General features: G+C 67.2%; 54 protein-coding genes and 2 tRNA genes (2 of these 56 cut by a window edge). 22 read left to right on the top strand and 34 right to left on the bottom strand.

Translation table 11 applies throughout. The features are described 5' to 3' along the window. The 10 genes from ACP7C5_RS14635 to ACP7C5_RS14590 all read right to left on the bottom strand — a co-directional run. On the bottom strand, nt 1–624 hold the 5' portion of the coding sequence (locus ACP7C5_RS14635; protein WP_426264799.1) for a TIGR03087 family PEP-CTERM/XrtA system glycosyltransferase. 588 nt of this gene lie to the left of the window's left edge; only the first 624 of its 1212 coding nucleotides appear in the window; it begins with the start codon at nt 622–624; the stop codon falls past the left edge of the window. Then, nucleotides 624–1697, bottom strand: a complete 1074-nt coding sequence (locus ACP7C5_RS14630; RefSeq protein WP_426264798.1) for a FemAB family XrtA/PEP-CTERM system-associated protein — start codon at nt 1695–1697, stop codon at nt 624–626. Before ACP7C5_RS14630 ends, ACP7C5_RS14635 begins: the two co-directional genes overlap by 1 nt. Then, complete coding sequence (locus ACP7C5_RS14625; RefSeq protein ID WP_426264797.1) at nt 1694–2551, bottom strand: XrtA system polysaccharide deacetylase; 858 nt, start codon at nt 2549–2551, stop codon at nt 1694–1696. Before ACP7C5_RS14625 ends, ACP7C5_RS14630 begins: the two co-directional genes overlap by 4 nt. 4 nt (nt 2552–2555) lie before the next feature. Beyond that, nucleotides 2556–3956, bottom strand: a complete 1401-nt coding sequence (locus ACP7C5_RS14620; protein WP_426264796.1) for an XrtA/PEP-CTERM system-associated ATPase — start codon at nt 3954–3956, stop codon at nt 2556–2558. A 39-nt stretch (nt 3957–3995) separates the two neighbouring features. Beyond that, nucleotides 3996–5624, bottom strand: coding sequence for a hypothetical protein (locus ACP7C5_RS14615; protein WP_426264795.1), 1629 nt, complete (start codon nt 5622–5624; stop codon nt 3996–3998). Next, nucleotides 5621–6553, bottom strand: coding sequence for an AAA family ATPase (locus tag ACP7C5_RS14610; protein ID WP_426264794.1), 933 nt, complete (start codon nt 6551–6553; stop codon nt 5621–5623). The genes ACP7C5_RS14615 and ACP7C5_RS14610 overlap by 4 nt, the downstream gene beginning before the upstream one ends. Further along, on the bottom strand, nt 6550–8073 hold the full coding sequence (locus ACP7C5_RS14605) for an XrtA system polysaccharide chain length determinant (RefSeq protein ID WP_426264793.1): 1524 nt from the start codon (nt 8071–8073) through the stop codon (nt 6550–6552). The genes ACP7C5_RS14610 and ACP7C5_RS14605 overlap by 4 nt, the downstream gene beginning before the upstream one ends. A gap of 13 nt (nt 8074–8086) precedes the next feature. After that, nucleotides 8087–8731 carry an XrtA/PEP-CTERM system exopolysaccharide export protein gene (locus ACP7C5_RS14600; protein WP_133187381.1) on the bottom strand — a complete coding sequence of 215 codons (645 nt, stop codon included), beginning with the start codon at nt 8729–8731 and terminating at the stop codon, nt 8087–8089. Between the two features lie 104 nt (nt 8732–8835). Continuing rightward, nucleotides 8836–10062, bottom strand: a complete 1227-nt coding sequence (locus ACP7C5_RS14595; RefSeq protein WP_426264792.1) for a pyridoxal-dependent decarboxylase, exosortase A system-associated — start codon at nt 10060–10062, stop codon at nt 8836–8838. Next, nucleotides 10059–11558, bottom strand: coding sequence for an acyl-CoA ligase (AMP-forming), exosortase A system-associated (locus tag ACP7C5_RS14590; RefSeq protein WP_426264791.1), 1500 nt, complete (start codon nt 11556–11558; stop codon nt 10059–10061). Before ACP7C5_RS14590 ends, ACP7C5_RS14595 begins: the two co-directional genes overlap by 4 nt. Before the next feature lie 116 nt (nt 11559–11674). Between ACP7C5_RS14590 and ACP7C5_RS14585 the strand changes: the two genes are divergently transcribed. The 3 genes from ACP7C5_RS14585 to ACP7C5_RS14575 are packed head-to-tail and all read left to right on the top strand — an operon-like array spanning nt 11675 to nt 13426. Then, complete coding sequence (locus ACP7C5_RS14585; RefSeq protein WP_133187375.1) at nt 11675–11947, top strand: acyl carrier protein; 273 nt, start codon at nt 11675–11677, stop codon at nt 11945–11947. Between the two features lie 10 nt (nt 11948–11957). Then, nucleotides 11958–12671 carry a hypothetical protein gene (locus tag ACP7C5_RS14580; protein ID WP_426264790.1) on the top strand — a complete coding sequence of 238 codons (714 nt, stop codon included), beginning with the start codon at nt 11958–11960 and terminating at the stop codon, nt 12669–12671. Next, nucleotides 12659–13426 carry a hydrolase 1, exosortase A system-associated gene (locus tag ACP7C5_RS14575; protein ID WP_426264789.1) on the top strand — a complete coding sequence of 256 codons (768 nt, stop codon included), beginning with the start codon at nt 12659–12661 and terminating at the stop codon, nt 13424–13426. The genes ACP7C5_RS14580 and ACP7C5_RS14575 overlap by 13 nt, the downstream gene beginning before the upstream one ends. Before the next feature lie 132 nt (nt 13427–13558). On the opposite strand, the gene trxB is transcribed toward ACP7C5_RS14575, so the two are convergent. Continuing rightward, a complete protein-coding gene (gene trxB / locus ACP7C5_RS14570; protein ID WP_133187369.1) occupies nt 13559–14524 on the bottom strand; it encodes a thioredoxin-disulfide reductase in 966 nt (321 codons plus the stop codon). Between the two features lie 100 nt (nt 14525–14624). Beyond that, nucleotides 14625–15005, bottom strand: a complete 381-nt coding sequence (locus tag ACP7C5_RS14565) for a VOC family protein (protein WP_133187367.1) — start codon at nt 15003–15005, stop codon at nt 14625–14627. Nucleotides 15006–15190: 185 nt separating this feature from the next. Between ACP7C5_RS14565 and ACP7C5_RS14560 the strand changes: the two genes are divergently transcribed. Together ACP7C5_RS14560 and ACP7C5_RS14555 are read left to right on the top strand one after the other, a co-directional pair. Continuing rightward, a complete protein-coding gene (locus ACP7C5_RS14560) occupies nt 15191–15640 on the top strand; it encodes a hypothetical protein (protein WP_189676877.1) in 450 nt (149 codons plus the stop codon). Nucleotides 15641–15753: 113 nt separating this feature from the next. Then, nucleotides 15754–16794: an aldo/keto reductase gene (locus tag ACP7C5_RS14555; protein ID WP_426264788.1), complete on the top strand. Its 1041-nt coding sequence runs from the start codon at nt 15754–15756 to the stop codon at nt 16792–16794. A gap of 171 nt (nt 16795–16965) precedes the next feature. On the opposite strand, the gene ACP7C5_RS14550 is transcribed toward ACP7C5_RS14555, so the two are convergent. The 4 genes from ACP7C5_RS14550 to ACP7C5_RS14535 all read right to left on the bottom strand — a co-directional run bounded on the left by ACP7C5_RS14550 (nt 16966) and on the right by ACP7C5_RS14535 (nt 20185). Further along, nucleotides 16966–17042 (bottom strand) — tRNA-Met (locus tag ACP7C5_RS14550). Nucleotides 17043–17139: 97 nt separating this feature from the next. Next, on the bottom strand, nt 17140–17667 hold the full coding sequence (locus ACP7C5_RS14545; protein ID WP_426264787.1) for a 2'-5' RNA ligase family protein: 528 nt from the start codon (nt 17665–17667) through the stop codon (nt 17140–17142). After that, on the bottom strand, nt 17664–19547 hold the full coding sequence (locus ACP7C5_RS14540) for a potassium transporter Kup (RefSeq protein ID WP_240699092.1): 1884 nt from the start codon (nt 19545–19547) through the stop codon (nt 17664–17666). The genes ACP7C5_RS14545 and ACP7C5_RS14540 overlap by 4 nt, the downstream gene beginning before the upstream one ends. Before the next feature lie 197 nt (nt 19548–19744). Then, on the bottom strand, nt 19745–20185 hold the full coding sequence (locus ACP7C5_RS14535; protein WP_133187359.1) for an Lrp/AsnC family transcriptional regulator: 441 nt from the start codon (nt 20183–20185) through the stop codon (nt 19745–19747). Nucleotides 20186–20316: 131 nt separating this feature from the next. On the opposite strand from ACP7C5_RS14535, the gene ald reads away from it, so the two are divergent. Both ald and ACP7C5_RS14525 read left to right on the top strand, forming a co-directional pair. Then, the gene (ald, locus tag ACP7C5_RS14530) at nt 20317–21423 is read left to right on the top strand and encodes an alanine dehydrogenase (protein WP_426264786.1); all 1107 of its coding nucleotides are present in this window, start codon (nt 20317–20319) and stop codon (nt 21421–21423) included. A 311-nt stretch (nt 21424–21734) separates the two neighbouring features. After that, nucleotides 21735–22562 (top strand): hypothetical protein, encoded by an 828-nt coding sequence (locus tag ACP7C5_RS14525; RefSeq protein ID WP_426264785.1) that lies wholly within the window; start codon nt 21735–21737, stop codon nt 22560–22562. Nucleotides 22563–22686: 124 nt separating this feature from the next. On the opposite strand, the gene ACP7C5_RS14520 is transcribed toward ACP7C5_RS14525, so the two are convergent. After that, on the bottom strand, nt 22687–23028 hold the full coding sequence (locus ACP7C5_RS14520) for a hypothetical protein (RefSeq protein ID WP_189676871.1): 342 nt from the start codon (nt 23026–23028) through the stop codon (nt 22687–22689). Nucleotides 23029–23245: 217 nt separating this feature from the next. Here ACP7C5_RS14520 and ACP7C5_RS14515 point away from each other — a divergent pair, with 217 nt between their 5' ends. After that, nucleotides 23246–24565, top strand: a complete 1320-nt coding sequence (locus ACP7C5_RS14515) for a hypothetical protein (protein ID WP_426264784.1) — start codon at nt 23246–23248, stop codon at nt 24563–24565. A gap of 45 nt (nt 24566–24610) precedes the next feature. Beyond that, entirely contained in the window at nt 24611–26623 is a 2013-nt protein-coding gene (locus tag ACP7C5_RS14510; RefSeq protein WP_426264783.1) for a TonB-dependent receptor, read from the top strand. A gap of 21 nt (nt 26624–26644) precedes the next feature. Here the strand turns inward: ACP7C5_RS14510 and ACP7C5_RS14505 are convergent, their stop codons facing one another. The 3 genes from ACP7C5_RS14505 to ACP7C5_RS14495 form a co-directional block, all read right to left on the bottom strand. Then, nucleotides 26645–27745, bottom strand: coding sequence for a DUF475 domain-containing protein (locus ACP7C5_RS14505; RefSeq protein WP_426264782.1), 1101 nt, complete (start codon nt 27743–27745; stop codon nt 26645–26647). Between the two features lie 228 nt (nt 27746–27973). Then, nucleotides 27974–28050 (bottom strand) — tRNA-Pro (locus tag ACP7C5_RS14500). An 82-nt stretch (nt 28051–28132) separates the two neighbouring features. Continuing rightward, complete coding sequence (locus ACP7C5_RS14495) at nt 28133–28510, bottom strand: hypothetical protein (RefSeq protein WP_189676858.1); 378 nt, start codon at nt 28508–28510, stop codon at nt 28133–28135. A gap of 175 nt (nt 28511–28685) precedes the next feature. On the opposite strand from ACP7C5_RS14495, the gene ACP7C5_RS14490 reads away from it, so the two are divergent. Both ACP7C5_RS14490 and ACP7C5_RS14485 read left to right on the top strand, forming a co-directional pair. Further along, a complete protein-coding gene (locus tag ACP7C5_RS14490; RefSeq protein WP_426264781.1) occupies nt 28686–29975 on the top strand; it encodes an adenylosuccinate synthase in 1290 nt (429 codons plus the stop codon). 85 nt (nt 29976–30060) lie between these two features. Continuing rightward, nucleotides 30061–30366: a hypothetical protein gene (locus ACP7C5_RS14485; protein ID WP_426264780.1), complete on the top strand. Its 306-nt coding sequence runs from the start codon at nt 30061–30063 to the stop codon at nt 30364–30366. A gap of 329 nt (nt 30367–30695) precedes the next feature. Here the strand turns inward: ACP7C5_RS14485 and aroC are convergent, their stop codons facing one another. From aroC to ACP7C5_RS14435, 10 genes are all read right to left on the bottom strand, one after another. After that, on the bottom strand, nt 30696–31763 hold the full coding sequence (gene aroC, locus ACP7C5_RS14480) for a chorismate synthase (RefSeq protein ID WP_133187339.1): 1068 nt from the start codon (nt 31761–31763) through the stop codon (nt 30696–30698). Further along, entirely contained in the window at nt 31760–32014 is a 255-nt protein-coding gene (locus ACP7C5_RS14475) for a DUF2442 domain-containing protein (RefSeq protein WP_426264779.1), read from the bottom strand. Before ACP7C5_RS14475 ends, aroC begins: the two co-directional genes overlap by 4 nt. Beyond that, nucleotides 31998–32240 (bottom strand): DUF4160 domain-containing protein, encoded by a 243-nt coding sequence (locus tag ACP7C5_RS14470; protein ID WP_426264778.1) that lies wholly within the window; start codon nt 32238–32240, stop codon nt 31998–32000. Before ACP7C5_RS14470 ends, ACP7C5_RS14475 begins: the two co-directional genes overlap by 17 nt. A 6-nt stretch (nt 32241–32246) precedes the next feature. After that, nucleotides 32247–33050, bottom strand: a complete 804-nt coding sequence (gene fabI / locus ACP7C5_RS14465) for an enoyl-ACP reductase FabI (protein WP_133187333.1) — start codon at nt 33048–33050, stop codon at nt 32247–32249. After that, nucleotides 33047–34006: a YihY/virulence factor BrkB family protein gene (locus ACP7C5_RS14460; protein WP_426264777.1), complete on the bottom strand. Its 960-nt coding sequence runs from the start codon at nt 34004–34006 to the stop codon at nt 33047–33049. The genes fabI and ACP7C5_RS14460 overlap by 4 nt, the downstream gene beginning before the upstream one ends. 21 nt (nt 34007–34027) lie before the next feature. Further along, the gene (locus ACP7C5_RS14455) at nt 34028–34969 is read right to left on the bottom strand and encodes a DnaJ C-terminal domain-containing protein (protein ID WP_426264776.1); all 942 of its coding nucleotides are present in this window, start codon (nt 34967–34969) and stop codon (nt 34028–34030) included. 77 nt (nt 34970–35046) lie between these two features. After that, nucleotides 35047–35937, bottom strand: a complete 891-nt coding sequence (locus tag ACP7C5_RS14450) for a transglutaminase family protein (RefSeq protein ID WP_332793476.1) — start codon at nt 35935–35937, stop codon at nt 35047–35049. 130 nt (nt 35938–36067) lie between these two features. After that, a complete protein-coding gene (locus ACP7C5_RS14445; protein WP_426264775.1) occupies nt 36068–38545 on the bottom strand; it encodes a circularly permuted type 2 ATP-grasp protein in 2478 nt (825 codons plus the stop codon). Nucleotides 38546–38628: 83 nt separating this feature from the next. Continuing rightward, nucleotides 38629–41151 carry a DNA ligase D gene (gene ligD / locus ACP7C5_RS14440; RefSeq protein WP_426264774.1) on the bottom strand — a complete coding sequence of 841 codons (2523 nt, stop codon included), beginning with the start codon at nt 41149–41151 and terminating at the stop codon, nt 38629–38631. Nucleotides 41152–41331: 180 nt separating this feature from the next. Beyond that, on the bottom strand, nt 41332–42231 hold the full coding sequence (locus tag ACP7C5_RS14435) for a Ku protein (protein WP_426264773.1): 900 nt from the start codon (nt 42229–42231) through the stop codon (nt 41332–41334). 107 nt (nt 42232–42338) lie between these two features. Here ACP7C5_RS14435 and pdxH point away from each other — a divergent pair, with 107 nt between their 5' ends. From pdxH to ACP7C5_RS14415, 4 genes are all read left to right on the top strand, one after another. Continuing rightward, on the top strand, nt 42339–42917 hold the full coding sequence (gene pdxH, locus ACP7C5_RS14430) for a pyridoxamine 5'-phosphate oxidase (RefSeq protein ID WP_426264772.1): 579 nt from the start codon (nt 42339–42341) through the stop codon (nt 42915–42917). Next, complete coding sequence (locus tag ACP7C5_RS14425) at nt 42914–43858, top strand: cation diffusion facilitator family transporter (protein WP_322159669.1); 945 nt, start codon at nt 42914–42916, stop codon at nt 43856–43858. Before pdxH ends, ACP7C5_RS14425 begins: the two co-directional genes overlap by 4 nt. After that, a complete protein-coding gene (locus tag ACP7C5_RS14420; protein ID WP_426264771.1) occupies nt 43855–44688 on the top strand; it encodes a PhzF family phenazine biosynthesis protein in 834 nt (277 codons plus the stop codon). Before ACP7C5_RS14425 ends, ACP7C5_RS14420 begins: the two co-directional genes overlap by 4 nt. 415 nt (nt 44689–45103) lie before the next feature. After that, nucleotides 45104–45538, top strand: coding sequence for a DUF4826 family protein (locus ACP7C5_RS14415; RefSeq protein ID WP_426264770.1), 435 nt, complete (start codon nt 45104–45106; stop codon nt 45536–45538). Between the two features lie 235 nt (nt 45539–45773). Here ACP7C5_RS14415 and mnmA read toward each other — a convergent pair whose 3' ends face one another. Beyond that, nucleotides 45774–46880 (bottom strand): tRNA 2-thiouridine(34) synthase MnmA, encoded by a 1107-nt coding sequence (mnmA, locus tag ACP7C5_RS14410; RefSeq protein ID WP_322159673.1) that lies wholly within the window; start codon nt 46878–46880, stop codon nt 45774–45776. A 124-nt stretch (nt 46881–47004) separates the two neighbouring features. On the opposite strand from mnmA, the gene ACP7C5_RS14405 reads away from it, so the two are divergent. The 3 genes from ACP7C5_RS14405 to ACP7C5_RS14395 all read left to right on the top strand — a co-directional run bounded on the left by ACP7C5_RS14405 (nt 47005) and on the right by ACP7C5_RS14395 (nt 47994). Next, a complete protein-coding gene (locus tag ACP7C5_RS14405) occupies nt 47005–47241 on the top strand; it encodes a hypothetical protein (RefSeq protein ID WP_189676839.1) in 237 nt (78 codons plus the stop codon). 100 nt (nt 47242–47341) lie between these two features. Continuing rightward, a complete protein-coding gene (locus ACP7C5_RS14400; protein WP_010185929.1) occupies nt 47342–47641 on the top strand; it encodes a DUF1153 domain-containing protein in 300 nt (99 codons plus the stop codon). A gap of 101 nt (nt 47642–47742) precedes the next feature. Next, on the top strand, nt 47743–47994 hold the full coding sequence (locus ACP7C5_RS14395) for a GlsB/YeaQ/YmgE family stress response membrane protein (RefSeq protein ID WP_133191909.1): 252 nt from the start codon (nt 47743–47745) through the stop codon (nt 47992–47994). Nucleotides 47995–48052: 58 nt separating this feature from the next. On the opposite strand, the gene ACP7C5_RS14390 is transcribed toward ACP7C5_RS14395, so the two are convergent. Then, nucleotides 48053–48781, bottom strand: coding sequence for an SIMPL domain-containing protein (locus ACP7C5_RS14390; protein WP_426264769.1), 729 nt, complete (start codon nt 48779–48781; stop codon nt 48053–48055). A gap of 375 nt (nt 48782–49156) precedes the next feature. Between ACP7C5_RS14390 and ACP7C5_RS14385 the strand changes: the two genes are divergently transcribed. From ACP7C5_RS14385 to ACP7C5_RS14375, 3 genes are all read left to right on the top strand, one after another. Further along, the gene (locus tag ACP7C5_RS14385; protein WP_426264848.1) at nt 49157–50341 is read left to right on the top strand and encodes an efflux RND transporter periplasmic adaptor subunit; all 1185 of its coding nucleotides are present in this window, start codon (nt 49157–49159) and stop codon (nt 50339–50341) included. Nucleotides 50342–50344: 3 nt separating this feature from the next. Next, a complete protein-coding gene (locus tag ACP7C5_RS14380) occupies nt 50345–53503 on the top strand; it encodes an efflux RND transporter permease subunit (protein WP_133187307.1) in 3159 nt (1052 codons plus the stop codon). A gap of 199 nt (nt 53504–53702) precedes the next feature. After that, complete coding sequence (locus tag ACP7C5_RS14375; RefSeq protein ID WP_189676837.1) at nt 53703–54965, top strand: DUF445 domain-containing protein; 1263 nt, start codon at nt 53703–53705, stop codon at nt 54963–54965. Between the two features lie 18 nt (nt 54966–54983). Here the strand turns inward: ACP7C5_RS14375 and ACP7C5_RS14370 are convergent, their stop codons facing one another. Both ACP7C5_RS14370 and ACP7C5_RS14365 read right to left on the bottom strand, forming a co-directional pair. Then, a complete protein-coding gene (locus tag ACP7C5_RS14370) occupies nt 54984–55340 on the bottom strand; it encodes a hypothetical protein (protein ID WP_189676836.1) in 357 nt (118 codons plus the stop codon). Nucleotides 55341–55375: 35 nt separating this feature from the next. Beyond that, on the bottom strand, nt 55376–56047 hold the full coding sequence (locus tag ACP7C5_RS14365) for an HAD family hydrolase (protein WP_426264768.1): 672 nt from the start codon (nt 56045–56047) through the stop codon (nt 55376–55378). Between the two features lie 63 nt (nt 56048–56110). On the opposite strand from ACP7C5_RS14365, the gene ACP7C5_RS14360 reads away from it, so the two are divergent. Further along, on the top strand, nt 56111–56415 hold the beginning of the coding sequence (locus tag ACP7C5_RS14360; RefSeq protein WP_426264767.1) for an ABC transporter permease. 793 nt of this gene lie beyond the right edge of the window; 305 of the gene's 1098 nt are visible here — the first part of the coding sequence; its start codon is at nt 56111–56113; its stop codon lies off the right edge, out of view.

The following is a 56415-nucleotide window of genomic DNA, read 5'->3' as shown; positions in this document are numbered from 1 at the left end:
GACCTCGGTGTCGATGCCATTCTCGACGACATGGACGCGCTCCGCGCCAATGCGCTCGCGAAACAGCTGCGCCTCGGCTTCGCTGACGAACAGGCTGGCATCGGCGCGCGCGGCGATCGCGCGCTCGTACTGGAACAGTAATCTCGCCTCGCGCTGCATCACCCACGCCATAGGGCCGCGGCCTTCCTTCGCATAGGCGGCGAACTTGGCCGAATCCATGTCGACGAAGTCCATGATGACCGTCTGCCGCGGGCGCGCCGGCAGATATTGCGCCATCTGGCTCGAGAAAACGTAGATCGTATCGATCGCATGGCGCTCGAGCAGCGCCTCGACCGCGCTGCGCAGCGACCGGCTGTCGAACGACGTGAGCGAAATCGGCTTGCGGGTCAGTAGCGCCTCGATCGCTGCCTGCACGCGCGACTTGGAGCGCCAGATGATCGAACGGTTGCCAGTCATCTTGGCGAGCCCGGTCTTGCCGGCAAGATCGCGCGTATCGTCGGCAAAGGCGATCAAATGGACGCGTTTGCGTGCCGACAGATATTTGAGGATGTGGAAGCCACGGATTTTGTCGCCACGGTCGGGCGGATACGGCACGCGGTGGCCGAGAAACAGGATGTCTCCCATCAGCCGAGGCCACGTGAGATGTGCGGGCCAAGCTGGTTCGCCACCCACAGCGGCAGCTTCTTCCACAGGTCGACCTTGCGCGAATAGCGCGGATCGAGCGGGTTGATCTCGCGCGCCTCGGTGCCGACCGCGGCGCGCTTGGCATAGGGCAGCGGGACGCCCTCGAAGCCCCAATTCTTCTTGAACGCGGCAGGGCCGGTCCCGGCCTTCGAGCGACCGAAATCGAAGCGCGTGCAGCCGCGTGACCGGGCGTGCGCCATCAGCGCGAAATACATCCGGTCATTGGCGCGCAGCCCGCGTGCGGCGTGCGTGCCGCCGCCCCAATACGGATAGACGGTGCCGTTGAAATAGACGCTGAGCACCGACGCGACGGGCTCGCCGTTCGCGCGGACGGTGAGGATGTCGGCATCGTCGCCGAACTGATCGAGCACCGCGCGGAACAGCCGCTTCGGGAATACCGGCGTGCCGAGGTTGCGCACCGATTCGGCATAGACCGCATAATGCGCCTTGAGGTCGGCGGGCGCGCTTCCGATCGCGACCTCGAGATCGGCGTCGAGCGCCTTGCGCACCTCGGCGCGCTGCTTGCGCGGGATCGCGAGCAGTTCGTCGGCATCGCTCGCCGCGAGATCGCGAGCAAAGCCGAGATAGGTGGTCGTGTCGATTTGCCAGCCATCGGCCGGGATCGGTCCGCCGCGCAGTTCGAGCGTCGGGCAGCCGAGCCGCTCGGCCAGCGCCCACGCCGCGTCGGCCAGCGCAGGGATCGCCACAACTTCCGTAACGACGATACCGCCGCCGACCGCGAAGCCGTTCGACACCAACGCCCTGCCGAACAGCGGCGAGCGGATCTCGGTCAAAGGGAGCAGCCCGACGATTGCCCCGTCAGCATGCTCGGCGACGAGCGTGTGGCTGGTCTGCCCGCAGCCTTGCGCGACGCCGAGACTCCACGCCGGCAGGTGGAACGGCGTCGCCTGATCGTGCGCCCGCACGAACGCGTCGATCCGCATCCGCGCGTCGGGCTCCCGCAGATCGATCGCCCGGACGCCGACCGGCGCGGCGAGCAACGGCGCTGTCACGCGACCGACTCGCGCGCCCGCGCCGGCAGGTCGAGCGCGGCGACGACGGCGTCCATCCGGCCCCAGTCATGCCGGCCGATCAACCCGCGCAGCTTGCCCGCCATCGCGCCGAGCCGACTGTAATGCCGCAACTTCGATTTCGCGGGGGCGTTGGCGACGCGTGGCTGGCCGGGGTCGATTTCCCACGGGTGGAAATAAAAGATCGCCGGCTGCGCGTCACGACTGACCTGGCGTACCGCATAATCGGTGAGGGCTGCCGGAAAGAGCCGGAAGAAGCCCCCGCCCGTCGCCATCCGGCGCGCGCCCAATTCGGCGACCGTCACCGGCACTTCGATCAGCGGCGAATCGGCAAGCGGGCGGAAGGCGTAGCGCGAAGCTTCGGGCCAGCCGTAATGGTCATGCTTGAGCGGCGCGACACTCGATGAATAGGCATAGCCCTCCTCCGCGAGCACATCGTACGCCCAGGGCGTGCGCGCATCGATCGAGAAGCTCGGCGCGCGGTAGCCGGTAACGGCGACGCCCGCGGCATCCTCGAGCGCGACGCGGGCGCGGCCGATGTCGGCGCGGAACCGCGCGGCGTCGAGCGTGAAGACGCGGTCATGGTCCCAGCCGTGGCTCGCCACCTCATGCCCTTGCTCGACGATCCGCCGGATCAAGGCTGGGTAGCGCTGCGCCACCCAGCCGAGCGTGAAGAAGGTCGCCTTGACGCCGCTTTCGCCGAACAGCGCGAGCACCGCATCGGTGTTGCGCTCGACGCGTGGCGTGAGCGAATCCCAGTCGCGTTTGTCGATCACCGTCTCGAACGCGCCGACCTGGAACCAGTCCTCGATATCGACCGTCAGCGCGTGGCGCATCGGCTCAGTCCTCGTCATTCTGCATGGCAAGGCCCGGCGCCTGTCCCGACTCCGCCCAGTCGACGAGCAATTTCAGCACGCGCCGCAGCGCGACGTCCTGCTCCTCGACGCGCGCAGTCAGCGCGGCGACTTGCTCGGCGAGGGTAGTGTCGGGCTCCACGTCTGTCGATGCAATGGGCTCCCCGCGCGGCGCGATCGGCGGATGGTCCTCCGCGTCGTCGGCGATAGGCCGCACTTTGAATGCGGGCACCGGCAGCACTTCCGGGACAGGCTCACTGACCGCGAGCAAGACCGGATCGGGCGCATGCGGCGTTTCGTCTTCCGCTTCGAGCTCGGGCCCGGGCTCGGGCTCGGGCTCGGGCTCCGACTCGAAGTCCGGCTCCAGCTCCGGCTCCGGTTCTGTCTCCAGCTCGGGCTCAAGCTCCGGTTCGGGTTCAGGTTCGACATCCGCCACCGGCACGGGTGCAGCGACCGGATCCGAGTGCGGCACGGCCGGCGCGTCCGGTTCGGGCACCAGGCTCGGCACGGGTTCGGCTTCCGGCGTCGCGACCAGCGCTTCGCGCTCGGGGATCGCAATCGCCTTTACGCCCGGCATGTCGCCCGCAATGTCGGCAAGCACGGTCGCCACCGCGTGCGCGTCGATCGTCTGGAGTTGCTCGATCGCAGCGTAGAGCAGGACGCGCCCGGCCAATTGGTTGAGCCGCCGCGGCACGCCGTCGGTGCCGTCATAAAAAGCGGCATAGGCGTCGGGCGTGAAGCCCGGACGCCCAGTCCATCCCGCCACGGCGAGGCGATGGCGCATATATGGCTCGACTTCGTCCCGCTCCATCGGGTCGAGATGGTGGACCGCGATCACGCGCTGGCGGAGCTGTTCGAGCCGGTCCGACCCGTGCAGCCGCTCGCGAAACTCGGGCTGGCCGAGCAGGAAGATCTGCAGCAGTGCATGGCTGCCGGTCTGGAAGTTCGAGAGCATCCGCAGCTCTTCGAGGCTCGACACGGGCAGCGCCTGCGCTTCGTCGACGATCAGCAGCGTACGGCGTCCGGCACGCGCGGTCGCGCGCAGCCCGCGCTCGATCGCGACGAGCAGTTGCGCCTTGGTCAGCCCGTCGCTCTCGATCTCGAGCCCGCCCGCGACGATCCGCAGCAGATCCTCGGCCTCGATCTGCGTCGAGACGATCTTGATGACGTGGAGCCGAGTCGCATCGACCGTGTCCATCAGATGGCCGACCAGCGTCGTCTTGCCCGCGCCGACATCGCCCGTGATGACGATGAAGCCCTCGCCCTGCGCGAGGCCATAGCCAAGGTACGCCATTGCCTTGCGATGCGTCGCGGTCTCGAACCAGAAGCGTGGGTCGGGCGTCAGCTGGAACGGGCGACCGCGCAATCCATAAAAGTCTTCGTACATGCTGCTATCCCCGCAATGACAGAAATCCGCCCGTGCGTTTCAGAATTGATACCGTACACCCACTTGGCCCGTCGCCGAAAGCTGGTCCGCGACGCCGCTCTGGCTGAACGAATACAGGCCTGCCGAAGCAGTCGTGCCGATCCGACCGAAATTGTGATAATAGAGCGCGGTCGCCGCGGCGCTGGTCACGCCCGGCGCATCGGCAATCCCGCTGTCGTAATAATTGTAGATCAGCGTCCCGTTGATACCGGAGACCCGCGTGAGCGGCACGTTGGCGAACGCCTGCGCATAATAGCTCTGGTCGCTGACGCCGTTGATCGAGAACGCCGCGTTGATCTGGTCGGGCGCGAGAAAGCGGCGGTTCGAATAGCCCGCGCCCACGCCGAGGTTGAGCTTGCCGCGAGTCGCCGAGATCACCGCATCGATGCCGCGTGCGCGATACGCCGAGGTCGAGATCGACTGCAACGCGCCGTTCAGGCACCCGCCCGCCCCCGCGCCCGCCGCGCCAAAGGTGCAGCCGCTATATTGCTGACCGAATGCCGCACGCTGCTGGAGGAACGAGGTCGGCAGGCCGGCCAGGCTGTTGCGCAACTGCCCCCCGAACGTCTCGACCGTGTCATAGACATCGGCATTGACCGAGATCGAGCGCGTCGCGGCGTAGCTGAGCGTTCCGAAATAGGTCATCCCGCCATACCGCCGCCCGACATGCGCCTGCAGCGTGGTGCGCTCCGACGGACGCCAGATCACGCCCGCGTCATAGATCAAGCCGTCGGTCTCGTAAGCGATGCGTTGCGGCGAGGCAGGATCGGACTGGAAGCGGCCGCGGCGGTCGACCACCGGTACACCGTTTGCGTCAACCAAGGCATCGCGCTGGCGCACTTGCAGATTCTGGTAGCCGACGCCCGCGGTGAGCGCGACCGTCGGCGCAACCGGCGCGACGAGATCGGCGCGAACGACCTTGTCCTCCAACTTCTGATCGAGCTGGTTGGCGGTCTCGCGGTCATACGCGGCCGAGACGTTGATCCCGACGGGCAGCAGCGCCCCCGCTTTCACCCCCGCGCTGACGTTGACGGTGTGGCTTTGCGAGCTGTCGAACACGTCGAGCCGCGGGCTGCCGGGTGCGACACCGGTATTCCCCGGCGACCCGGCCTTGGTGTAGCCGTAGCGATAGCTCGCCGCGACACCGACCGGGCCGACACGCGCAGCATAGCTCGGCCCGACATAGCCCGAGAACACCTGGCTGATATTGTCACGCTGGCCGACCTGCGCGATCGGTGCGGCGCCGCGAATATCGGTACGCGTCTGCGTGGCGATCGCGCCGGCCTCGATGATGAGATTAGGCGCGACGGCGATGCTGCCGCGCGCCAGGCCATTGTGCAGGTCGTCGTCCCCGACACGCTTGGCGTAGGAAAAATGCCGTTCGTAGCGATAGCTGACCTGCAGCTGCGTACGCTGAGTCTGCACCGATGCCTCGACCCCGCCCGCGACCGTCGAATAAGTCAGCACGTCATCATTCTTGAGGTCGGCGGTCACGATCTGACCGATCTCGATATACGGCGAGATTCGCGTTCGGCGTTGTTCGTCCTGCGCCTGCGCCGGTGCGGCCGCGATCAACGCAGCGAGCCCAGTCCCGAGCAGGAGTGCAGTGGAGCGGAGGCGGCACTTCATGACGCGTCTTCCTGTTGTCCATAATAGCTGCCGAAGCGCCGCCCACCGGGGGCGAACGACACGGCGTTGAGGAGGAGTTGGATGTCTTCGCAGCCGTCGAGCAGGTCGATCGCCTCGCGCAGGTCGCTTTCGCTGGTGCGGTCTGCGCGCACGACGAGCATCACTTGCCCGGCATGATGCGCGAGCGCGGCAGCAGGCGATGCGGCCAGCACCGGTGGCGAATCGAAGATCAGCACGCGCCGCGGATCGGCCGCGAGCAGTTGCGCGATCAGTTCGCCGGTGCGTGCGCTCGCGACGAGCTCGGTATCGGCATTCGACTTGGTGCCGCACGGCAACAGGCTGAGATGCGGGATATCGGTGCGCACGACGCAGCTCTCGAGTTCGACCTGCGGATCGGCGAGCGCATCGAGCAGCCCCCGCCCCTCGCTCAACCCCAGTCGTGCCATGACGTCCGGCTTGGCGAAATCTGCGTCGATCAGCAGGATTTCGAGGTCGCGCTCGGCCGCCATCGAGATGGCGAGGTTGAGCGCGCAATAGGTTTTGCCGTCGTCGGGCTGTGCCGACGTAACGAGGATCGTCCGCGACAGGTCGCCAGATCGCACGCGAACGCCGCGCGCGGTGGTGAGCAACTGGCGCTTCACCAGTCGAAATTCCTCGACCAGTGCGCCGATCGGCGCACCCGGTACGAGCATGCCGCGCTCGGCGAGCAAGGCGCGATCAATCTTGACCTCGGCGCCCGGCCGAGGCGTAGCGCGCGGCGCCGCGATCGGACGCGGCTCGGGCGTAGGCGACGCGAGTGGCGCGATGGGCGTGGTGACCGGCTTCTCGGCCGGCACATCGTCGAGCGGACGGAAATGGGTGTTGAAGTCGTAGCGCGTTGCCGCCTGTTCGAGCAGCGAGGGACGCTTGCGCGGGGTTGGATCGCTCATGCTGCCAATCCTCGCTGAAGCATCTCGACCCCGAGCAAACCGATATAGGCCGCACCGAGTGCACCGACCCCGCCCGCAAAATAGGCAAGCATCCGCCGCCGGTGTGCGAGCTGCGCCTTGGTGACGATCGCCCCGATCGAGCCGATCACCGGCAGCCCGGCGGCCTTTTCGAGCCGGCCTGCGGTCGCAAATGTCGTCTTGAACTGCGTCAGCCCGAAAGCCACCGCGACGCCTGCGCCGAGCGCCGCGATCAGCACCCCGGTCAGCAACAGCGGCCGGTTGGGCGATGCAGGAACGCGCGGTGCCGTCGGCGGATCGATTACGCTGAACTTGATCGAATCGGTCTGGCTCTGCGCCTGGCCGCGCAGCTTGATCGCCTCGCGATCAGCCAGCAGCTTGGCATAGCTGTCCTTCATCACCTGATAGTCGTTATCGATCTGCGACTGCTGCGCGGCGACCGCGGGGTCGCCAGCGAGTTTGCCGTTGATCGCATCAAGATCGTGCTGGAGCTGCCCCTTGCGCGCGCTCAGCGCCGCGACTTGCGCCTGTTTGTCGGCCTGGATCGAGCGCAGCCCGAGATAGGCCGGGTTCGAAGCCGACGCGGCGCCACCGCCGCCGACCATCGGTTCGCTACGTGCTGCTGCCTGCGCGGACGCAAGCTGGCTGCGCAGCGCGACGACGTCGGGATGGTTCTCGGTATAGCCGCGCGCCCGCGCATCGGCGAGCTGCCCCTGGATCGCATTGAGCCGCGCACGCGCCGGGCCCGCGCTGGCGGCAGCGCCTGCTGCGCCGGGAATGTTGGCGGGCGTCCCGGCCATCTGGCCACTGACCACCGACAGTGCCGACTGCGCCGCCGCCAGATCGCTATCGACCTGCGCCATCGCCGAGCGTGCCGCGCCCATCCGGTCGGTCAGCGAGCCCGAACCCGGCAGACTGCCGAGATAGCGGTTCTGGAAGTCGGCGCGCTTGGCGTCGGCATCGGCGAGCTGCTTCTGGCGCTGCTCGAGCTGCGCATCGAGGAATTTGAGGCTCGAATTGGTCTCGTCGCGGTCGCCCGACAGATTCTGTTCGACGAACAGGTCGATCAGCTTCTGGACGATCTGCGCGGTCACCTTGGGGCTCGATCCGCTCGCGACGATCTCGAACAGATTGTCCTGCTGCGCGGTAATCTTGATCGCCTTGGACAGCGTATTGACGCGGTCGGCGACATCGCGATCGGTCTTGACCGTGTTGGCGAGATCGGTGCCGCGCACGACCTTTTCCAGATTGACCGCCGAGGTCAGCGTCTGGCGGATCGTGTCGACGTCCTTCTGCTGGTCCGCAGCGGTGATCCCGACCGCGCTCGGCAGGATCGTGTTGAGCTGGACGAAGACGCGCGCGCGCGATTCGTAGCTGTTGTGGAGCTGCGCGACGACCGCCCAGCCCAACACCGCGACACCCCATGCGACGCCGAGCGCTATCCAGCGCCGCATCCACATGGTGTGCAGGATGATCTGCACTTCGGTGAGGAAACCACTCATCGTTCGGCGGCCCCTAGAACATGCTCTCGGGGATGATGATCACATCGCCGGGTTCGAGCCGCACATTGGCCCGGCTGTCGCCGTCCTTGAGCAGACGCGACAGTTTGAGATTGTATTCAACCTGCTTGCCCGTCTCGCGATTGTAGCGGACGAGTTTTGCGCGGTTGCCTGCGGCATATTGGCTTAAGCCCCCGACCGAGATCATCGCGTCGAGCAGCGTCATGTTGGCGCGGTACGGGATCGAAGCAGGCTTGGCGGTCGCGCCGACGATGCGGATCTGCTGGCTGAAGGTGCCCGAAAAATTCTCGACGATGACCGAAACGATCGGATCCTTGATATATTCCCCAAGCGCGATCTTCATATCGTCGGCGAGCATCCGCGGCGTCTTGCCGACCGCGGGCATGTCGCTGATCAGCGGCGTGGTGATCCGGCCGTCGGGGCGGACCTGCACCTTCGACGACAGCTCGGGGTTGCGCCACACGAAGATGTTGAGCTGGTCGAGCGGGCCGATGATATATTCCTCGCCAGGCTGTTCCTGCCCGGCGACAAAGGCGGCCTGCGGCAGTTCAGGACGGCTCGCGGTCGTGCAACCGGCCAGCGCGAGCGCGCTCGTCCCGACGCTCAAGACCGCGCGAACTGACTTCGAAAAACGCTGCATGCATACCTCCCACCGCTTGATGCTGCCGACCCGAGTCACGTCTGCCCCGGATGAGCAAGCTACGGCTGTCGACACGATATGGTGCGGAAGGGGTGAATATACCGTTAGGAATGCTCGGCCAGCGTTTCCAACGGGAGCGGATGCCCCAGAAACGCCGTCGGGCTTGCCGAGACTCCGTATCCGCCGGCCATGAACACCGCAACCAGATCGCCGACCGCGGCGACGGGCAACGTGACGCGATCGGCGAGCCGATCGAGCGGGGTGCACAGCGGCCCGACGACGCTGACGACCTCTGTCGGCGCACCGGCAGCGGCGGTGGCGATGCTCACCGGATAGTTGCGCTTGACCACCGTGCCGAGATTGCCCGTCGCCGCGAGCTGATGGTGCAGCCCGCCATCGACGACGAGGAAGGTCTCGCCGCGACTCTCCTTCCGGTCGACGACGCGCGTGAGATAGACCCCCGCCTCGCCGACGAGCCAGCGCCCGAGCTCGATCGCAAAGCCCGTGTCGCGCAAGGCCGCGCTGCGGGTGGCGAGTGTTTCCGCGAGCGCCGCGCCGATCACGGCGATGTCGAGCGGCACTTCGCCCGGGAAATACGGGATGCCGAAGCCGCCACCGAGATTGACGAGCGGCGGCGTCACGCCGATTTCCTCGGCGAGCCGCCCGGCCAGCGCCATCGTCGTCGCCTGCGTATCGATGATCGCCCGCGCGTCGAGCGCTTGCGAACCCGCGTAGATATGCAAACCGCGCCAGTCCGCCCCGCCCGCAATCACATCGCGGGCGAGCGCCGCGGCGCGATCGGCGTCGATCCCGAACGGCGACGCACGCCCCCCCATCCGCATCCCCGATCCGCGCAGCTCGATCTCGGGATTGACCCGGATGGCGAGGCGCGGCGTGATGCCGAGTCGGTCGCCGATGCCGAGCGCGCGCGTCGCCTCGCCGGTCGATTCGAGGTTGATCGTGACCCCGGCCTCGATCGCAGCCGTAAGCTCGTCGTCGCGCTTGCCCGGGCCTGCGAAGCTGATCGTCTGCGGCGCCTTGCCCGCCGCGAGCGCCATCGTCAGCTCGCCGCCCGAGGCGATGTCGAGCCCGTCAACCAAAGGCGCCATCGCCGCGAGCAGCGGCGCGAACGGGTTGGCCTTGATCGCATAATGCAAGTCGATGCCAGGAAAGGCCGCGCGGAAGCGGGCGATCCGCGCTTCGACCGCTCCCCTGTCATAGACGAACAGCGGCGTATCGCCCGCCATCGCCACCCAATCCGCGGCGCTGCGCCCGGCGATCGTGAGCGGGGCACCGGCAAAGTCGGCGGGGATCGTACCCATCGGTTTCATGACGTCAGTTCCGCTTTGATCGCTGCCCGGTCGAGCTTGCCATTGGCATTGCGCGGCAGCTCGGCGCGCCATTCGTAGCGCGTCGGCTGCTGGAAGCTCGGCAGATCGCGCCGCAAGCGCGCGCGCAGATCGGCCTCGCGCGCACCGTCGCCCCGCGCCACCACGACGATCGCCTGGCCGAGCCGCGGATCGGGCACGCCGAGCGCGACCGCCTCGACGGTCTCGCCGCCCGCCACGACGGCTTCCTCGATCTCGGTCGGGCTGATGCGGTTGCCGGCACTCTTGATCATCTCGTCGTCGCGCCCGACGAAGCGCAACAGGCCTTCGTCGTCGATCACCGCCGTATCGCCCGACCACACCGCCATTCCGCCCGATGTCGACCAGGCCGGTGCGGGACGGAAACGCTGCGCGGTGCGCTCGGCATCGCGCCAATATCCTTGCGCGACCAGCGGCCCGGCATGGACGAGCTCACCCGGCTCGCCCGCCGCGGCTTGCGATCCGTCGGGCCGAACGATCATTACCTCGGCAAAGGGGATCGCGCGGCCGATCGAATCCGGATGAGCGGCGACCAGCGCGGGGGCAAGATAGGTCGAGCGGAACGCCTCGGTGAGCCCGTACATCGGGTAGAGATCGGCCTGCGGGAACCGCGCCCGCACCCCGGCGACGAGCGGCGCGGTCAACGCTCCGCCCGAATTGGTCAGGCGCTTCAAACGGCGTGCCGCGGCATCGGGCCACTCGGCTTCGAGCAACTGGACCCACAGCGGCGGGACGCCCGCGAGCGTCGTCGCGCCGACGCGCTCGACCGCCTTCACGACATCGCGCGCCGTCAGATAATCGAGCGGCGCATAACTGGCGCCCGCCGCCCAGGTCGAGAAGAGCTGGTTCTGCCCATAATCGAAGCTCAGCGGCAGCACGCCGAGCACGCGGTCGTCGGGCGTCAGCGCGAGATAGTGCGCGACGCTGATCGCGCCGAGCCAGAGATTGGCGTGGCTGAGCATGACCCCCTTCGGCCGCCCGGTCGATCCCGACGTATAGAGAATTGCGGCAAGCGTTTCGGGATCACTGTCGGATGGCGGTAAGTGACCCTGCCCGCTCATTTCATCTTCCAGGAAAACTGCACAGCCGGCGGGGATATCACCGCTTTCCAACGTATCGCGTCGGCTCGCTTGCGTCAGCAGCGCTGCCGCCCCGCTGTCGGCCAGAATATAGGCGACCTGCGCACGCTTGAGCATCGGGTTGATCGGAACATGCACGAGGCCCGCGCGTGGCGCCGCCATCGGCAATACGCACGCCAGCCGTGTCTTGGGCAGCCAGCTCGCGACCCGCGCACCCGGCGCATAGCCCTGCGCCGCCAGCCACGCCGCCACTTCGCCCGTCATCCGCTCGAGCCCGTCGAAGTCGAGCGTCCCCGCGCGATCGATCATCGCCACCGCATCGCCACGCCCGAACGCGGGCAGCGTATCGATGGGCCGGGGGATTGGGTCGAGCGCAAGCATGCCCCCTGATAGCGAACGCGGCTTGGCTGTGAAGGGCTCGCGCGGGGGCGGCTCTTGGCATTGCCCGGCCCAGTCTCTATCGCGGTGCAACATAACGGCTAGAACCGGGGCTCCTTGTGCTTCCAGATGATTACGACCAGATCGATTCGACCGTCCGCGCGACGTTGCGCGACGTGCTGGGGCTGAGCGAGGCGCGTGCGGCCGAGTTGCGCGCAGAGACGCCGCTGTTCGGCGCGATGCCCGAACTCGACTCGATGGCGGTCGCTGGCCTGCTGACCGAGATCGAGGAGCGGCTCGGCATCCTGATCGAGGATGACGAGGTCGATGGCGAAATGCTCGAGACCTATGGCAGCCTCGTCCGCTTCGCCGCGGCCAAGGCGCCGCGATGACGCTACCCGCTTGATCGACTCGTACGAGACGCGCCGCGGCCGCGAGGCCATGCTGCGTTTCGGGCCGGCGAGCGGGCCGATCGCAGTGGTGGCACTGCCGCTGTTCGAGGAGGCCAATCGCGTCCGCGCGCTGGCAGTAGCGATCTGCCGCGCCCTTGCACGCCGCGGTGTGGGCAGCTTGCTCCCCGACGTGCCGGGCCAGGGCGAAAGCCTCGTTCCGCTCGAGCAGTGCGGCATCGGCGATTTCAGCGACGGCATTGCCGACGCGATCAAGCTTGAGCGCGCCGACGGTCGCCGCTGTTACGGCGTGTCGATCCGCAGCGGCGCGCTGCTCGACACGACGGCCGCATTGGACGGTCGCTGGCAGCTTGCGCCGCAGGACGGCGCGAGCGTGCTGCGCGGCCTCAAGCGGATCAAGCAAGCCGCCGCGCGGGCGGGAACGGTACTGGGCGATCGTTGGCATCTCGATGCCGACGCGCCGATCGAGATTGCGGGCAACCGCATCGCGCCGAGTCTGCTGACCGATCTCTCGCGGCGTATCCCGTGGACTGCCGCGGATGGGGGATTCGTCCGGACCGTCCGGCTCGCGACCGACACGATGCCGGCCGATCGGCATGTCCCCGGCGCACCGCTGTGGCGACGCGCCGAGCCGGATTCGGACCCTGCGCTCGCGACGTTGCTCGCCGACGATATTGCCGACTGGATTACCACATGCGGAGGCTGATCCGCTTCGCCTGCACGGGCGACACGCTGTTCGGCACGCTGGATGAAGCGCCGGGCAAGACCGGGCTGCTGATCGTCTCGGGCGGCAACGAGATCCGGATCGGCGCGCACCGCGGGATGGCGCTGCTGGCCGAGCGCCTTGCGGCGCGGGGGATCCCGGTGCTGCGCTTCGACCGGCGCGGGATCGGCGATTCGACGGGGACGAACGGCGGGTTTCTGACCTCGGGCCCCGATATCGGGTGCGCCGCGGCGACCTTCAGCGCGGAGGCGGGGATCGAACGGCTCGTCGGTTTCGGCAATTGCGACGCGGCGACGGCGCTTGCGCTGTTCGGCGCGACCGCCGGGATCGACCGGCTGATCCTCGCCAACCCCTGGGTGATCGAGGAAACCGACGCGCTACCGCCCGCAGCCGCGATCCGCGCGCGCTATGCCGAGAAGCTGAAAGACCCGCGCGAATGGCTGCGGCTCGCGCGCGGCGGGGTCAATTTGTCCAAGCTGGCCGGTGGGTTGGCCAAGGTTGCGCAGAGCAAACCTGAAGCCGCCGAGAGCCTGGCGGCGCGACTGCGCGCGGCATTGGCGGCGAGCCGGATCGACACGACGATCCTGCTCGCGGCGCGCGACACCACCGCGATCGCGTTTCGCGACGGGTGGGACGGGCCGGTCGCGCTGTGCGACACCGACAGCCACAGCTTCGCGCATTCGAGCGATGCGGCGTGGCTGGAGGCGCAGATATTCAGCGCGGTAACGCGCGTCTAGAGTTTGATCGACGCCCCCTAAACCGTCACCCCGGGCCTGTCCCGGGGTCCACCGGGATGCATATCCTGCCCATGCAGACTCTTTGGCGCGGTGCCCCCCGGCACGAGGCCGGGGTGACGAAGAATGAGGCTCTTACTCCGCCGCCTCGGCCAGCTCGAATTCAGCCTCTGCCAGGAACTTCTCGGCATCGAGCGCCGCCATGCAGCCCGTTCCCGCCGCGGTCACCGCCTGGCGGTAGATCTTGTCCATCACGTCGCCGCAGGCGAAGACGCCCGGCACGCTGGTCCGCGTCGAACCCGTCTCGACCCATAGATAATGGTCCTCGTCGAGCTTCAGATGCCCGCGGAACAGTTCGGTCGCGGGATGATGCCCGATCGCGACGAAGCCGCCCTCGGTCTCGAGCCGCGACTTTTCGCCGGTCACGGTGTCGACCAGATCGATCGCGACCAGCCCGGCATTGCCGCCGCCATCGACGAATTGGTCGACTTCCTTGTTCCACAAAACGGTCACGCCCTTGTGCGCGAACAGCCGCTCCTGGAGGATGCGCTCGGCGCGTAGCGAACTGCGGCGGTGGATCAGCGTCACGTCGGGCGAATGGTTGGTGAGGTACAGCGCTTCCTCGACCGCGGTGTTGCCGCCGCCGATCACTGCGACCTTCTTGCCGCGATAGAAGAAGCCGTCGCACGTCGCGCAGGCGCTGACGCCCTTGCCCTTCAACGCTTCCTCGCTGTCGAGCCCAAGCCACTTGGCCTGCGCGCCGGTCGCGATGATCAGCACCTCGCCTTCATAGACGTCGCCGCTGTCGCCGGTTAGCCGGAACGGGCGCTGCGACAGGTCGACCGCGACGATCGTGTCGTACATCAGCGTCGTGCCGACATGCTCGGCCTGCTTCTGCATCTGCTCCATCAGCCACGGCCCCTGGATGACGTCGGCAAAGCCGGGATAATTCTCGACATCGGTCGTCGTCATCAGCTGCCCGCCGGGCTGGATGCCCTGGACGAGGATCGGCTTCATCCCCGCGCGTGCGCCATAAATGGCGGCGGAGAGGCCGGCGGGCCCCGAACCAAGGATCAACATGCGGGTGTGGTGAGTGGTCATGATGGCTTTCATCCTGTCGGCCCGCTGCCTCTAGGGGAGCAGCGGGCCGGCCAATGAGATGGGAGGTCGTAGACAGCGCGCAAGACCGCGCCGTGCGAGATCAGGCAGGGATGCGATACATGCTGCACAACTTGTTCCCGGCAGGATCGCGCAGGTAAGCCAGATAGAGCTTGCCGAAACCGCCTTCGCGCACGCCGGGATCGTTCTCGATCGGCGTGCCACCTGCCGCGACACCGGCAGCGTGCCACGCATCGACCTGCTCGGGCGACGCACCGGCAAAGCCGATCGTCCCGCCATTGGCGTGGCAGGCTTCCGCACCGTCGATCGGCTTGGTGACGATGAACAGCCCGCCTGCGTGCATATAGACGAGCCGACCGCTGTTTTCGACTGCGGGCTTGGCGCCGAGCGCACCGAGCGTCGCATCATAAAATGCGCGCGAGGCCTCGAGATCGTTTGATCCGACCATGACGTGGCTGAACATAGCGTGCTCCGTGATTGCGCCGCGCACCGTGCAGCGGCAGTGCGTCGCGGCTAGCGCATTTGCCGCGGACACGAAAGACACCTGTGCACGCGCTGCCCGCACGCCTGGGCGCAAACGATACGCCGCTTGTCGGAACGCCCGCCCACGCCCTATCTCCAATGCTACCGCAGGAACGCCGCTCGCTTATGCTTAGCCAACTCGAACAGGTCAGCGCCAATCTGGCCGCGGCGCGTGCGCTCCGCGCCGAAGGCGTGCCGTATCGCGTGATCGGGCGTCGGCTGGCGTTGACGACGAGCCAGCTCGGCCACATCCGCCGCACGCTCAAGCGCGAGAAGGCCGGGCAGACGCGCTTGCACCGGACGATGCCGGGCGCGACCGCGCGCGACTTTCCGGTCGGCCGGTCCGCCTTGCCCGCGGGGCTGCGCGGGATCCTGACCCGCGCCGGATACCGCACGCTCGGCGATCTCGCCGATCGAATCGCCGATCGCGACCAGCCCGGGCTCGAGACGATGCCGGGCCTCGGCCCCGTTCGCATCCGCCTGGTCCGCGCGCTGCTGGACGAATTCGGGCTGCGTGCCGGGTCGAGCGATTTGCAGGCAGAGATCGAGGCGCTGTTTCCAGATTTGCGCGATTAGGCCGCGTACCATCCGCCGCCGGCAACCCGGCGACTGGAGCCATTCGGCGCGTCATGCTTTAATGCGAGGACCGCCTGCCCCACGCTCCGCGGGCGGCTTCGGAAGGAATCTCCATGCGCTACAATAAGCTTGGCCGCACCGGCCTGTTCGTCTCGGAACTGTGTCTCGGCACAATGACCTTCGGCGGCGGCGACGACATGTGGGGCAAGATCGGCCAGCTCGGCCAGGACGAAGCCGATGCGCTGGTCCGCGTCGCGATCGATGGCGGGATCAATTTCATCGACACCGCCAACGTCTATTCAAACGGCCGCTCGGAAGAGATCACCGGCCAGGCGATCCGCAACCTCGGCCTCAAGCGCGAAGAGATCGTCGTCGCGACCAAGGCGTTCGGCGAGATGGGTGCAGGCCCCAACGGCCGCGGCGCATCGCGCTATCATCTGATCGACGCGTGCAAGGCGAGCCTCAAGCGGCTCCAGCTCGATCATATCGATCTCTACCAGATCCACGGCTTCGACCCCGCCACGCCGATCGAGGAGACGCTGCGCGCGCTCGATACGCTCGTCCAGCATGGCCATGTCCGCTATATCGGCGTGTCGAACTGGGCGGCGTGGCAGATCGTCAAGGCGCTCGGCGAATCGGCGCGGCTCGGGCTGCACCGCTTCGCCTCGCTCCAGGCCTATTACACCATCGCCAGCCGCGACCTCGAGCGCGAGATCGTGCCCGCGCTCCTCTCGGAGGAAGTCGGGCTGATGGTGTGGAGCCCGCTCGCCGGGGGCTTCCTGTCGGGCAAATATGACCGCGCCGACGAGAGCAAGACCGATGGCCGCCGCGCGACCTTCGACTTCCCGCCGATCGACAAGAATCGCGGTTATGCCATCATCGACGTGATGCGCCCGATCGCCGAGGCGCACGGCGTCTCGGTCGCGCAGATCGCGCTCGCCTGGCTGCTCCACCAGAAGGCGGTGTCGAGCGTGATCGTCGGCGCCAAGCGGCCCGACCAGCTGACCGACAATCTTGCCGCGACCAAGGTCGAACTGTCGTCCGACGATCTCGCCAAGCTTGGCGAGACGAGCGCTTTGCCTGCGGAATATCCCGGCTGGATGTTCGAGCGTCAGGGCGAATATCGCCGCACGCTGCTCGAGAAGATGCGCTGACGCCCGCGCCCGGTTTGCCTGTGCGGGCGGGCCGGGCATTGGGACCCACTGTCACCCCGGGCTTGTCCCGGGGCCCACCGCCGGAGGCATCGCGCGCACCCCGGTAGACCCCGCGACGAGCCCGGGGTGACGACGTTATATGCCGCGCTAACGACTACACATGAAAAGGGATGGTAGCGAAGGAGGGACTTGAACCCCCGACCCCAGGATTATGATTCCCGTGCTCTAACCAACTGAGCTACTTCGCCGTGGCCCCGGCTAAACCGGAGCGTGCCGCTGTGTGCGAGGCGCGGGCTATAAGTAGGCGCATCCGGGCGGTCAACCCACCTTTGCGCCGGTTTCGTCTCAAGCGAACATATGGCGCGAAAGCGGCTCCCACGGGCCGCCGCGATACCACCAGCTCGCCAGCCCCGCGAGGCGAACGGTGCGGGGCTGGAAATCGCGCGCGAGCTCGGCCTGCAGCGCCTTGGCGACGGCGGGCTCGACCTTGTTCTGCACCGTGACATGCGGCCGCCAGCCCGCGCGGTCCTGCGGCGTCAGCACCGCGGAAAAGGCATCGGCGAGCCGATCGCGGATATCCTCCAGCGCGGGCGATTCGATGCGGAACGCGACACCGCGGCCGAGCGACATAAGCCCCGCGATCCGCGCCTCGGGCGCACGCACGCGGCTGGTCTCCGCCGCGAGCCGCTGCTTGAGCTCGCGCTCGAGGCTCGGCGCGAGGTGGTGGAACATCGTCAGATGCGCCTTGAGCTGGTTGCGCTCGGGCGGAAAGTGCCGGACGCGCAAATCATCGAACCAGGCCGCATCGCCCGCACCGAACAGCGCGGTGACGATGATCGGCGCAGGGCCCGACGCGGGAATGACCTCGCTCAAATCTCGAGCTGGCTGCCGAGTTCGACCACGCGGTTGGTCGGCAGGCGGAAGAACTCCATCGCGCTTTCGGCGTTGCGCAGCATCCACGAGAAGAGCTTCTCGCGCCACAGCATCATCCCCGGGCGCGACGACGGCAGCAGCGTCTGGCGCGACAGGAAGAAGCTTGTGTCGATCATGCGGAAATCGGCACCGCAGCGATGCACGTTGGCGAGCGCCACCGGGACGTCGGGCTCCTCGATGAAGCCGTAGCGCAGCACCATGCGGTGGAAGCCGGCCCCCAGATCCTCGATCATGCAGCGATGCCCCTCGGACACATAGGGGACGTCGGCGATCTTGATCGTCAGCAGGATGATCCGCTCGTGGAGCACTTTGTTGTGCTTGAGGTTGTGCAGCAGCGCGTGCGGCACACCCTCGGGCGAGGAGGTCATGAACACCGCAGTGCCGGGCACGCGCGTCGCCGAGGTGGCGGCGGACTGGATGAAGATTTTGATCGGCATCGCGCCCTCGCGCATCCGGTCGATCATCAGCTGCCGTCCCTTCGACCAGGTCGTCAGGATCGTGAAGATGATCAAGCCGACCAGCAGCGGGAACCAGCCGCCCGCCGGGACCTTGGTCAGGTTCGCCGAGAAATAGGCGCCGTCGACCAGGAAGAACACCGCGAGCAACGGCAGCGCATAATAGACCGGCCAGTTCCACAGCCGGAACAGGACGACGCTAAGCAGGCAGGTGTCGATGAACATCGCCCCCGTCACCGCGATCCCATAGGCCGACGTGAGGTTGGACGAGGTGCGGAAGAAGATCACCAGCAGCAGGACCATCGTCAGCAACAGCCAGTTGACCAGCGGAATGTAGATTTGCCCGACCGTCGCCGCGCTGGTATGCTCGATCCGCAGCCGCGGCATGAAGCCAAGCTGGATCGCCTGCTGCGTCACCGAGAAGGCACCCGAGATCACCGCCTGCGATGCGATCACTGCGGCCATCGTCGCGAGGATGACGAGCGGCAGCTGGAGGCTGTCCGAGGCGAGCATGTAGAACGGGCTCTCGAGCGCGGGCTGGCCCATCCGCGACAGCAGCGCCCCCTGCCCCATGTAATTCATCATCAGCGCGGGCAGCACGACGAACAGCCACGACACGCGGATCGGGTTGCGACCGAAATGCCCCATGTCGGCGTACAGTGCCTCGGCGCCGGTCACCGCGAGCACGACCGAGCCGAGCGCGAGGAACGCGCGCAGCGGATCGAGCGCGAAGAACTCAACGGCATAGTGCGGCGAGAAGGCCCAGAGAATGTCGGGCGTCTTGACGATGCTGAGCACGCCGAGCGTCGCGATCACCGCGAAATAGACCAGCATGATCGGGCCGAAGAACAGCCCGACGCGCGCGGTCCCGCTGCGCTGGATCCAGAACAGGGCGATGATGATGGTCATCGCGATCGGCATGACGAGATTGCCGAGCCCGGGCGAGACGACCGCGAGCCCCTCGACCGCCGACAGCACCGACACCGCCGGGGTGATCATCGAATCGCCATAGAACAGCGCGGTCGCGAACACGCCGAGCAGGATGATCCCGCGCGACCAGCGCTTGTTCTTGGTACGCCCGTTGACCAAAGCGAGCAGCGCCAGGCTGCCGCCCTCGCCCTTATTGTCGGCGCGCATGATGATCGTGACGTATTTCAGGCTGACGACGATCATCATCGACCAGAACATCAGGCTGACGACGCCCATGATGTGGACCGGATCGAGCGCGAGCTTGTGATGCCCGGCGAAGGTTTCGCGAAAGGCGTAGATCGGGCTGGTGCCGATGTCGCCGAAGACGATGCCGATCGCGCCCAAAGCGAGCTTTGCGAGACCGTCCTTGCCGTGATGGGGGGCGTCTTCGCCGATCGTATCGGGCGTCGAATCGCGATTGGCGGGCAGGTCGCCCGCACTTGCCTGAGTGGTCGTCACGCTAAGGGTGTTCTTGCCCGGATTTCATGCAGATAGGTCATGGATGACGGCTAAGCCTCGGTCCCGATGGTGCGGCGCAATAGCACGCGGCAATGCCCCCCGCAACGCCATGTACAGCGCATGTTCAGACACGCTCAATCCTCGGTCGCGAGCGTGCGGATTGTGAATTGCGTGACGAGCCGGTGGACGCCTGGAAGTGCCGAAAGGACTTCGCGGTGGATCCGCTCGTAGCTGTCATCCTCGCGGACCAGCACCTTGAGCAGATAATCCGATTCGCCGCTCATCAAATGCGCCTCGCTGACTTGCAGCGTGCGCGCGAGCGCTTGCTCGAACTGCTGCATCGTCGCCTGGCGCTGGTCGGTCAGCGTGACCGAAACGAACACCGTCGAGGGATTGCCGCGTGCGGCGCGCGACAGGCGGGCGCGGTAGCCGAGGATCATCCCCTGCTGCTCGAGCGTCTTGACGCGACGATGCGCGGCCGAGGGCGAAAGGCCGACGCGCTCGCCGAGCGCCTCGCTCGTTAGCCCCGACTCTTGCCCGAGCTGTGCGATGATCTTGCTGTCGATCGTATCCATCCGGGACGCTGTTGCGCGGGCGTGGCACGTTTTGCAATACAATCCCGATCTGCCTCGCCTTGCGGACGAGTTTGCACGCACTTCCCGCTCGCGCTGCTGTAGAAGGGCCGCACTCAATAGGAGAGTTTGCGATGCGCATCGGCGTTCCCAAGGAAATCAAGAACCACGAATATCGTGTCGGCCTGACCCCTCCCTCGGTCTCCGACCTCGTCGCCGCAGGGCACAGCGTTGCGGTCGAGACCGGCGCGGGCCTCGGCATCGACTTCGAGGACCAGGATTATGTCGCCGCCGGTGCGACGATCCTGCCCGACGCCGCGGCTGTGTTCGCGCAGAGCGACATGATCGTGAAGGTCAAGGAGCCGCAGGCGAGCGAGATAGCGCTGCTCGAACCGCGCCATTTGCTCTTTACCTACCTCCATCTCGCCGCCGACAAGCCGCAGGCCGAAGGGCTGATGAAGTCGGGCGCGACGTGCATCGCGTACGAGACCGTCACCGCACCCGACCGCTCGCTGCCGCTGCTCAAGCCGATGTCCGAAGTCGCCGGGCGCATGTCGATCCAGGTCGGCGCGCACTATCTCGAGAAGGAGCAAGGCGGCCGCGGCATCCTGCTCGGCGGCGTGCCGGGCGTGGCGCCGGCCAAGGTCGCGATCCTCGGCGGCGGCGTCTCGGGCGTCAACGCCGCGCAGATGGCGGTCGGCATGCGCGCCGACGTGACGATCTACGACATCTCGAACGCACGGCTTGCCGAGCTCGACATGTTCTTCGGTAGCCAGATCAAGACCGCCTATGCCTCGCGCGCGGCGATCGCGGCGGCGGTCAAGAGCGCGCATCTCGTGATCGGCGCGGTGCTCGTCCCCGGCGCGGCGGCGCCCAAGCTCGTCACGCGCGACATGCTCAAGACGATGAAGCGCGGCTCGGTTCTGGTCGACATCGCGATCGACCAGGGCGGCTGCTTCGAGACAAGCCATGCGACGACGCACGAGGACCCGGTGTTCGAAGTCGACGGCGTGATCCATTATTGCGTCGCCAACATGCCGGGCGCGGTCGCGCGGACCTCGGCGTTCGCGCTCAACAATGCGACGCTGCCGTTCGTGCTCAAGCTTGCGACGCTGGGGGCCGAAGGCGCGATGGCGGCTGATGCGCATCTCGCCAACGGGCTCAACGTCTCGGCGGGCAAGATCCGGCACCAGGCGGTGGCGGATGCGCTCGACCTGCCGTTCGAGGCGTGGGCTGGCTGAGGCTGGGGCTGGCTGATCGGGGAGCGCCCGCCGTGCGATGGCGGGCGTTTTTGCGACGAACCGAGTTAGTTGACTCGATTGACCCCAAGACGCGCAATCTTCAAGCGCGATCGTTTCCATTTTGGTGCCAATGCCGACTGTGCGGGCCGGCGATTTCAAAGAGCCGGGAGACGTATACCACAGGCGCGGGGTTGTAGGACAGCGGCCCTGTCGGATCGGGCGGACGCAGCCCGCGATCCCAAGATATTCGCCCGCAGCGGGATTGCCAACGCGCGTGGCTTCGTCCAGCCTCCGGCCATCGGGGGAAGACGATGTCACTGATTTTCGCTGCAGTCTTGGCCGCGGCCGGCGTTCAGGCGTCGGACGCTCCGCCTGCCGCGCCGGCATTGCCCGGCGCCGCTCCACCGCTCCCGTCCGCCGAACAGCGGGTTGCCCAATCCGCCAGCATCGGCCGGCTGCTCTACCTTTTCGACCGGGCGGCCTGGACGAGCACGGATGCGGTGACCGCAACCGTTCCCAAGGACCAACTCACCGGCGTCGGCGGCTATGTCGTCGAGCTGGCCGATCCGCAGACCTTGCGAGTCACCTATTATCGCGGCGCGGGCGACGCGGCGCGGGCGTTCTTCGTCGCGGATGTGCGCGCCGGTCAGGTCGTCCGCAAGGAATTGCTCGCCACCCCCGTCGCGTTGAGCGCAGATCAGGCGATCCTCGCGCGCGCCCGTACCGTGGCAGCGGCACGGGCGGTCGAGCGCGCGTACAAGCCCTGCACCGCTTTCCCGTTCAACACCGTCGTCCTGCCGTCGCGCAACGGCGGTCCGATCGCGGTGTACCTGTTGTCCGCGATGCCCGATGCGACGACCTATCCGATGGGCGGGAATTATCGCATCGTCGTGGCACCCGACGGCACCGTGGTCTCGTCGCGCCCGTATACGGTGAGCTGTCTCAATTTGGCGGTGCCGAAGCTTCCAGCCGGCGCCAAGCCGGTCGGCGTCACCGTTACGCATCTGCTCGATCCCGTACCCACCGAGATCCATGTCTTTGCATCGTACAGCCTGAAGATGCCGGTGTTCGTCGCCACCTCCGATAAGCAGGTCTGGGTGGTGCGGGGCAGCAGCATTACGCTCGCGAAATTGAAATGATGTCGCGCGGCGGGCGACGGTCGCGGTGTTGAGACCGCGACTTATTCGCCCCTAGGCTCCTGCGCCGAGCGCCAGGTGTTCGCCCGAACCCCCGCGCGATCCGGGATCGGCCTGGGACGGCCGATCAGACGCAGCGGCGCCGCGGGACCAGGCTTCCCATCTCGACGCGCGAATGGCCGAGAATGTCGCAGGCTTTGCCGCGGATATACGCGATGTGCTGGGGGGTGAATGTCCCGCCATCCTGGCGCAACAACGTCTCGGCCTCGGCCTTGAGCGCGTTGGCGCGCGCCAGCTTTGCAGCGCGCATCGTCGGGGTTTCCGAAGACGGCGCGGCGTTCAGGCTTTCGATCGACGTTCGATAGGTGCTGTAGTTCGGGGCGCCCATTCCGCCGTCGAGAACAGTCGTTTGCGCGCTGGCGGATACAGCGGTCGTCGCCGCCACGCCAAGTATCAGCAGTTTGATCATCGTACCTACTCCCTGTCGAACAGTGATGGAGAAATGCGTACAAGAGCCGCTTGTGTTCGCGATAGTATCCGCCTGCATCTACGGCAAAGCAATCGAGAAATGGCGATCGAACGGCGGGTCCGGTCTCGCCATCCGGGCAGGCTCGCGTCAGCCATCCCGCTCGTCACGCGAGCGCTTTCCCGTTCCCGCCGCACCGGCAATCCGCTATTATACAAGAGTGCGCATTTCCCCCCTCGCAACCGCCCTTCTCCTCATCCCGGCCAGCGCCTGGGCGCAGTCGGCCGCGCCGATCATCCCGACGCAGATCGCGCAGCCTCCCGCTATCACGGCGACAGCATTCCCGCTGATCGACACCAAGACCACCCCGCCCCCGCTCGTCGCGCTGCCGATCGTCGAAACCGCCGCCACCGCGCGCGCGGAAGATGCCGCCGAATATGCCAAGCTCTTCGCGGTCCCCTTACGCGAGGCGATCGCACGGCTGGCAGTGCAGGATGCGAGCGTTCCCGTCACCGATGCGATCGCCGAGCGGTATCGCGACCGGCTCGCCGGGATCGCGATCGAGCATCGCCCGGCCTATCGCATCGTCGTCAATCTCACCGGCACCGCCCCCGTCGCGCCCGAGCAGATCAGCGCGGGCGGCATAACCGTGCCGATCGTGTTCCGCCCCGGCGCCGCGGTCACGCGCGAGCGCGTGATCTGGGCGATGACCAATCACCAGGCGGCGATCCGCGCCGCTTTGCGCACCCCGCCCGGCATGGGGCTCGATCCGCACACCGGCGCGCTCGTCGTGACGATCGGCAGCAGCGACGCCGCCGAGGGCGCCGCCAGCCTCGAGCAGCGGCTCGGCGCGATCGCGGGCGTGCCGGTCAAGGTCCGCGCGCTCAACCAGAAGGACGTCAACCTCTCGCCCGAGGGCGGCGCGCGAGTCGAGGGGCTCAACCCTGACGACAAGCGGCGCTATGTCTGCACCACCGGCTTCAACATCACCGACGGCGTGCGCAGCGCGGTGACGACGGCGGCGCACTGCGTCGACCATCTCGACTATCGCGGTGCACGCGGGGTGATCGAGCCGCTCAGCTTCGTCGGGCAATGGGGCTGGGGCTATCGCGACGTCCAGATCAACGCCGCGCTCGGGCCGTTGCCGCCGACCTTCTATGCCGATGCCGCGCGGGCGCGGCTGCGCCCGGTAACGGGCAGCCGCGGCCGCGCGAGCACGCGCGCGGGTGATTTCGTGTGCCATCGTGGCGAGCGCACCGGCTATAGCTGCGCGCTCGTCCAGCTCACCGATTTCGCGCCCGCGGGGGATCTGTGCGGCGGGCCGTGCCTGCCGACCTGGGTCACCGTGTCGGGCCCGACGTGCAAGGGCGGCGACAGCGGATCGCCGGTGTTCAGCGGCACCACCGCGCTCGGCATATTGAAGGGCGCGAGCTATCGCGGCGACGGGTCGTGTGCGTTTTATTTCTACATGTCGCTCGATTATCTGCCAGAGGGCTGGTCGCTGCTGCAGGCGATGCCGGGCGTCGTCCCGACGGGATGACGCGCGGCGGCGCCGATCTTCTCCCGATCAGGTCTGGCCTCACCTATGTATCGCGTATCGCTCCTCCCGCTGCTCGCCCTTGCAGCACCCCTTCCCGCGCTTGGGCAGCAGGCTCCGCCGCCAGCGCCGAGCGACGGACCCGACATCGTGGTGCTGGGCCAGCCCTTGCCCGTCCCGCCCGGCGTGCCCGCTTATGGCTCGGTGACGATCTCGCGCGACCGGCTGACGGGGGATGCCTCGGGCCGGGTCGAGGACGTGCTGCTCGATGTCGCGGGCTTCCAGCAATTCCGCCGCGCCGACAGCCGCTCAGCCAATCCCTCGGCGCAGGGCGTGACGCTGCGCGCGCTCGGCGGCAACGCCTCGAGCCGCGCGCTGGTGCTGCTCGACGGGGTGCCGCTCGCCGATCCCTTCTTCGGCTATATCCCGTTCAACGCGATTGCGGCGGATCGGCTCGGCGGGGTGCGGGTGACGCGCGGCGGCGGGGCGGGCGCGTTCGGTGCGGGGGCGGTCGCGGGGACGATCGAGCTGGTGAGCGCGGCGCGGCGCGACGTGCCGTTGCTTGCCGGCGAGGCGTTTTATGGCAGCAACAATGCGCAAGAGGTGTCGGCGAGCGTCTCGCCTAACGTGGGCGGCGGGTTCGTCAGTCTCTCGGGCAAGTTCGAGCGGGGCGACGGGTACTACACCACGCCCGACAGCCAGATCACCGCGGCGAGCGTGCGCGCGCGCTATCGCGACTGGTCGGGCGGGATGCGCGCGGTCGTGCCCCTTGATGCCGCGACCGAGATCCAGGCGCGCGGGCTGCTCTATCGCGACAATCGGACCTTGCGCTTCGCGGGCGCGGACAGCAGTTCGCAGGCCAATGATGCCAGCGTCCGGCTGATCCATCGCGGGGCCTGGGCGATCGACGCGCTCGCCTATGTCCAGACGCGGAACTTCACCAACCGCGTGATCAGCGCGACCACCGCCAAGCTGACGCTCGACCAGCGCAACACGCCCGCCACGGGGCTCGGCGGCAAGATCGAGCTGCGTCCGCCGGTCGGGGCCGATCACGTGCTGCGCGTCGGGGTGGATGCGCGGCTCGGCGACGGGACGCTGTACGAGGACGCCTATGCCGCGAGCGGGCTCGTCACGACGCGGCGCACGGCGGGCGGCAAGACCAGCACGCTTGGCGCGTTCGTCGAGGATGACTGGACGCTCGGGCGGCTCGTGCTGACCGCGGGTGTGCGCGGCGACCGCTGGACGATCACCCGGGGCTTCTTCCGCGAGGCGAATGCGGCGGGGTCGGTCACCACGCAGGCACGCTACGGCGACCGCGACGGGTTCGAGGCGACGGGCCGCGCCGGGGCGCTGTTCTACGCGAGCGACGCGATCGCGCTGCGCACCGCGGCCTATACCGGCTTCCGGCTGCCGACGCTCAACGAGCTGTATCGCCCGTTCGTCGTCTTTCCGATCACGACGCAGGCGAATGCCGCGCTCGGGCTCGAGCGGTTGCGCGGGGTCGAGGGCGGGATCGACCTTACGCCCGTCGCCGGGGTGACGCTTGGCGTGACCGCGTTCTACAACCGGCTCGACGGCGCGATCGCGAACGTGACGATCGCGCCCAACCTGCGCCAGCGGCGGAATGTCGCTGCGATCGTCGCCAGGGGGATCGAGCTGACCGGGCATGCGGCGCACGGCGCGCTCTCGCTCGACGCGTCCTATGCGTATAGCGACAGCCGCGTTCGCGCATCGGGCCGGCAAGCGCCGCTCGACGGCCTGATCCCGGCGCAAAGCCCGCGCCACACGGGGAGTGCGACGCTTGGTTGGGGCCGCAACGGCTTCGGCGCGTCGGCGACGGTGCGCTATGTCGGCGATCAGTTCGAGGACGATCTCCAGACGGGGCTGCTGCCTGCGGTGACGACGCTCGACGGGGTGATCACGCTGCCGCTCGGCCACCGCGTGTCGATCGTCGCGCGCGCGGAGAATGTGCTCGATGCGACGGTGCTGACGCGCAATGCCGGCGGATCGATCGACCTCGGCACGCCGCGTACGCTGTGGATCGGCGTGCGGCTACGCTGAGGCCTTTGCCAGGCGGCTTGCTCAGCGCGTACGGCTGTCGGGCTGACAATCGCCGTCGGGCAGGATCACCTCGCCTACGCCGTTATCGGCATAGTCGCCGGGATGGCGCTTGCGGTGGCGGACCGAGGCGAACAGCGACAGCGCGATGATCGCCGCGCCGATCAGCCCGGTGACGATCTCGGGCGTCTCGATGCGGATGCTGAGCAGCATGATCGTTGCGAGCGCGAGGATCGCGTAGAAGGCGCCGTGCTCGAGATAGCGGAACTCGGCGAGGTGGCCGCCATGGACGAGCGCGACGGTCATCGAGCGCACGAACATCGCGCCGATGCCGAGCCCGATCGCAATCAGCACGATGTCGTTGGTGATCGCGAACGCGCCGATCACGCCGTCGAACGAGAAGCTCGCGTCGAGGAACTCGAGATAGATAAACGCCCCCAGCCCCGAGCGGACCACCGCCCCGGTCGCGTGATCGACATCGCCGCCGACGAGCGCGCCGATCCAGTGGACGCAGAAGAACGCCGCCACCCCGCAAAACGCCGCGATCAGGAACGTCTGCCGCGGCGCGCCGGAAAGCACGAACGACAGGCCGACGATCACCACCGCGACGACGAAATAGGCCGCGAACGGCATCCGCGCGACGACGGCAAGCGGGCGCTCGATCCACGACAGCCAGACATGCTCGCGATCGGGGTCGAAGAAGAACGACAGCCCGACGAGCAGCAGGAACGCGCCGCCGAACCCCGAAATCCCGATATGCGCGCCGGTGACGATCGCCTCGTAGCGCGCCTGGTCGACCACCGCGATCCGCGCCGCCTCCCACGGCGAAATCATCGCCGAAACCGCGACGATCAGAATCGGGAAGACGATCCGCATCCCGAACACCGCGATCAGCACGCCCCAGGTGAGGAAGCGGCGTTGCCAGATCGGCGCCATGTCCTTGAGGATCGAGGCGTTGACGACGGCATTGTCGAGGCTGAGCGACGTCTCCATCGCGCCGAGCACCGCCGCGACAAAGACGAACTGGCCAGCAAGCTCGATCCCGCCGCCCTGCCAGAAAGCGAGCCCGCCCGCGAGCAGCAGGCAGACGATCGTGAACAGGATCGAGCCGTAGAAATTCTTCATCGCGCCCCGAGAGACGATTTGCGGCGGTTTTGCAACTGGTCTGCGCGTTGCAGATCAGCGGGCCGGGTTTTGTCGGATCTGATCGGCGAGGCGAGATCGTCGGCGTTGCGAGACCGGGCGTTCGACGCTCTTACCGGCATGCGGTATCAAGCAGTCGTCATTAGCGATGAGGAACCTACTGATCGCGGTAATCCGACAAGCGGCTGTTTCAGCGTATTTTTTGGAAAATGGTCGGGGAGACAGGATTCGAACCTGCGACATCCTGCTCCCAAAGCAGGCGCGCTACCGGACTGCGCCACTCCCCGACGCTCGATGCGCTTAGGGGGGTGCGCCGAGAAGCGCAAGCGTCCTCGCAGATTTCCGTTCGCGCAGCCCGCGCGGCGTTTCCTAGCGCCGATACCCGAACCGGCTGCTTTCGAACGCCACCGTCGCTGCCGCCGAATCGCCCAGCGGGATCTGCGCGACGCCGTATAGCGAGCGCAGGCCGTTCGAGCCGACCATCGCGCCGACCTCGCCGTGGATGCCGAGCGTCTTGCGCTCCGCTTCGGGCATTTCGCCACGCGCGGCGGCGGCGCTTTCGGGGGTGGCGTGGTCGAGGATCGCGCGGCGCTGTTCGTCGGTCAGCCGGATCGTGTCGGTCGAGGGCGCCGCCTCGGGCACGGGGACAGCCTGAGCAAACACCGCGACCGGCGCGCAGGCGAAGGCCGCCGCCAGCGCGAGACGGAGCACAGGTGCGGGACGAACGGCGTGCGGCGAAAGTATCATGGCAACTGTCTAATCCGATGAACCCGTCTCCAGCATGAACCGCGCGCCGATAATTGGCAACGCGCGCAGCGGCGCTTCGACCCGTCGCGCGCACGCGTGGCGCGCATTAGACATGGACCCCCCGCCCCCCTCGCATTAGGGCTGCACCGAAAACGTAACAATCAGGCAGAACACCGTGGGAAACGTAGCAGTAATCGGCGCCCAATGGGGCGATGAGGGCAAGGGCAAGATCGTCGACTGGCTCGCCGAGCGCGCCGATGTCGTCGTGCGCTTCCAGGGCGGGCACAATGCCGGCCATACGCTCGTCGTCGGCGAGAGCGTCTACAAGCTGTCGCTGCTGCCCTCGGGGATCGTGCGCGGCACGCCGTCGGTGATCGGCAATGGCGTGGTGCTCGATCCATGGGCGCTGAAGGCCGAAGTCGAGAAGCTGCGCGGCCAGGGCGTGACGATCACCCCCGACACGCTGATGGTGTCGGACACCTGCGCGCTGATCCTGCCGTTCCACCGCGACCTCGACGGGCTGCGCGAGGACGCCTCGGGCGCCGGCAAGATCGGCACGACGCGGCGCGGCATCGGCCCCGCTTATGAAGACAAGGTCGGCCGCCGTGCGATCCGCGTGTGCGATCTCGCGCACCTCGACGCGCTCGACGCGCAACTCGACCGCATCAGCGCGCATCACGACGCGCTGCGAGCGGGCTTCGGCGAGCCGCCGGTCGATCGCGCCGCCTTGGTCGAGGCGTTGCGCGAAATCGCGCCGTTTGTCCTGCCTTTCGCCAAGCCGACCTGGCGCAACCTCAACGCCGCCAAGGCCGCGGGCAAGCGCATCCTGTTCGAGGGCGCACAGGGCGTGCTGCTCGACGTCGACCATGGCACCTATCCGTTCGTCACCTCGTCGAACACGATCTCGGGCACGGCTGCGGGGGGCTCGGGCCTTGGGCCGAGCGCGGTCGGCTTCGTGCTGGGCATCGCCAAGGCCTATACGACGCGCGTCGGCTCGGGCCCCTTCCCGACCGAGCTCGAAGACGCGACCGGCGAAAAGCTTGGCGTCCGCGGGCATGAGTTCGGCACCGTCACCGGGCGCAAGCGCCGCTGCGGCTGGTTCGATTCGGTGCTGGTGCGCCAGTCGGCTGCGGTCGGCGGGATCACCGGGATCGCGCTCACCAAGATCGACGTGCTCGACGGCTTCGACGAAGTGAAGATCTGCACTGGCTACCGCCTGCGCGGCGAGACGCTCGATTATTATCCCGCGCATGCGGCCGACCAGGCCGAGGTCGAGCCGATCTATGAGACGATGCCCGGCTGGCAGGAAACCACCGCAGGTGCGCGCAGCTGGGCGGACCTGCCGGCGCAAGCGATCAAATATATCCGCCGGATCGAAGAACTGATCCGCTGCCCGGTCGCGCTGGTCTCGACCAGCCCCGAGCGCGAGGACACGATCCTCGTGCGCGATCCTTTCTCCGACTGATGCACAAAAAACCCCGGCCGCGCTTGCGCGCGACCGGGGGCCGTGACGAACCGAAGGGGAACGCGATTACATCGGGCGCTTCTTCTTGGACTTGCTCTTCGTCGTGGTGGTCGTCGAGTCAGTCGGCGTCTGGGTCGACATGGTCGAGTCGGTGGTGGACGTCGTCGTTGCGGTCGAATCCGGCGTCGACATGGCGGGGTCTGCGGTCGTTGGTGCAGGCGTGCCCGGGGTCATCGTGCTCGGCGCGGAAGTCATCGGATCAGAAGTCGACGGCGACGACGTGGTCGGCGCACCGGGCGATGCCGGCGTGGTCTGCGCGAGTGCTGCCGACGAGAGCGTCATTGCGGCAATTGCGGTAAGGGTTGCGATACGCATGGGTCTGTCCTTTTGAATGACGTGACCATCAAATGGGTCAGTCTTAAGAACGCGCTCCTCGGCAATTGGTCGCTCCACCTATCGCTATAAAGCAACAATTTGCCTTCTTGTTACAGATGTCGATGCGAAGGACGCGACTAGGTCGCGGTGTCTTTCAATATGCACCGCAGTGCAGCAGGACGTTTCACGGAACGATCCACCGCGCGTTTCAAGGAAACCAAAGACGAATGCGTCACCCCAGCGAAAGCTGGGTCTCAAGCGGCCTCGGTCCGCCCTTGCCGCTTGAGATCCCAGCTTGCGCTGGGATGACGGGTGGTTGTGGCGAAACGCAACCGCGCCGCGCCGTCAGCCGATCTGCGCGCGGTGCATCAGCTTCTGGTCGGCAAGGACGAGCGCGACCATCGCCGCGACCACCGGCGCACCGCGAATCCCGACGCATGGATCGTGGCGGCCCTTGGTCATGATCTCGGTCGCCGCGCCGTCGCGGTCGATCGTCTCGACGGGAGTGAGGATCGAGGCGGTCGGCTTGAACGCGACGCGCAGCGTGATCGGCTGCCCGGTCGCGATTCCGCCGGCGATCCCACCGGCATGGTTGGCGAGGAAGGCAGGGCCGTTGTCGCCGGGGCGCATCGCGTCGGCATTGTCCTCGCCGCGCAGCGTCGCCGCGGTGAAGCCGTCGCCGATCTCGACGCCCTTGACCGCGTTGATCCCCATGCAGGCGGCGGCGAGCTCGGCATCGAGCTTGGCATAGAGCGGCGCGCCCCAGCCGGCGGGCACGCCCGTCGCCGCGCAGCCGATCACCGCGCCGAGCGACGATCCGGCTTTCCGCGCGGTGTCGACCAGGCCTTCCCAGCGGGCTGCCGCGACCGGGTCGGGGCAGAAGAACGGGTTGCGGCCGATCTCGGCGGCGTCGAAATTGGCAGGGTCGATAGCATCGCCGCCGATCGCCTCGACCCAGGCGGTGATCGTCACCTCGGGGATCACCAGCCGCGCGACCGCGCCAGCGGCGACACGCGAGGCGGTCTCGCGCGCCGAGGAGCGCCCGCCGCCGCGATAATCGCGGAAGCCGTATTTGGCGTCATAGGCGTAGTCGGCATGGCCGGGGCGATACGCCTTGGCGACGTCGCTATAATCCTTCGAGCGCTGATCGACATTGTCGATCATCAGGCTGATCGGCGTGCCGGTGGTGCGCCCCTCGAACACGCCCGACAGGATGCGGACCTGGTCTGGCTCCTGCCGCTGCGTCGTGAAGCGCGAGGTGCCGGGGCGGCGCTGGTCGAGGAAGGGCTGGAGATCGGTCTCGGTGATCGCGATGCCGGGCGGGCAGCCATCGACGACGGCGCCGATCGCGGGGCCGTGGGACTCACCCCAGGTGGTGAAGCGGAACGCGTGGCCGAAGGTGTTGTAGCTCATGCGGCGTCGCGCGACGGACGCGTCATGTCCCTGCGCCCCGCCAGAAGACCATCGACCGAGATGTCTTCGTCCAGCGCATCCCAGTGCAAGCCGTAGGGGCTCACCTCCACAGCCGCCCGTTGCTCGGGGGACGCGTGCAGGAGTCGCGGGAACCACGCCAGCGGGATGCCCAGCGTTCGACCGTCCTCGAGATCGACCCACATCGCATCGTCATCGAACCGGGCCGCCATCGGCCTAGGAGAAGTGTCCATTCCACGCGTCCTCAATCTCATCGCGACGGGCTTCGATCAGTATCGCCAATTTTCGCAGGGCGCGAAAGTCCAGGCCTCGGCTGCGCGCGTGCCGGACGTTCGGACGCAGCCAGAATTTTGCTTCGCCGTCGGCGTTGCGGGCATGAACGTGCGGCGGCTCGCGCGGATCGCCTTCTTCGGAGTAGAAGAAGAACCGGTATCCGTCCTGCCTGAAGACGACCGGCACCGCCGCCTATGCCAGCGCGATGTCGGGCGCGTCCTCGGCCTTCATGCCGATGACGTGATAGCCCGCGTCGACATGGTGCGTTTCGCCCGTCACGCCGCTCGCCAGATCGCTCAGCAAATACAGCCCCGCCCCGCCGACATCCTCGATCGTGACGTTGCGCTTCAACGGCGAGTTGAGCTCGTTCCATTTGAGGATCAGGCGGAAGTCGCCGATCCCGCTCGCCGCCAGCGTTTTGATCGGCCCGGCCGAGATCGCGTTGACGCGGATATTGTCGCGCCCGAGATCGACCGCGAGATATTGCACGCTGGTCTCGAGCGCGGCCTTGGCTACGCCCATGACATTGTAGTGCGGGATGACCTTCTCGGCGCCGTAATAGCTCAAAGTCAGCAGCGAGCCGCCATTGGGCATCATCGCCGCCGCGCGCTTGCACACCGCGACGAACGAATAGACCGAGACGTTCATCGTCATCAGGAAATTGTCGAGGCTGGTGTCGACATAGCCGCCGCGCAGCTCGTTCTTGTCCGAGAAGCCGATCGCATGGACGACGAAGTCGATCGTCGGCCATTCCTTCGCCAGATCGGCAAAGGTCGCGTCGAGCGCGCCCATGTCCGACACGTCGCAATCGAACAGCCGCGCGACGCCGAGTTGCTCAGCGAGCGGGCGCACACGCTTTTCCATCGCCTCGCCCTGGTAGCTGAAGGCGAGCTCCGCCCCCGCTTCGCTCAGCTTCTTCGCGATCCCCCAGGCGAGCGAACGATCATTGGCGAGCCCCATGATCAGCCCGCGCTTGCCTGCCATCAATTCCGTCACGCTATCACCGCCTCATTCGTTTCAGGCGTGCTCTCTACCCCGTGTTCGGTCGGTTCCGCCAGTGCTGCATTCAAATGCGCGCCGAACACGATGCCGAGGCCGACGAGAAAGAAGAACAGCAAGGCGATGATCACGCCGGCCAGACTGCCATAGGTGAGATCGTAACTGCCCAGCCGCGACAGCACGACGGGCAGCAACGCGGTGATGCTGACCCACCAGACGGTGGTGAACAGCGCGCCGGGCCATTTCGGGCATTTGCTCAACCGATATTTCGACGGGGTGACCGAGAAGAACAGCATGTAGAGCGCGCCGAACATCACCACGCCGGGCACGATCCGCGACAGCCCGACCCAGCCCGCGATATTCTGCGCGAACGGCAGCAGCGTGTAGATGAAGCGCTCGACCGCGGTCATCAGGCCCTGGACGAGGAACGACAGCAGGGCGATCACCACCGAGGCGATGATGACGAGCATCGAGCTCAGCCGGTAATGCCAGAACGGCTTGGTCGAGACGACGCCGTAGGCGCGGCGGAAGATGTCGCGGATCGTCTCGACGAAGCTGCCGACCGACCACAACGCCACGATTGCGCCGATCCACAGCAGCGATCCAGTGCGCGCGAGGAGCACGTCGTGGATCGGCTTTTCGAGCAGCTCGGCGACGTTGGCGGGCAACACGTGGAGGAACGAGGCGACGGCGCGCTGCGTCTCGGCGCTCTGGCCGATCAGCGAGGCGATGGCGGCGGCGAGGATGAAGAACGGAAATACCGTCAGCAGCGCGAGATAGGCAAGATTGCCGGCGTGGATGAACCCGTCCGAAAACACGCCGATCAGCACGCGCCGCAGCACTTGCCAGGCGCGCGCCGGGAGCCGCGCGGCGGGCGGAACATCGGACGGGGTGACACCCGCCTCGCCACGCACCGCGCGGACTTCGGGCGAGACGGGGGAAATCTGACTCAAGCTAAGCTCCGGCTAAAACGGTCAGACGTCCATCCCTGCCCGCGGGTTCCGTGCCGACTCGTCTTTCCAGCCCTCGGCGAACGCGATCAGCGCCGCGTCGTCGGCGGGGAGATCGATCATCAGCGTCACGAGCTGGTCGCCGCGCGTGCCATCCTTGCGATGAAAACCGCGGCCGCGCAGCCGCAGCGTCTTGCCCGAAGTCGATCCCTTGGGGACGGTGAGCATCACCGCGCCCTCGGCAGTCGGCACGCGGACGCTCGCGCCGAGCACCGCTTCGACCAGGCTCACCGGCAGATCGAGCCGGACGTCGTCGCCGACGCGTTCGAAGAAGCGATGCGGCAGCACGGTGATCGTGACGATGCCATCGCCATTGCCGCCCGGTCCCGCCTGTCCCTTGCCCGCGAGCCGCATCTGTGCGGCGCTCTCGAGCCCGGCGGGGATCTTGAGGTCGATCGTCTTGCCGTCGCCGAGCGTGATGCGCTGCGGCTTGGCGGCGACCGCGTCGATGAAGGGTACGTCGAGCTTGTAGAGGATGTTGCCGCCCTTGGGCTGCTCGCGCCGCCCGAAGCCGCCGAACCCGCCCGCAAAGCCGCCGCGCCCACCGCCGCCGCTCCCTGAAAACATGTTCTCGAAGATGTCGCTCAGATCGGGACCGTCGGCCTGGAAGCCGCCGCCGCCCGGGCCGGGGCGGAAGCCGCCGGGATTGCCTGCGCCCGTGCCAAAGCCGAACGGTGCGGCGGGGTTGCCGTCGCCGTCGATTTCGCCGCGGTCGAAGCGTGCGCGCTTGTCCTTGTCGTTGAGCAGATCATAGGCTTGCGTCACGGTGCTGAAGCGCTCGCTCGCCTTGGGATTGTCCTTGTTCTTGTCGGGATGCAGCTCCTTGGCGAGCTTGCGATACGCCTTCTTGATCTCGGCCTCGGACGCGGTCCGCGCCACGCCCAGCGTTGTGTATGGATCGGCCACAAAAGTCCCCGGTAGTCTGGAATAGGTTCAGTGCGGCCTATCTGGGGTATCGCCGCCTCGAGTGCAAACGCCGTTCGTTACGCCGCCGCCTCAAGGACGGGGGCGACGTCGACGCTGACGTCCATCTTCTGCGCGCCCGAACCGAGCACGACGCCGTCGATCGGCGCGATCTCGCCATAGTCGCGGCCGATCGCCATGACGATGTGATCGCCCGCCATCCAGATGCCGTTGGTCGGATCGACCCCGACCCAGCCGAGCTCGGGCCCGCACCACAGCAGCACCCAGGCATGCGTCGCATCGGCGCCGACGAGCCGCGCCTGGCCGGGCGGCGGGATCGTGCGGATATAGCCCGAGGCATAGGCCGCGGGCAGCCCGGCGGCGCGCAGGCCCGTGATCATGATCTGCGCGAAATCCTGGCAGACGCCGCCGCGCTTGAGGAACGCCTCGTGCGGGGTGGTGTCGACCAAAGTCGCCTCGGCATCGAAGGCGAAATCGTTCTGGATGCGCTGCGCGAGGCCGATCGCGGCGTCGAGCGCGGGGCGGTCGGGATGCAGATCCTGCGCGCACCAGTCGGCGATGTCGCGGTCGAGCGGGATCAGCGGCGAGGGGAAGAGATAGGCGGCGGGGCCCGCCGGCGAGGGATCACGGCTGACGCGCGCCGCGGCGGCGATCTCGCGCAGCGGCGGCGATCCGTTCGACGGCATCGGCACCGGCCGGTCGATCTCGATCCGCGAGACGCTCTCGATCATCAGATGGCGCACCGGCTGTTCGACCACCATCCGCATCACATTGGCGAGCCCCGCCTCGGCGCGCGCGGGCGCGACGCGGCCCGAGGGCGAGATCGTCAGGCGATAGTCGAGCAGGGTCTGGCCCGACCAGTGGATCGGTTTGAGCCGCAGATTGCAGCGCGCGAACTTGACGCGCGCGCCGTAGTCGAAGCGTGTGACGTGGCGGATGTCGTAGATCATCGAAGCTTTCCGTCATGCCGGACGTGATCCGGCATCGATGCGAGCCGGCAGATAAAAGCGCGGCCGCCCAAATATCGTTGCGCTTCGCATGGACCCTGGATCACGCCCGGGGTGACGGCCGGATATAGCGTCACGCCAGTGTCATCCCGGCCGCGCGCAGCGGCTCGGCGCCCTGGAGGAAATAGCGCCGTGCGATCGCCTCGGACAATTGGAACAGCCGCCGCTCGACATCGCCGAGAATGTCGGCGTCGAGCGCGGCCGCGGTCGCGGTCGAGACGATCGCGGTGAGCACGCTGCCCTGGACTTGCTGCGGCTCCTCCATCCCGTCATCCTCGAGCACGGGCAAGGCGGCGAGATGCTCGCAGATCCGGCAGATCTGGAAGGCGAGCGAGCGTGGATTGCCCGGATCGAGCGCGACAAGATCGACCACCGGCACGCGCGCGATCCCCGTCAGATAGCGCTGGCGATAGCTGATCTGGCTGTCGGCGAGGTCGAGCAGCGTCGAGAGATCGTCGATGCTCGCCTGCGCCATGCCGAACGCGCGCACCGCGCGCGTGACGCTCAGCGCGCGTTCGAGCCGGCGGCCGAGATCGTGGAAACGCCACGCCGCGGTCCGCCCCATATGCTCGGCCGAAAGCCCCGACAGCGCGGCATAGCGCCGCTGGAGCGAACCCGCGCGATCAAGCATCCCGCCCTTGTTTGGATACGGCGCATCGAGCAGCCGGACGACGTCGGCCGCGAGCCGATCGCGCGAGCCCTGCCCGATCCCGCGCGCGAGCCGGTTGATCGTCCGGACGCTATGCCAGCCGGCATCCTCCATCGCGGTGCGCGCAAACGCCGCGAGATCGCTCCGGCGCAGCGTCGCGGGATGCGGCGCACCACCGCCACTCACCACCAGCCCGACGAGCCGCCCGACGGTCTCCGCCGACAGCGCGGCACCGGCATCGGCATCGATCGAATTGCCGAGCATCACGCGGACAATGCCGAGCAAGGCCTCGCCGCGCTCGAGATAGCGACCGAGCCAGAAGAAATTGTCGGCGACGCGGCTCGGCAAGGTCCCGGGATTGCGACGGACATGGATCGTGTCGGCGGGCGGCAGCAGCGAGACGGGCGCGACCGTCTCGGCGCCGTGGATCGCGACATCGGCCGACCAGCACCCCTCGCCCATCACCGCGGCGCGCGGATCGGGATGTTCGGCGATCCGTGCGAACCCGCCCGGCAGCACGACCCAGCCGCCGTCCGCCCCGCGCGCCGCGAAGACGCGTAGCGTGAAAGGGCGCGCCGCGAGCCCGGCGTCGGTCACCACCGGCATCGTCGAGAGCCGGACGACTTCCTGCCCGACATAATCCTGCGGGCGGCGCGCCATATCGTCGAGCAAGGCGTCGCGCGCGGCGCCCGTGATATCGGCGCCGTGCAGCGCGATGCCACCGGGCAGCCCGAGCGGCGCGACCCCGAAGGCGGGGCCGATCAGCATCCGGTCGAAATCGTCCATCACCTCGCTGCGCGCGCGGTCCTGCCCGCACCACCAGGTCGCGATATTGGGCAGGATCAGATCGGCGCCGAGCAGCCGCGTCGCGAGCGCGGGCAGGAACGCCCCGAACGCCGCCGATTCGAGCGCGCCCGCGCCCGGCGCATTGGCGATCACGACATTGCCCGCCGCCGCCGCGTCGATCAGCCCGGCAACACCGATATGCGAGTGCGAATCGAACGCCAAAGGATCGAGCAGCCGCGGATCGATGCGGTGCCACAGCGCATCGACACGCTTCATCCCGTCGATCGTGCGGATGTAGAGCTTGTCCTCGAGCGCGGCGAGATCGGCGCCTTCGACCAGCAGAAAGCCGAGATAGCGCGCGAGATGCGCTTGCTCGGCATAGCTTGCGCTATAGCGGCCGGGGGTGAGCAGCCCGATCCGCGGCTCGACACGGCGGCAGGCGGCGGCAAGGCCATCGCGGAACGCCGCGAAGAACGGCGCGTGGCGCTGAACGTTGAGCCGCGATTGCAGCCCGCCCAAGGTTCGCGCGATCGCCAGACGATTTTCCAACGCGTAGCCAGCGCCGGCAGGCGCACGCAGGTGATCGGCAAGCACGCGCCATTCGCCGGTCGGCCCGCGCCCGAGATCGACCGCGATGAAATGGAGGTGGTGCCCGCCCGGCGGCACCAGCCCCGCCATCGGGCGCAGGAAGAACGGCGATCCGCCGACCAACGCCGCCGGGATCAGCCCGCGCGTGACGAGGCTTGCATCGCCGTAGAGATCCTCGATCACGCTCTCGAGCAGGTCGGCGCGCTGGACGATGCCGCGCTCGATCGTGCGCCATTCCTCGGCGTCGATCAGCAGCGGGACGGGCGAGAGCGGCCACGGGCGCTCCTCGCTTTCGCCGATGATGCGAAAGCCCGTGCCGATATCCTCGGCATGGCGCTGGACGCGCTCGCGCGCCTGGCCGAGATCGTCGCCCGCCACCGCGGCGAGTTCCTCGAACATCGCGCTCCACGCCGGATCGGGATCGGTGCCGAGCACGTCGCCCTGGATCGCGCGGGCGCGATAGTCGGCGATCCAGCGCGCGGCATGCGTGGCGGGGTCGAGCAACGAAGGCGCGGAGGCCGTGGCCATCGAAATTTCTCTAATCCCCCAAAGAACGCGGCCGACAAGGCCACAATCGCTTCGCAGGTGCAACAGGCTAAGATCGATTACGATTACAGATCGGGCAGAACTTGGTCCGCAACGCCCCATCCCGCGAGATCGCGCGATTGGGCGCGCATGATCAATGCGGCGGCATCGCGCACGCCCCAGCGGCTCGCGGCGTCGATATCGCGCAGCTCGGTCCACGACACGGGTGCCGCGACGGGCGCGCCGGCGCGGGCGCGCGCGACATAAGGCAGTACCGCGGTCGCGCCGCGCTGGTTGCGCAGCCAGTCGATGAAGATCCGCCCCTTGCGCTTGGCCTTCGACATCGTCGCGAGGAAGCGATCGGGCTCGGCCGCGCCGAGCGCGCGGGCGAAGCGTTCGGCGAAATCCTTGACCGCGGGCCATTCGGCTTGCGGCGTGAGCGGCACGACTACGTGGACGCCCTTCCCGCCCGACAGCATCGCGAAGCTGACGAGGCCGAGTTCGGCGAGATGTTCCTTGAGGTCCGCCGCGGCCTTTTTGACGACATCGAAGCCGAGCTCTTCGTCGGGGTCGAGATCGAACACCATCCGATCGGGCTGTTCGAGGCTGCCGACCGACGAGCCCCAGCCGTGAAATTCGATCGTTCCCATCTGGACGCAAGCGACCAGACCGTCGGCATCGTCGACATAGAGATAGTCCTCGCTCGACCCGTCCTTCTCCGGGATCGCGACCTTGTGGACGTGATCGCCCTTAAAGCTGCCCGCGTCGTGCTTCTGGAAGAAGCAGGCCTTTGCGCGGCCTTGCGGGCAGCGCACCAGGCTGATCGGGCGGCTGCCGGCGAAGGGCAGCATGATGCTGGAGACCTGTGCGTAATAATCGGCGAGCTCGCCCTTGGTGACGTTCGATTCGGGAAAGATCACGCGGTCGCGATTGCTGATCTTGATGTGGGTTTCGGGGATGTGGCTTTCGGGGATGTGGCTTTCGGGGATGTGGCTTTCGGGCGCGTCGACCGCCACCGGCGTCTCGGCGACGACCTCGCTCGCCGCCTTGTCCTCGCGCAAACCCAGGAAGCTCGAATGGCGCAGCACGCCGTCGGGCGTGGTCTCGGCATAGGCGACTTCGGCGACGAGCTGCGGTTTGACCCAATGCGCCCCGCGAACCGCCGCTGGGGGAGCCTTCACCGTCGGTGTCTTGCGCTCGATCTTTTCGAGCCGTTCGCGCAGTTCCATCATCAGGTCGGTGCTGAACCCGGTCCCGACCTTGCCGGCATAGATCAGCCCGTCGGGCCCGTTGAGGCCGAGCAGCAGCGAAGCAAACCCGCGCGATTTCGCGCTCGTCGTCCAGCCGACGATGACGAATTCCTGGCGCTGCGTGCACTTGATCTTGAGCCACGCCTGCGTCCGCTTGCCGCGATACGGCGCATCGGCGCGCTTCGACACGACGCCTTCATAGCCTTCGCGGCACATCGTCTCGAACAGTTGCTCGCCCTGCCCGATGATATGCTGCGAATATTGGACGCGCAGGTCCTCGCCGTCGATCAGCGGCTCGAGCCGTTCCTTTCGCGCGGTGTTGGCGAGGCCGGTCAGGTCCTCGCCGTCGAGCTGGAGCAGGTCGAAGGCGAAGAAGGTCATCTCGCCGCCGCTCGAAATGGCGGTCTTGAGCGTCGAGAAATCGGGCTTGCCGTCCTTGAACGCGACGATCTCGCCGTCGAGCAGCGCGGTCTTGGCGGGGAGATTGGCGACCGCGTCGGCGATCGCCTGGAATTTGTCGGTCCAGTCGAGGCCCGAGCGGGTGAAGACCTTGGCCTTGCCCTTCGCGACCGCGATCAGCGCGCGGTAGCCGTCATATTTCACCTCGTGGAGCCACTGGTTTCCCGACGGTACCGCATCGACCAGCGTGCAAAGCTGCGGTTCCTGAAACACCGGCATCTTTCCGTCATCCCCGCAAACGCGGGGATCCCGCTTCTGGCCTGCGGTTGAAGACGAGCGCGACCCCCGCGTTCGCGGGGATGACGGGGTGGACTGTTTCGACGGTTTCTTGCCCTCGGCGATCTCCGCCATCGTGCGGCCGGTCGTCACACTCGTCAGCCCGGTCTCGACCAGCGTATCGGTCCCGCCCGCCTCGGCATCGCCGACCTTGCGCAGCAGCCAGTTCTCGCCCTTCTCCTTGCCGCGCGGCTTGAGCCGGATCAGCATCCACTCGCCCTTCATCCGCTCGCCCTCGAGCACGAAGTGGAGGTGGCCCTGCTCGAGATCCTTCGCGCTTTTGCCTGCGATCGGCGCCCAAGTGCCGCTGTCCCACAGCATCACCGTGCCGCCGCCATATTCGCCCTGCGGGATCGTGCCCTCGAAATCGGCATAGGACAGCGGATGGTCCTCGGTGCGGACGGCGAGGCGTTTCTGGTCGGGGTCGATGCTCGGGCCGCGCGTGACCGCCCAGCTCTTGAGCACGCCGTCGACCTCGAGGCGGAAGTCCCAATGGAGCCGCGACGCGTCGTGCTTCTGGACGATGAAGCGGTTGCCGTGGCCGGGGTCGAGCGTGCCGGCGGGCTCGGCGGTCTTCGCGAAATCGCGCTTGGCATTGTATTTGGCGAGCGGGTCGATGCTCATCCCTCCCCTCCCGCTTGCGAGTTCGAGGTCGACAGCGCCCCGCGCTGTCGAGGATGTGCCGGGGGCACATCCGACCCCGAACTGGGCTGGGGGTGGGCGCGCGCGATCGACGGATGCTCACGCTGAAAGCGCGCGCCCACCCCCGACCCCTCCCGCCAGCGGGAGGGGGGGAGAAGAAGCTCAAGCACGCTTCTTCGCCGCCGCGCTCTTGGCGGGCGTGCTTTTCACGGGCGCCTTCTTGGCCGGCGCCTTCTTCGCCGCCGCGGGCTTTTCCGCCGTCTTGGCCGGCGCCGCGCTTCCCATCGACTTGCGCAGCGCGGCCATCAGATCGACCACGTTCGACCCCTTCACCGGCTTGCCGTCGTCCTTATCCTCGATGATCTTGCCGCCCTTGGCCTTGCGCTTGCGCTCGACCAGATCCTTCAGCGCATCGACATAGCGATCGTGGAAATCCTGCGGGTGGAACGCGCCCGACTTCTTCTCGATCAACGCTTCGGCAAGATCCAACAGGTCGGCATCGGGCGTCGTATCGGCAATGTCGCGGAAATAGCCCTGTGCCGTGTTGACCTCGTCGGCATAGCGCAGCGTCTCGAGCACCATCCCGCGCCCGCACGGCTTGAGGCTCACGACATATTCGCGCCCGCGCATCGCCAGCTGCCCGAGCCCGACCTTCTTGGTCCGCCGGAGCGCCTCGCGCAGCACGATGAACGCCTCTTCGGCGAGATCATCCGCCGGAACGACGAAATAGGGCTTCTCGTAATAGAGCACGTCGATCTCGCTCGCATCGACGAACTGCGTCAGCTCGAGCGTCTTCTTCGATTCGAGCTTCACCGCATCGATCTCGCCCTGTTCGAGCAGGACATATTCGCCTTTCTCGAACTCGAAGCCCTTCATGATCTCGTCGACATCGACCGGGCCGACGCCGGTGACGACCTTTTCGTAATGGATCGGCTTGCCGGTCGGTTCGTGAATCTGCTTGAAGCTCACCGCCGCACCCGATTTGGTCGCCGAGTAGATCTCGACCGGGATCGAGACCAAGGCGAGCCGGATCTGCCCCTGCCAATATGCGCGTGCGGCCATGCGGTGAAATCCTTCGTTTCGAAGCCGATTCGATAGCGCAACAATCCTTCAACGCGGGAGTCGTTCCGTTTCTCGACAGCACGCCTGCGGAATCGTAAAGGCGTGCCATGGCCGATGACCCCTTCCAGCTGTTCGACACGTGGTACGCCGAGGCGCGCGTAAGCGAGATCAACGATTCCAACGCGATGGCGCTCGCCACCGCCGACGCAGACGGACGCCCGTCGTCGCGGATGGTGCTGCTCAAGGGCCACGGCCCCGACGGCTTCGTGTTCTACACCAATCGCGGCAGCCGCAAGGCGGGCGAGCTCGCCGCCAATGCCCATGTCGCGTTGCTGTTCCACTGGAAATCACAGCGCCGCCAGATCCGCATCGAGGGCAGCGTGGCCCGCGCGACCGACGCCGAATCGGACGCCTATTTCGCCAGCCGCGGTCGTGATTCGCAGCTCGGTGCCTGGGCTTCGGACCAGTCGCGCCCGCTCGACGATCGCGCGACCTTCGAGGCGCGTTTCGCCGAGATGCAGGCGAAGTTCGACGGCCAGGACGTCCCGCGCCCGCCCTTCTGGGGCGGCTATCGCGTCACCCCCGCCGTGATCGAATTCTGGCAGGACCGCGCGCATCGGCTGCACGAGCGCCGCGTCTTCACCCGCACCGCGGACGGCTGGACCGAAGGATTGCTCTACCCGTGACCGAGGACCAGCGCCGCGCCATCCCGCATACCGTCCGTGCCGCGCTCGCGAGCGTAGCGATGGCGTGCGGGCTGATCGCGCTGAAAACCTATGCCGCCTGGTCGACCGGATCGGTCGCGATGCTCGGCAGCCTCGCCGATTCGGGGCTCGACCTGCTCGCCAGCCTGGTCACGCTGTACGGCGTGCGCCTCGCCGCGCAGCCGGCCGATCACGACCACCGCTTCGGGCACGGCAAGGCCGAGGCGCTTGCCGCGCTGTTCCAGGTCATGCTCATAACCGCTTCGGCCGCGGGCATCGCCTGGCGTGCGGTGATGGCGCTCGGCAGTAACGAGGCAACGCAGGGCGCGGAGTTCGGCATCGGCGTGTCGGTGATCGCGATCGTCGCGACGATGGTGCTGCTCGCCTATCAGCGCAGCGTGATCCGCCGCACCGGCTCGGTCGCGATCGTCGCCGACAATGTCCATTACCAGTCCGACGTGCTGCTCAACGGTTCGGTGATCGTCGCGCTGGTGCTCGACCAATATCTCGGCTGGCATCAGGCCGATCCGATCTTCGGCATCATCATCGCGCTGTGGCTTGCGTTCGGGGCGTTCCGCGCCTCGTCGAGCGCGATCGACCAGTTGATGGACAAGGAATGGCCCGAGGACATGCGCCGCGACTTCATCGAGGTCGCCGCGCGCCAGCCGGGCATCAAGGGCATCCACGATTTCCGCACGCGCCATTCGGGCGCGCACGATTTCGCGCAGTTCCACATGGAGGTCGCGCGCGACATCACCGTGGCGGATGCGCATGTCGTGGTCGAAGGCGTCGAGCGCGCGTTGCGCAAGGCGTTCCCCAAGGTCGAACTGCTGATCCATCTCGACCCCGAGGGCCATGTCGACACCGACAATCCCTTGGTCGAAGCCGACGTCACCCCTCACTGGTTCGGGAAACGCGCATGAGACTGCCGATCGTTCAAATCGACGCCTTTGCAAGCGAAGCCTTCACGGGCAATCCAGCGGCGGTGATGCCGCTCGCCGCGTGGCTTGACGACGCGGTGCTGCAGGCGATCGCCGCCGAGAACAATCTCAGCGAAACCGCCTTCATCCTGCCCGATGCGAGCGGCGAGGCCAATTTCGAACTGCGCTGGTTCACGCCGACCAACGAGGTCGTGCTGTGCGGCCACGCCACGCTCGCCAGCGGCCACTTCGTGCTGTCGAGCGATCCCGAGCGCGACGCAGTGACCTTCCGTACGCGCAAGGCCGGCATCCTGACCGTGACGCGCGCCGGCGACAGTTACGAACTCGCGCTGCCCGCCTGGGCCCCGTCTCCCAAGCCGCTGCCGCATATCGTTGCAGCGCTCGGGCTCGACTCGGCGGTCGAGACGCTGTGGCATCCGCATCGCTATGCGCTGATCGTGCTCGAGCATGCCGACCAGATCCGCGCGCTCGATCCCGATTTCCGGCGGCTCGGCCGTCCTTCGGGCGATGACCCGCAGGCGGGTGCGGATGCCGAGGTCGACGTGCTGACGATCGTCACCGCGCCCGGCGACGACACCGACGTGATCAGCCGGGTGTTCGCGCCGGGCGCGGGGATCGACGAGGATCCGGTGACGGGCTCGGCGCATGCGGTGATGACGCCCTATTGGACGGCCCGCCTCGGCCGCGACCGCTTCACCGCCTACCAGGCGAGCGCGCGGGGTGGGCATCTGACGTGTCGGCTCGATGGCGAGCGGGTCGTGCTCGGGGGATCGTGCGTGACCGTGATGGAGGGGACGTTCTTCCTCGGTTGACGCGGCGATCCGTGCTCTAGCGGGGCATGATCACCGATCCTGCCGCGAGCGCGATGGTGACAGCAGCTGATAAAGCCCCCGCTTGCAGAGCCGAGGGCCTGCGGTGATACCGCGCTACGACATCGAATATTCGCTCAAGCGCGAGATCGCCGAACGCGCCGCCAGCGCCAGGGCGAGCGACCTCACCGCGCGCGTGGCGCACGCCTAACTCGCCGACCGCTACGCCGATCGGGCGTGGGGCGCGCGCGAGGCGCGCTGCGAGGCGGGGGATACGAAATGCTGATGGGGTGGCGGTGGGGCCTTGACCTTCCGCGATATGAGCCGGCGATTTGGCGCCGCTTCCGTGTGTTTCATGGCGACCAATTGCGGACGTAACCAAGTTGCTGAGGTTCGGCTTGCAAGATAGCGTGCTCGCATGATCGACGATCCACACGAAGACGCGGATGAGCAGTGGTGCGCCAAGCAGCGTGAGCAGGTGATTGCCTACTTGTCCGACGAAGGTTTCATCACGCCGACCGTGGGGGATTGGCCAGCGTGGCACGTCACACCGGTCGTGTCCGTCTGGGCTGTTGAGAGCATCAAGCACCCCGGAGCCGTTGGCTGGTGGGCCGTTTCCGGCGACTTTCCATCCGATTACATAACTTGTTCAGAAGACTCGAACCCGCGCTCGGCGCTTCGCGACATTGGTGAGCGTTGGCGGCAGGCCGCCGCGCGTTGGGTTGGCGCGAAGCCTGCGGAAGGCTTCCAGCTCCGAAACGCTGCGCACGAGCATGAACTGGCACCGTTGCTTGCAACGCGTGCGCAACTGTTTCTCGACTTAGCGGCTGACGATTGTAATTGGGAACAATAACCGCCCGCCGGCTCCCTATCAAATTTAGACATTGTCTCGTCCGTCGCCCCGGCAGAGGCCGGGGCCTCTGGATGGCCTGACCGGCGGCGAGACACCAGGGGGGAGGCCCCGGCCTTCGCCGGGGCGACGGTTATACGTTAGCGCCGCTTCCCACCAACAGGCGACGTCGGCGGCGCTGACGCCGCCCTAGGCCCGCGCTTCACTATCGGCCCGCGTCCCGACGCAGCAAACCCGTTCACGCCGCGACCAGCGCGCTCTCGGTTTCCTCGATCCAACCGCCGCCCAGCACCCGGTCGCCGGCGTAAAGCACCGTCGCCTGCCCCGGCGCGACGCCGTATTCGGGCGCGTCGAACACCACGCGCTCGCCGTCGAAATGCGCCGCCACCGGCTTGGCGAGCGAGCGCACCTTCGCGGTCATCGGCCCACGATACGCACCCGCCAGCCAGTTGACCCCGCTCAGCCGCGCCGCGCGCACGCCGAGCGCGGCCTTGGGCCCGACCACGACGCGCTTTGCCGCCGCATCGAGTCGGATGACGTAGAGCGGTTCGGGCGTCCCGCCGATCTCGAGCCCGCGGCGCTGGCCGACGGTGAAGTGGATCAGCCCGCGATGCTTGCCGAGCACGCGGCCGGTCTCATCGACGATCTCGCCGCTGGTATCGGCATCGGGGCGCAGTTTCTTAACGAGCGAGGCGTAATCGCCGTCGGGGACGAAGCAGATGTCCTGGCTGTCGGGCTTTCCCGCGACGCCGAGGCCAAGCTCGGCCGCCAGTTCGCGCACGCGCGGCTTGGGCATCGCCCCCAATGGGAAGCGCAGGTAATCGAGCTGTGCTTGCGTCGTCGCGAACAGGAAATAGCTCTGGTCGCGCGCCGGATCGGCGGCGCGGTGGAGTTCGGCACCCCCCGCCCCTTCGACTCGGCGAACATAATGCCCGGTCGCGAGGCAATCCGCGCCGAGATCGCGCGCGGCGGCGAGCAGGTCGGTGAATTTCGGCCCCATATTGCACTGGATGCACGGGATCGGCGTGCGTCCGGCGAGGTAATCGTCGGCGAAGCGGTCGATCACTTGGTCGCGGAAGCGCGATTCGTGGTCGAAGACATAATGCGCGATGCCGAGTCGGTCGCACACGCTCCGCGCATCGCGAATGTCGCGCCCGGCGCAGCACGAGCCCGCGCGCCCGACGGCTTCGCCGTGATCGTAGAGCTGGAGCGTGATGCCGATCGTCTCGGCCCCGGTCCGCGCCGCGAGCGCTGCCACGACCGAACTGTCGACCCCGCCCGACATCGCGACGACGATACGCTTGCCCGCCAGATCGGCGCCCAGCTGAAATTCACCTGTATCCATGCCCCGCCAGATAGGCGTTCGCCCGCCGCGATGCAAAAGTATCGAAAAGATCTTCGGCAGCTTTACCTGCCCTTTAGGACCTTGCCCGTACAGCATCCCTTCGAACCGCAATCGGATGTGCCGCGTGGACCTGAACTTTACCCGATTTGAAGCCGACGCCACCGTCGTGGCGCTCCCGCCCGACCTGGCCGTGCTGATGGTCGGGGTCGCGGCGCGCCAGGCGGCAAGCCCGACGGCGATGATGCAGGCGCAACTTCCGCCCGTGCACAGCATGCCCGATTGGTTTGCCCCCGCGCACGGCTGCTTCAACCTGGCCGTTGCACGGCTGATCGCAACCCCCCTCTGCGGGGCACGAGAATGAAGATGTTGTTTACCGAGCCGCTTTAGCCGGCGTTCAAGTCCGCCGGCTACAAGCCGTTACTGAGATGACGGGGTCCCCCGCCCCACACGAGGTTTCAACGATGATCGAAAACCAGAAGATCCGCCCAGCCAAGGTGATCGGACCGCTCGGAGAGCCACTGACGCTCGAATCGCTTCCGCCGCCGGAGACGACGCGCTGGGTCGTGCGCCGCAAGGCCGAGGTCGTCGCAGCGGTCAATGGCGGTCTGCTCACCGTCGACGAAGTGTGCGAACGCTATGGCCTGACGGTCGAGGAATTCGCCGGCTGGCAGCGCGCGATCGATCGCTCGGGCATGCCCGGTTTGCGCGTCACGCGGATCCAGCATTACAAGTCGCTGTACGAGCGCCAGCAAAAATATTGAGGTGATCGCATCCGGCTCGAACCGGGCCCGGAACAAAATTCGCGGGTCGTGAGTCTTACCCCCGTATCCCGGATGCACCCGGGCAAATGGAGGGTAAGATGATCGGTCTCATTGTTTGGCTTGTAGTCGGTGGCGTCTGTGGTTGGCTTGCCAGCATGGTGATGCGGACCGATGGTCAGCAGGGCGTCATCCTGAATATCGTTGTCGGCATCATTGGTTCGGTGATTGCATCGTTCCTGTTCGGTGCCGGAATCAACCAGGTCGTTACCATCACGACCTTCCTGTATTCGTTGATCGGCGCGATCATCCTGCTCGCGATCGTCAATCTGATCCGTCGCGGTACTGTCCGCTAACCCTAGCGACAGACTGTGAGAAAGGGCCGTCGGGAGCAATCCCGGCGGCCCTTTTGGTTTATTTTAGCAGGAAGCGCACCGCGAGCGTGACCGATACGGCGGTCTCGCCGGCGCTGATCGCGGTCGAATCCGCCGCCTTGGCGCGCGACATGAACACCATCGGCGGCGGTGAGGCGCCATCGTTGGCGCCGCCTTCGGTGATCGACACGATCCGCACGACGCTCATCCCCGCTGCCTTGGCGTAGAGCTGCGCGCGCGCCGTCGCGATCTTGACCGCCGAGATGCGCGCTTCGTCGAGCGCGGCGTCGGGCTGGTCGAGCGACAGGCTCGGGCCGTCGATCTGGTTGGCGCCCTGGGCGACCAGCGTGTCGAGGATCGTGCCCGACTTCGCGACATCACGGAAACGGATCGCGACGCTGTTCGATGCTTGATACCCCGTCACGACGGGCGCCTGGCCGTCGGCATAGCGATATTGCGGGCTGAGCGAGACGTTGGCGGTGCGGATGTCGCGCGGCGCCACGCCCGCCTGTTTGAGCGCGGAGAGCACGCGCGCCATGCGGCTGGCATTCTCGGCGAGCGCCGCTGCGGCGGTCTGCCCCTGCGTCATTACGCCCGCGCGGATCGTCGCGATATCGGGCACGCGCGTCGTGCGACCCTCGGCCGAAATGTCGAGCAGCGTGCCGTCGGCGAGCACGGTCGGCACGGTCGCGGTCTGCGCCGACGCGGTGCCGGCAGTCCCGGCGGCGACGAGCAGGGCAGGAGCAAGAAGAAGGAAGGTCGAACGCATATCATACTCCCGGTGTTCGGGGCCGGTCGGCCCGTTCCCCAAGCCTTGCCAGCTTTTGCGGCAACGAGCGATGAACGACCCAAGCCTTTTTGCGGAGCGTGCCATTCCGTAACGGCACGCGGCACATCGCGCCGCCCCACATTCGTATCATGACAATGCCGCGCTGCGAAACGAAGTTGCCACGATGACAGGTGATCCTGTTGCGAAATGGTTGCGAACCCGGGCGAATCGCGCCATTGCGCATGCGAACGGAGCGGCCCTCTTGAGGTCGGTGATATATTTCGATAATACAGTGGCGAAGAGGCGTGCCGGCAAGGGTCGGTGGTCCGGGCCGAAGCCCACGGGGCGGGCCAAAAGGTCGGGGATGTGACGCAGATGCAGTATGAGACGCGGACGATCGGTACCGAAGACGTTATCGCGCTGCCCGGCGAGGGTGCGCCGCGCGGGCGGCGTTGGGGTCTGATCGCGGGCATCGTCGTCGCCGTGGTTGCGATCGCGATCTTCGCCTATTCGTTCTTTGGCCATAAAACGCCGCCGGCGAAGACGACCGAACAGCTGCCGCTCGTCTCGGTCGTCGTGCCCGGTCGTTCCAGCGTCGCGCGGACGATCACTGCGACGGGCTCGCTCGCGGCGCGGCGGGAAATGCCGATCGGCGTTTCGGGCGAAGGCGGCATCGTCACGCGCGTGCTGGTCGAACCCGGCCAGTGGGTCGAAAAGGGGCAAGTGCTCGCGCAGGTCGATCGCTCGGTCCAGACGCAGACCGCCGCCTCGCTGTCCGCGCAGATCAAGGTGTCGCAGGCCGATGCGACGCTCGCGCAGTCCGAACTCGACCGCGCGAAACAGCTCGTCTCGCGCGGGTTCATTTCGCGCGCCGACATCGAGACTAAGACCGCGACGCGCGACGCCGCGTTTGCGCGCGTCAAGGTTGCGCAGGCGCAGCTCGCGCAGCAGCAAGCGAGCAACGGCCGGCTCGACGTCCGCGCGCCCGCGCGCGGCCTCGTGCTGACACGCAGCGTCGAGGCGGGCCAGGTGGTCAGCGCAGGCTCGGGCGTGCTGTTCCGCATGGCCGAGGGCGGCCAGCTCGAACTGCGCGCGCAAGTCAGCGAGAACGATCTGCGCGGGCTCCACGTCGGATCGCAGGCGCGCGTCACCCCGGTCGGCGGGAGCACGGTGTTCTCCGGCCAAGTGTGGCAAGTCTCCCCGGTGATCGATCCGACGACTCGCCAGGGCGTTGCACGCATCGCGCTCAGCTATGATCCGGCGCTGCGTCCGGGCGGCTTCGCCTCGGCGGCGATCGTCGCGGGGACGACCAATGTTCCCGAACTTCCCAACGCCGCGATCCAGAGCGACGACAAGGGAAATTACGTGTATATCGTCGGCGCGGACGACAAGCTCGTCCGGCGCTCGATCAAGGTCGGTGAAGTGTCCGACAGCGGTGTGGCGATCAGCGACGGCTTGAACGGCACCGAGAAGGTGGTGCAGTCGGCCGGTGCGTTCCTCAACGCCGGGCAGAAGGTAAAACCGACGCTGGTGACGGCGGACGCAGCGAATAAGAGGTAGTCGATGAACTTCCGGAATATCTCGGCCTGGTCGATCCGCAACCCGGTCCCGTCGATCGTCTTGTTCTTCATGCTGACGATCGCCGGGATCGTCAGCTTCATGCGGCTCGACGTCAACAACCAGCCCGATATCGATTTTCCGGTCGTCATCGTCGAAATATCGCAGCCGGGCGCCGCGCCGACCGAGCTCGAAACGCAAGTCACGCAACGCGTCGAAGCCGCCGTCCGCTCGCTCCAGGGAATCGACGAGATCGATTCGACCGTGACCGAGGGCAGCTCGCAGACGATCGTCCAGCTCAACATCGGCACGCCGATCGACCGTGCGGTCGAGGACGTGCGCTCGGCCATTTCGCAGATCCGCAGCAACCTGCCCGACGGCATCCTCGAGCCGCAGATCATGCGCGCCAACACGACGGGCCAGGATCTGGCGAGCTACGCCGCGATCACCACCGACATGACGGTCGAGCAGCTCAGCTGGTACATCGACAATGACGTCGCCAAGGAATTGCTGTCGGTCCCCGGCCTCGCCACGGTCAGCCGCAACGGCGGCGTCGATCGCGAGATCCGCGTGATCCTCGATCCGCTCAAGCTGTCGGCGCAGGGCCTGACCGCGAGCGCGGTCAACCAGCAGCTGCGCCAGGTCAACCTCAACGCCGCGGGTGGCCGCGCGCAGCTTGCCGGTTCGGAGCAATCGGTTCGCGTGCTCGGCAACGCGCAGACCGCCTATGCGCTCGGCCAAGTGCAGATCGCCACCGGTACCGGCCGCACGATCAAGGTCGCCGATCTCGGCCGCGTCGAGGATCTCTATGCCGAACAGCGCTCGGCGTCCGAGCTCAACGGCCGCCAGGTGCTGAGCTTCGATTTCCAGCGCGCCAAGGGCTATTCCGACGTCACCGTCTTCCACGAGGCCGAGAAGAAGCTCGCCGCGCTCGAGGCGCGAAACCCCAAGGTGCATTTCAAGCGCATCTCGGACAGCGTGAAATACACCAAGGCGCAATATGACGCCGCGATGGAGGCGATGGTCGAGGGCGCGTTCCTCGCCGTCGTGATCGTCTTCATCTTCCTGCGCGACTGGCGCTCGACGATCATCTCGGCGCTCGCGATCCCGCTCTCGGCGATCCCGACCTTCTGGGTGATGGAGCTGCTCGGCTTCACGCTCAACAACATGACGCTGATGGCGCTGAGCCTCGTCGCGGGCGTGCTGGTCGACGATGCGATCGTCGAGATCGAGAATATCGTGCGGCACATGCGGATGGGCAAATCCGCCTATCAAGCGTCGATCGACGCGGCCGACGAGATCGGCCTCGCCGTGCTCGCGACGACGATGGCAATCGTCGCGGTGTTCCTGCCCGTTGGGCTGATGCCGGGCATCTCGGGCCAGTTCTTCATGAACTTCGGCCTGACGGTGGTCGCCTCGGTGCTGATGAGCTTGGCCGTCGCACGTCTCATCACCCCGATGCTCGCCGCCTATTTCCTCAAGGCGCACGGCCAGGCGTCGCACGGCGAAGGCTGGCTGATGGATCGCTACATGGCGATCCTGAAATGGACGCTGCTCCATCGCTGGTCGGCGGTGGTCGGCGGGGCGACGGCGTTTGCCGCGACGATCCTGCTGTTCATGAGCATTCCCTCGACCTTCCAGCCGCTGCGCGATTCGGATTCGAGCGTTGCGCAGATCGACATGGTGCCGGGCACGACGCTTGCCGAAACGCAGGCCGTGGTGCGCCGCGTCGCCGACTTCCTGCAAAAGCAGCCGAGCGTCGAATCGGTTTATTCGCGCGCCTTTGTCGGCAACGGTCGCGTCACCGCGATCTTCAAGCCCAAGGCCGAGCGCACGATGAAGAGCTATGAGTTCGAGCGCGCGCTCGCGCCCGAGCTCCAGACGATTCCCGATGCGCGCGTCTCGTTCCGCTCGTCGAGCGGCTGGGGCGGCGGTGGCCGTGCGCTGACCGTCACGCTCGGCGGCGACGATCCCAAATTGCTCGCCGAGACCGGCGCGAAGATCGTCGAGGCGATGTCGACGCTGCCCGATCTCGTCGCGCCGCGCATCTCGGGCGATCTCAAGCGTCCCGAACTCGTCATCACGCCGCGCATGGACCTGGCGGCGACGATGGGCGTGACGACGGCGGCGTTGTCGAACGCGATCCGGCTCGCGACGCTCGGCGACATCGACCAGAACAGCGCGAAATTCTCGCTGTCGGACCGCCAGATCCCGATCCGCGTCGCGCTCGACCAGGATTCGCGCCAGCGCCTGTCGACGATCCAGAACCTGCCGGTCGCCACCGCGAGCGGCGGTTCGGTCCCGCTCAACGTCGTCGCCGATATCGGCTTCGGCGCGGGGCCGACCAAGATCGAACGCGTCGCGCAGCAGCGCCAGCTGACGGTCGGTGCCGATCTTTCGCCCGGCGTCGTCAGCGGCACCGCGCAAAAGGAGATCCACGCGCTGCCGATCATGAAGAACCTGCCGCTCGGCGTGAAGGAACTCACGCTTGGCGAATCGAAATGGCAGGTCGAGCTGATCCAGAACTTCATCATCGCATTGGTCGCGGGCGTCTTCCTGCTCTTTGCGGTGCTCGTGCTGCTCTACCGCCGTTTGCTGCCGCCGTTCGTCAACGTAATCTCGCTTGCGGTCGCGCCGCTCGGCGGGTTGATCGGGCTGGCGGTCACGGGCACGCCGATCTCGATGCCGGTCTATATCGGCCTGATCATGCTGCTCGGCATCGTCGCCAAGAACTCGATCCTGCTGATCGACTTCGCGCTCGAGGAGATGAACAAGGGCGTCGACAAGGTCACCGCGATCATCGACGCCGGGCACAAGCGCGCGCAGCCGATCGTGATGACGACGGTCGCGATGGTCGCGGGCATGATGCCGACCGCGCTCGCGCTGACCGGCGACGGATCGTCGCGCGTGCCGATGGGAATCACCGTGATCGGCGGTCTGACGATGTCGACCGTGCTGACGCTGCTCATCACGCCGGCGCTGTTCAGCCTCGCGGTCGGGGTCGAGGCGCGCGTCGGGCCGTATCTGCGGCGCAACCTGCTGACTTATCGCCCCGGCGACGATCTCGGCCCGCTGATCGAGAACCGTCCGCCGACCGGCCCCACCCTCCCCGGCGCCCCGCCGCGGATCGTCTATTCGGGCGAGGGTCCGCATCCGGCGGAGTGATGGGCACAACGTTCCCCTCCCCTTCAGGGGAGGGGTTAGGGGTGGGGAAGTGCGAGGCGGCCGATCATCCGCCCTCCGCTGATTCCGCCGGCCGAGTCGCGGCACGGCCCCACCCCAACCCCTCCGCTGAGGGGGAGGGGCTAAATGCCCACCAACCTTTCTCCTTGAACTATCGCGCCGCTCGGGGATTGGTCGCGGCATGAGACGTACCCGCCCCCCTCGCGCTTCCGAAGCCCCGCCCGCCGGCCTCGTCCGGATGCGCTGGATCGCCGGAGGGTTGCTGGTCGTGATGGCCATCACCTTCCTCGTCACGCGTGCCTATGCGCCGACCTATCCCGCGCTCGGCTTCGTGCGCGCGTTTGCCGAGGCGGCGATGGTCGGCGGGCTGGCCGACTGGTTCGCGGTGACCGCGCTGTTCCGCCATCCGCTCGGCCTGCCGATCCCGCACACCGCGATCATCCCGCGCAACAAGGATCGTATCGGCACGACGCTCGCCGCCTTCCTGCGCGACAATTTCCTCATCCCGGGCGTCGTCGCGCGGCGGATGCGGCGCGTCGATGTCGCGGGTGCGGCGGGGCGCTGGCTCGCCAATCCGCCCGGCGGCGACGGTCGCATTCGCCGCGGCGCGGCGGGACTCGCGACGCACATGCTCGAGGCGTTCGACCAGCAACGGCTCGGCGGGATGGTCAAGGCCGGGATCGGCGCGCGGCTACGCGCGCTCGATGTCTCGCCGCTGCTCGGCCAGGCGCTGACCGCGGCGATGGCGGAGGACCGGCATTTGCCGCTGCTCGACGGGATCGTGAAGTGGGGCGCACGCCTGCTCGCCGCGAACGAGCAAGTGATCCGCCAGATGGTGTCGGATCGCGCGGGCACGGTGATGCGCTGGACCGGGCTCGACGAGACGCTTGCCACCAAGATCATCGACGGGCTCAACGGGCTACTCACGGGCATTGCGGAGGATCCCGACCACCCCTTGCGCGCCAAGGCCGAGGAAGCGCTCGCGACGCTCGCGCACGATCTCGTCCACGATCCCGAGATGCGCGCACGCGTCGCCGCGGTGAAGGGCGAGATCATCGACAATCCGGCGATGCAGCGCTGGCTCGACGGGCTGTGGGAACAAGCCCGCGGCGGGATGCTGCGGATCGCGCGCAACCCAGACAAGCTGCTCGCCGGCCCGGTCGGCGACGCTTTGCGCCAATTGGGCGGCACGTTGCAGACCGATCCCAAGCTGCGCCGCACGATCAACCGCTTCGTGCGGCGCACCGTCGTCGGCATGGCGGCGGATTATGGCGACGCGATCGTCCGGCTGGTGTCGGAAACGATCCAGGGCTGGGATGCCGGCACGATCACGCGCCGGCTCGAAAACGCAGTCGGCCGCGACCTGCAATATATTCGCGTCAACGGCACGCTCGTCGGCGGGCTGGTCGGGCTGGTGATCCACGCGGTCGACGTGACGCTGTGAGCGCGCGCCGCGCGGCGCTCACTGATAGCGCAGCCGGTTTTCGAAGCCGCTATTCGCCTTGGTCATCTTGATCAGCTTGCGGAGATAGGAGCGGACCTCGCGCTCGAAACGGCGGTCGTCATGCGCGCCGGCGTGGCGATACTCGTCCTGATCGAGCAGCGCCTTGAGCCGATCGGCAAACTTCGCCTGATCGTCGGTCGCACCGTGCACCATCGCGGCGCGACAGACGAACTCCTCGGCGGCGGCCTTGTCGAAATCGCCCTCGGCGGAACGTCCCTGCCGATCGGCAGAGGCCTGCTCGCTGCGCGCGGCGGCAAAGCGGCTCTCGAGCCATTTGCGGACGATCTCGCCGTCCCATGCGCTTGGCTCGGTCATCGACTTTCCCTGTGCTGCGGCCTCGGTCGCGGGCTTCACTTCGGCCAATCCTCGACTCGCCAGCCGCGCGACCACGCCATCGCGCGCAATTGCGTGTGCGGATTGACCGCGATCGCGACGTCGGCCCATTCGAGCGACGGCTCGTCGGAGACATGGTCCGAATAGAAGCGCACCACGGCATCGCCGCGCGCAATCCCCTGCCCCGCCATCCACGCCTCGATCATCGCGAGCTTGGCGCGGCCATAGCAATTCTCGCCCGCGATCTGCGCGCGAATCATGCCGTGCTCGCGTACCACGCCCGTCGCGATCACCGCCTCGAAACCGAGCCGATCGGCGATCGCCGCGGCGTAGAAGCCATAGGACGCGGTTGCCATCACGATGCGGTTCCCCGCCGCGCGGTCCTCGGCGATCTGCGTGATCGCGCCCGAATAGATGCCCGACTCGACGATGCGGTCGGCAAACCGCGCCGCGGCGCGCGCGACCGTCGCCTCGGGGATCGCCCGCCCGAGCAGCAGCGCGTGCGTGATTTCCTTCAATCGGGCGCGCGACAGCAGCCCGAACACATACCCAAGCGTCGCCCCCGCCGCGACCGGCAGCAAGGCCAGCCGCCACGGTGCTTCGACCGCGGCGGTCCGCACGAGGAACGATGTCCAGGTCGGCGCGTAGGTAATCGTCTTGTCCATATCGTAGACGGCAAAGTGATGCATTTACGCGCCATACGCCGCAGGAGCCTTGCCGATCCAGCCCGATTGCAGCAGAGAAGGCGTCAGATGACCGAAATGGCCGCCTTCTCCAACGATACCGACGTCGTTCGCTTCACCGGTAGCCTTTCTTTGGCGAATATCGGTGACTTGCCCGAGCGCTTGCGCGCTTTCGACGGCACGGTGTCGAGCGTCGATCTCAGCGAAATCGAGCGAATCGATACCGTTGGGGCGTGGCTCGTCCACCGTTTTGCCGCCGAGCACGACGCCGAAATCACCGGCCTCGATGCCGATGGCGAACATTTGCTCGCGCAAGTCGCCGCGGCCGATCAACCCGTCGCGATGCGCCCCGCCACTGCGGGCTCGTTTACGCG

Origin of the sequence: Sphingomonas sp. PWP1-2 (assembly GCF_049898305.1) — a bacterium.
GTDB lineage: Bacteria > Pseudomonadota > Alphaproteobacteria > Sphingomonadales > Sphingomonadaceae > Sphingomonas > Sphingomonas glacialis.
The sequence above is the reverse complement of the archived record's forward strand: the minus strand, read 5'-3'. Positions and strand labels throughout refer to the sequence as shown.

What these genes read in the sequence shown, in the direction of transcription:
- ACP7C5_RS14625 (WP_426264797.1), bottom strand. Translation starts at nt 2,551, where the DNA reads ATGCGCCACGCGCTGACGGTCGATATCGAGGACTGGTTCCAGGTCGGC.
- ACP7C5_RS14620 (WP_426264796.1), bottom strand. Translation starts at nt 3,956, where the DNA reads ATGTACGAAGACTTTTATGGATTGCGCGGTCGCCCGTTCCAGCTGACG.
- ACP7C5_RS14615 (WP_426264795.1), bottom strand. Translation starts at nt 5,624, where the DNA reads ATGAAGTGCCGCCTCCGCTCCACTGCACTCCTGCTCGGGACTGGGCTC.
- ACP7C5_RS14610 (WP_426264794.1), bottom strand. Translation starts at nt 6,553, where the DNA reads ATGAGCGATCCAACCCCGCGCAAGCGTCCCTCGCTGCTCGAACAGGCG.
- ACP7C5_RS14605 (WP_426264793.1), bottom strand. Translation starts at nt 8,073, where the DNA reads ATGAGTGGTTTCCTCACCGAAGTGCAGATCATCCTGCACACCATGTGG.
- ACP7C5_RS14600 (WP_133187381.1), bottom strand. Translation starts at nt 8,731, where the DNA reads ATGCAGCGTTTTTCGAAGTCAGTTCGCGCGGTCTTGAGCGTCGGGACG.
- ACP7C5_RS14595 (WP_426264792.1), bottom strand. Translation starts at nt 10,062, where the DNA reads ATGAAACCGATGGGTACGATCCCCGCCGACTTTGCCGGTGCCCCGCTC.
- ACP7C5_RS14590 (WP_426264791.1), bottom strand. Translation starts at nt 11,558, where the DNA reads ATGCTTGCGCTCGACCCAATCCCCCGGCCCATCGATACGCTGCCCGCG.
- ACP7C5_RS14575 (WP_426264789.1), top strand. Translation starts at nt 12,659, where the DNA reads ATGCGGAGGCTGATCCGCTTCGCCTGCACGGGCGACACGCTGTTCGGC.
- trxB (WP_133187369.1), bottom strand. Translation starts at nt 14,524, where the DNA reads ATGACCACTCACCACACCCGCATGTTGATCCTTGGTTCGGGGCCCGCC.
- ACP7C5_RS14565 (WP_133187367.1), bottom strand. Translation starts at nt 15,005, where the DNA reads ATGTTCAGCCACGTCATGGTCGGATCAAACGATCTCGAGGCCTCGCGC.
- ACP7C5_RS14560 (WP_189676877.1), top strand. Translation starts at nt 15,191, where the DNA reads ATGCTTAGCCAACTCGAACAGGTCAGCGCCAATCTGGCCGCGGCGCGT.
- ACP7C5_RS14555 (WP_426264788.1), top strand. Translation starts at nt 15,754, where the DNA reads ATGCGCTACAATAAGCTTGGCCGCACCGGCCTGTTCGTCTCGGAACTG.
- ACP7C5_RS14535 (WP_133187359.1), bottom strand. Translation starts at nt 20,185, where the DNA reads ATGGATACGATCGACAGCAAGATCATCGCACAGCTCGGGCAAGAGTCG.
- ald (WP_426264786.1), top strand. Translation starts at nt 20,317, where the DNA reads ATGCGCATCGGCGTTCCCAAGGAAATCAAGAACCACGAATATCGTGTC.
- ACP7C5_RS14525 (WP_426264785.1), top strand. Translation starts at nt 21,735, where the DNA reads ATGTCACTGATTTTCGCTGCAGTCTTGGCCGCGGCCGGCGTTCAGGCG.
- ACP7C5_RS14520 (WP_189676871.1), bottom strand. Translation starts at nt 23,028, where the DNA reads ATGATCAAACTGCTGATACTTGGCGTGGCGGCGACGACCGCTGTATCC.
- ACP7C5_RS14510 (WP_426264783.1), top strand. Translation starts at nt 24,611, where the DNA reads ATGTATCGCGTATCGCTCCTCCCGCTGCTCGCCCTTGCAGCACCCCTT.
- ACP7C5_RS14505 (WP_426264782.1), bottom strand. Translation starts at nt 27,745, where the DNA reads ATGAAGAATTTCTACGGCTCGATCCTGTTCACGATCGTCTGCCTGCTG.
- ACP7C5_RS14495 (WP_189676858.1), bottom strand. Translation starts at nt 28,510, where the DNA reads ATGATACTTTCGCCGCACGCCGTTCGTCCCGCACCTGTGCTCCGTCTC.
- aroC (WP_133187339.1), bottom strand. Translation starts at nt 31,763, where the DNA reads ATGAGCTACAACACCTTCGGCCACGCGTTCCGCTTCACCACCTGGGGT.
- ACP7C5_RS14475 (WP_426264779.1), bottom strand. Translation starts at nt 32,014, where the DNA reads ATGGACACTTCTCCTAGGCCGATGGCGGCCCGGTTCGATGACGATGCG.
- ACP7C5_RS14450 (WP_332793476.1), bottom strand. Translation starts at nt 35,937, where the DNA reads ATGATCTACGACATCCGCCACGTCACACGCTTCGACTACGGCGCGCGC.
- ACP7C5_RS14445 (WP_426264775.1), bottom strand. Translation starts at nt 38,545, where the DNA reads ATGGCCACGGCCTCCGCGCCTTCGTTGCTCGACCCCGCCACGCATGCC.
- ligD (WP_426264774.1), bottom strand. Translation starts at nt 41,151, where the DNA reads ATGAGCATCGACCCGCTCGCCAAATACAATGCCAAGCGCGATTTCGCG.
- ACP7C5_RS14435 (WP_426264773.1), bottom strand. Translation starts at nt 42,231, where the DNA reads ATGGCCGCACGCGCATATTGGCAGGGGCAGATCCGGCTCGCCTTGGTC.
- pdxH (WP_426264772.1), top strand. Translation starts at nt 42,339, where the DNA reads ATGGCCGATGACCCCTTCCAGCTGTTCGACACGTGGTACGCCGAGGCG.
- ACP7C5_RS14420 (WP_426264771.1), top strand. Translation starts at nt 43,855, where the DNA reads ATGAGACTGCCGATCGTTCAAATCGACGCCTTTGCAAGCGAAGCCTTC.
- ACP7C5_RS14415 (WP_426264770.1), top strand. Translation starts at nt 45,104, where the DNA reads ATGATCGACGATCCACACGAAGACGCGGATGAGCAGTGGTGCGCCAAG.
- mnmA (WP_322159673.1), bottom strand. Translation starts at nt 46,880, where the DNA reads ATGGATACAGGTGAATTTCAGCTGGGCGCCGATCTGGCGGGCAAGCGT.
- ACP7C5_RS14400 (WP_010185929.1), top strand. Translation starts at nt 47,342, where the DNA reads ATGATCGAAAACCAGAAGATCCGCCCAGCCAAGGTGATCGGACCGCTC.
- ACP7C5_RS14390 (WP_426264769.1), bottom strand. Translation starts at nt 48,781, where the DNA reads ATGCGTTCGACCTTCCTTCTTCTTGCTCCTGCCCTGCTCGTCGCCGCC.
- ACP7C5_RS14385 (WP_426264848.1), top strand. Translation starts at nt 49,157, where the DNA reads ATGCAGTATGAGACGCGGACGATCGGTACCGAAGACGTTATCGCGCTG.
- ACP7C5_RS14380 (WP_133187307.1), top strand. Translation starts at nt 50,345, where the DNA reads ATGAACTTCCGGAATATCTCGGCCTGGTCGATCCGCAACCCGGTCCCG.
- ACP7C5_RS14375 (WP_189676837.1), top strand. Translation starts at nt 53,703, where the DNA reads ATGAGACGTACCCGCCCCCCTCGCGCTTCCGAAGCCCCGCCCGCCGGC.
- ACP7C5_RS14370 (WP_189676836.1), bottom strand. Translation starts at nt 55,340, where the DNA reads ATGACCGAGCCAAGCGCATGGGACGGCGAGATCGTCCGCAAATGGCTC.
- ACP7C5_RS14365 (WP_426264768.1), bottom strand. Translation starts at nt 56,047, where the DNA reads ATGCATCACTTTGCCGTCTACGATATGGACAAGACGATTACCTACGCG.